Origin of the sequence: Geothrix campi (assembly GCF_024609265.1) — a bacterium.
Classification (GTDB): Bacteria; Acidobacteriota; Holophagae; order Holophagales; family Holophagaceae; genus Geothrix; species Geothrix campi.
This window is the reverse complement of record NZ_JANHMP010000001.1, coordinates 1,121,444-1,179,114: the sequence shown is the minus strand read 5'-3', so window position 1 is coordinate 1,179,114 and position 57,671 is coordinate 1,121,444. Positions and strand designations below refer to the sequence as shown.

Sequence of the window (57,671 nt, the reverse complement as noted above, 5' to 3'; positions counted from 1 at the left end):
CCGGCGTGGCCAGCTCCGCGGCCTGGCTGGGCGTGGCGGCGCGGCGGTCCGCGGCCAGGTCCACCAGTGTCGTATCAATCTCGTGGCCCACGCCGGTGATGACGGGGATGCGGCACTCCACCACGGCGCGCACCAGCTCCGGATCATTGAAGGCCCAGAGGTCCTCCAGGCTGCCGCCGCCCCGCACCAGCAGCAGGGCCTCGCAGCCCCAGTGGGGATCCTGGAGTTCCTGGATCGCGAGGAGCGTCTCCGGCACACAGCGCTCGCCCTGGGCCGCCGCGGGGGCGATGAGCAGGTGGATGCCCGGCGCGCGGCGGGCCGTCACCTCCAGCACATCGCGCAGGGCCGCGCCCCCCAGGGCCGCCACGATGCCGAGCTTCTTCGGGAAGCGGGGCAGGGGGCGCTTGGGCCGGTCGAAGAGGCCCTGGGCGCGCAGATCCGCCTCCAGCGCCCGCAGCCGCGCCTGCAGGTCGCCCACACCCGCGGGCTCGCAGTGCGTCACGGCCAGCGTGATCGTTCCGCCCGCCACATAGAGGTTGAGGCTGCCCTTGAGCACCACCCGCTGCCCATCCGCCGGCTTGTGCTGGAGGAACCGCTGCTGCCCCGCCCACACCGCGCAGGACAGCGCCGCGCCCTCCTCCTTCAGCGTGAAGTACCAGTGCTTCCCCGAGCCCCGGAAATTCGACACCTCCCCCACCACGCACACCGCCGCGAACGGCGGTTCCAGCTTGGCCTTCACCTGCTCCAGCAGGCGCTTGACGGAAAGGGGCGCCGAGTCACTCATGGCTTGCGGAAGCGTCCCAGGCCCACCGTGAGTCCCGCGAAGAGGGTGTAGCGGGGCGCCCCTTGGGTCAGCCCCACATCCACGCCCGCATCCAGCACCAGCCGCTTCGACACCTTGTAGGCCACGGCCCAGAGATTGGAGGCGATGCGCGCATTCACCGGTGTGGCCTGCAGGGCGTACAGTTCGCCGGTGATGGACCAGGCGTCGTTGAGGTTGCGGGTGATGGAAACGGTGCCTGCGGTCTGAGTGGCACGGCCCCCACCCAAATCAGGAGTGAGCCCGATCCAGGACTCCAGCAGGTTCACATCGATGTGGTAGGGCCCTGCATCCCGACTGAACAGCAGGGTGAGAATGTCGATCGGGGCGCCATTGCCGAGGCCCTGAGTCGATGATGCAGTGGGGAAGGTGTGGGCCACCTGGATGGCCTGATCCATGCCGAACAGGCCATCGTGGAGGTAGCACCACTGCACGCCCAGGTTGAAGTCACCCAACCCCGAGGTTGCAGGTGCACCCGCGGGTTCCAGGCGCAGGTAGCCCGGAGAGGCAAGGCGAAGCTCCAGATCCTTCGCCAGGCCCAGTTTCAAGAGAGTGGGTGTTCCGAAGCTGGGGCCGTCATCGCGGAAGGTGCTCCGCTGGACACCCCATTCCAACTCCGCGAGCCCTGATTGCGTGGTGAGAGCCGGATTGGCAAAGGTTGGCCGGTTGGGATTCACCTCAATGGGCGGTTCCTCTGCCCGCAAAAAGCCGGAGAGCATGAGGCAGAGGGTCAAGGGGATGCGCATGGCCAATCAGGCTAGCGGATCTGGGCCGGGCCGGGCCATCGGCCTGCGGGTTTTTGATGGCCCCGGTTGATCTACATCGTAATACTATGGCGACACATTCCATTCCACCATCGAGGTGATTCCCATGCCTGGACGCGCCCTTCTCCTCCGCTGCCTGGCCCTCGCGCTCGCCTGCCCCGGCGTCGCGCAGGCCCAGACAAAGTTGCTCCGCTTTCCGGATATTCATGGAGACAAGGTGGTGTTCACCTACGGAGGAGATCTGTGGACCGCCGCCGCCACGGGCGGTTCGGCTACGCGGCTGACGGCTCATCCGGGCCTGGAGCTGTTCGCGAAGTTCAGTCCCGACGGCAAATGGATCGCCTTCACGGGGCAGTACGATGGCGACGAGCAGGTCTACGTCATCCCCAGCGAAGGCGGCATTCCGCGCCAGCTCACCTACGATCCTGCCGCCGGGCCGCTGCCGCCCCGGGGTGGCTACGACCACCAGGTGGTGGGCTGGACACCGGATGGCTCCAGCGTGCTGTTCCGCGCCGGCAACGATGGCGATGGCGTGCTGAGCCGCACGGCCCTCTATACCGTGAGCCTGAAGGGCGGGCTGCCGACGAAACTGCCCATGCCCACGGCCGGGCCCGGCTCCTTCTCGCCGGACGGCAAGCGCATCGCCTACGCGCCCATGTTCCGCGACTTCCGCCACTGGAAGCGCTACCAGGGCGGCTGGGCGCAGGATCTCTACGTGTTCGACCTGGCCACGAAGCAGCAGAAGAAGATCGCCGCCAGCCCCCGCACCGAGCGCGATCCCATGTGGATTGGCGACCAGGTGTATTTCTCCTCGGACCGCGACGGCAAGCTGAACCTCTACGCCGTGGATCCCGCCACGGACGCCGTGAAGCAGCTCACCTTCCAGAAGACATGGGATGTGCGCTGGCCCTCCAGTGATCACCAGTCCCGCATCGTCTACGAGCTGAACGGCGAGCTGCACGTGATGAACACGCAGGACGGCAGCGACAAGGGGATCGCCATCGCCGTGCCCACGGATGGCGGCGCCTCCCGGCCCACGCGCATCAGTGTTGAGAAGAACATCGAAGGCTTCGCCCTGTCGCCCAAGGGTGAGCGCGCCCTCTTCGTGGCCCGGGGTGACGTGTTCACGGTGCCCATCGAGAAGGGCCCCGTGCGCAACCTCACGAACAGCTCCGGCGCCCACGACCGGCAGGCCCGGTGGTCACCGGACGGCCAGAAGATCGCGTTCATCTCGGACATGAGCGGCGAGGATCAGGTCTACCTCGTGGCCCAGGATGGCAAGGGGAAGGCCGAGGCGCTGACCTCGGGCCTGGTGGGCCAGCTGAATGCGCCGCTCTGGGCGCCCGGCGGCAAGCACCTGGCCTTCACGGACAAGGATGGCGTCGTCTACGTCCTTGGCGTGGCCGATCGCAAGCTGGTGAAGGCGGCCAAGGATCCCCTCGGCCGGGTGGGTGATCTGGCCTGGTCGCCGGACAGTCAGTTCCTGGCCTTCTCCCTCTCCAACCTGAATGGCACGCGCAGCCTCCAGATCTGGGGCCTGGCGGACCAGCAACTCCACCGGGTGACCGGCGAGTTGTTCCCCGTCACCGAGCCCGCCTGGGATCCCGAGGGCAAGTATCTCTACGCCCTCAGCCGCCGGGACTACGCGCCGCAGATCAGCGACCTTGAGTTCGACTACGCCGGCAACCGCAACACGGATGTGGTGGCCTACGCCCTGCGGAAGGACGTGGCCCATCCCTTCCCGCCGGAAAGCGATGAGGTGGGCGCCGCGCCGGATAAGAAGGAGGACGGCGAGAAGAAGGACGATAGCAAGAAGGCCGACAAGCCGGCCGAAGCCAAGGCCCCCGTGGCCGTGCGCATCGACTTCGATGGCTTCGAGCAGCGTGGGGTGCGCGTGCCCGTGCCTGCGGACAACCTGGGCGGCCTGGAGGCGGTGAAGGGCTTCCTGCTCTACAGCAAGGGCCAGCCCTTCGTGTACGGCGAAATCAACGGCCGCCGGCCCGCTGGCGCCAGCCTCTGGATCTTCGATCTGAAGAAGCGCCAGGAGAGCGAACTGCTACCCGAGGCCCAGGGCTGGGTACTGAGCCAGGACGGCACCAAGATCCTGGCCCGCGCCGGACAGGGCCCCACGGCCACGTTCCAGCTCATCGATGCCAAGCCCAAGGCCACGGAGAAGAGGACGGTCTCCACCAAGGATCTCTTCGTGGACCGCATCCCCGCCGAGGAATGGCGCGAGGTCTACGACGAGACCTGGCGGCGCTTCCGCGACTTCTTCTACGTGAAGAACATGCACGGCTATGACTGGCAGGCCTTGCGCGAGCAGTACCGCCCCTGGCTGCAGCACGTCACGCACCGCTCGGACCTGACCTACGTGCTGACCGAGCTCATCTCCGAACTGAACATCGGCCACACCTACACCGAGGGGGGCGACCAGTTCCTGCCCGAGCGCGCCAAGGTGGGCCTGCCCGGCGCTCGCATCGAACTGGATGCCGCGGCGGGCCGCTACCGGCTGGCCCACATCTACCGGGGCCACAACGAGGAACCCAAGTACCGCAGCCCGCTGACGGAGGTGGGCGTGGATGCCCGGGAGGGCGACTACATTCTCGCCATCGACGGCGCGGAACTGAAGGCGGACGACAGCCCCTACCGCCTGCTGCGCAACAAGACCTTCACGGTGACGCTGACGTTGAATGGCAAGCCCACCTTCGAGGGCGCGCGCCAGGTCAGCTACCAGCCCATCCAGAGCGACGGCAGCCTGCGCTACCTGGACTTCGTGCTGCGCTCGAAGGAGACCGTGGACAAGCTCAGCGGCGGGAAGGTGGGCTACCTCCACATTCCCGACATGGGGGCGCCCGGCCTGTATGAGTTCATCAAGTGGTACTACCCGCAGATCCGCAAGGAGGGCCTGATCGTGGATGTCCGCGCCAACGGCGGCGGCAACATCAGCCAGATGATCATCGAGCGCCTCAGCAAGAAGCTGCTGGGCACGCGGTTCGGCTTCGGCAGCGACGAACCGTCAACCTATCCGTCCACCGTGTTCCACGGCCCCATGGTGGCGCTCACCAGCGAGACGAGTGCCAGCGATGGCGACATCTTCCCCTACTACTTCCGGTTCGCGGGCCTCGGCCCCCTCATCGGCAAGCGCACCTGGGGCGGCGTCGTGGGCGGCGGCAACACGCCGCTGATCGACGGGGGCAGCGTGTTCGTCCCGCGCTCGGGCACCAACGCACCTACGGGCGAATGGATCATCGAAGGCGAGGGTGTGTCCCCCGACATCGAAGTGGAGAACGATCCCGTCTCGATGCTCGCGGGCCACGACCGCCAGCTGGAGCGGGGCGTGCAGGAGGTGCTGAAGCGCATGGCCGAGAAGCCCATGCACCTGCCTAGGCGGCCGGCGGACCCCGTGAAAACAAAATAGGTCTGGTGGTCTAACCACCCAGATTTGCACCGGAATAATCCACCACAGCATTTGTTGCCACAAGGACCGGGATCCTCTAGATTTCTGTCCAGGTGGCAACAAATTGTTTTTGGCTTGGTGGTCAGACCATCGCACGGTACTGTTCTGCAACCGATTCGGAGGTCGACAATGTATTTGAGCATCCTCGCAGCCACGCTGCCCCTCATCGTTCTGCTCATCGGCATCCCGCTGCTGATGAAACCCGCCGCGAAGGTGGCGCCCGTCGCCCTGCTGGTGACCGTGCTCGCGGCCATTCTCGTGTTCCACTTCCCGGCCAAGGTCACGGTGCTGGCGGCCCTCCAGGGTGGTCTCACGGGCATCTTCCCGATCATGTACATCCCCTTCGGCGCGCTGGTGGTCTACAACGTGCTGAAAGCCACCGGCTGGATGGACAAGATGCAGGGCGCCATGGCGAACCTCACCGTGGATCGCCGCGCGCAGGCCCTGCTCATCGCCTTCGGCTTCGGCGCCTTCCTCGAAGGCATCTGCGGCTTCGGCGCCCCGGTGGCCATTCCCGCCAGCATCCTCATCGGCCTGGGCTACAACCCGATGATGGCGGCGCTGGTGTGCCTGGTGGCCAACACGGGCCCCGTGCCCTTCGGCTCCCTCGCCATCCCCACCGTGACGCTTGCCAAGACCACGGGCCTGGATGTGATGAAGCTCTCCCAGATGACGGGCCGGTTCATGGCGCCCCTGGCGCTGATCATGGCCTTCGCCACCGTGTATGCCATGTCCAAGTCCAAGGGTCTCAAGGGCGCCCTGGGTACGATCCTGGTGTCGGGCCTGAGCTTCGCCATCACCGAGTTCCTCGTCTCCAACTTCATCGGCGCGGACCTCACCTCCGTGCTGGCCGGCCTGGTCTGCCTCGTGGCCACCGCCATCTACCTGAACTTCCAGAAGCACGCCCAGCCCTGGCTCTTCGAAGGAGAGGCCCCGGCCACCGAGGAGCGGCGCGAGTTCCATGCGAAGGAACTGTTCCTCTCCTGGCTGCCCTACCTGCTACTGGCCGTGCTCGTCATCGCCGTGAACCTGCCCAGCACCAAGCCGCTCTTCAACGGCAGCGCCCCGGGCTGGAAGTGGGTGCTCCTGAAGGCCCAGATCTACAACCCCGGCAAGCTCTATGCGTTCACCTGGCTCCAGAGCCCCGGCACCATCATGCTCATCGCTGGCCTCATCGCCTTCCCCTTCATGGGCATCAGCTACGGCGTGATGGGCGAGCAGTTCGGCAAGACCTTCAAGCAGATGATCCCGTCCTTCATCGCGGTGGCCAGCATTCTCGCCATCGCCGAAGTGATGAACATGGCCCTGCCCATCATCGACCCCAAGACCAAGCTGGCGGTGGTCGGCGATCTCGCCACCAAGCAGATCTCCATGGTTGCCACCATGGCCAACGGCATCGTCGCTCTGGTGAGCAAGCACGTGTATCCATTCCTGAGCCCGCTCTTCGGCACCCTGGGCGTGTTCCTCACGGGCAGCAACACCTCGGCCAACGCCCTCTTCGGCAACCTGCAGAAGCTCACCGCCCAGGGCATGGGCCTGTCCGACATCCTCATGGCCTCGGCCGGCAGCGCGGGCGCCTCCGCGGGCAAGATGATCTCGCCCCAGAGCATCGTCATCGCCGCCACCGCCGTGGGCCTGGCCGGCAAGGAAGGCCTGATCATGCGGCAGACCATCAAGTACACGATCCCCTACGTGATCCTGCTGGGCCTCATGGTCTTCGGCTTCGCGTTCCTGTTCCCGGGGCTCGTGCCCTGACCTGCTGATCGACAGCCGCCAAGACGCGTGAGCGTCTTGGCGGTCTTTTCAAATCTTTGAGTGCAACATCTGTATGTGAGGTGGGCCCATGCGCATCATCGTGGCTCCGGATTCCTTCAAGGGCAGCGTGTCGGCCCTCGGTGTGGCCGAGGCCATGGAACGCGGCATCCATGTCGTGTTCCCGGCGGCGGAAGTCCTCAAGGTGCCCATCGCCGATGGTGGCGAGGGCACGGTAGAGGCTCTGGTGGCGGCCACGGGTGGGCGGCTCCTGCACACGGGCGTGCGGGGCCCCCTGGGCGATCCGGTTCGCGCCCACTGGGGTATCTCCGGCGACGGTACCACCGCGTTCATCGAGATGGCCTCGGCCTCGGGCCTGCCGCTGGTTCCCAGGGACCGCCGCGATCCGCGCAACGCCAGCACCTTCGGCACGGGCGAGCTGATGAAGGCCGCCCTCGACGCGGGCTTGCGTAAGCTCGTCATCGGCATCGGCGGCAGCGCCACCAACGATGGCGGGACGGGCATGGCCCGGGCCCTGGGTGTGCGCTTCCTGGATGCCGAGGGTCGCGATCTGCTCGAAGGCGGCGCCGCCCTGGCCCGCCTGGCGCGCATTGATCTTTCGGGCCTGGATCCGCGGCTGGCCCAGGCTAGCGTCCTCGTGGCCTGCGATGTGGACAATCCCCTCTGCGGCCCACGGGGCGCCTCGGCGGTCTACGGCCCCCAGAAGGGCGCCACGCCGGCCATGGTGCAGGAATTGGACGCGGCCCTGGGCGTCTTCGCGAGTGTGGCCACCGCCGCCACGGGCCGGGAGGTCGCCCTCCTTCCCGGGGCCGGCGCCGCCGGCGGCCTGGGAGCGGGCCTGCTCTTCTTCACGCCGGCCAGCCTGCGGCCCGGCGTGGCCATCGTGTTGGAGACCACGGGCTTCGAGGCCCTGGTCCAGGGCGCGGATCTGGTCATCACTGGCGAAGGACGCACGGATTTCCAGACCGCCATGGGCAAGGCCCCCGTGGGCGTGGCGGCGGTGGCCAAGCGCCATGGCGTACCGGTGATCTGCATCGCCGGCGGGCTGGGCGATGGCGCGGACGACGTGCTGGGCCACGGCATTGACGCCCTGGCCACCACCGTGCCCCAGCCCATGACCCTGGAGGACTGCATGGGCCAGGGCGCCGCCCTGGTGGAGGCCGCGGCCGCTCGGGCCTGCCGCCTCGTGAAGGTGGGCATGGCGCTGCGGGGTTGACGTCCGGTAGCCTCCCCCGATCGGCGAGAATGGTTTCACTTGTCCCCTACAGTTCCCCTGAGCGGAGACTCCCATGACGACGACCCTCGAATTCCGTGACGCCGTTCTGCCCACCTATCCGGATGTCTACACGCCGGAGGTGCTTCGCGCCCTGGAGGTGCTGGCGCCTCTGGACGAGCGCCGCCGCGCGCGCATGGCCGCGCGGACGGCCCGCCGCAAGCAGCGTGCGGAGGCGCGCGAGCGCATCGCCTTCCTCGACCCCGAAGCGCTGATCCCGGGGACCCAGATCAAGGTGGCCGATGCTCGCGCCGGGAACTTCGACGGCGCCGTGATCCCGCCCGATCTCACCCGCCAGTGGATCCAGGGCACGGGGCCCGCCACCAAGCCGCGCTCCGATGTGCGCTCCGGCATCCGCAACGTGGCCTACGCCCTGCTGTCCGGCGCGGATGGCTGGATGTTCGACGGCGAGGATGCGCTGGGCCAGGTGGACACGATGTCGCTGGACAACCACCGCAACCTGAAGCTCGCCATCGCCCGGGATCCGCTCTTCCTGGAGGTGGCCGAGGAGGTCGCCGGTGAGATGAACCAGTGGGCCCAGGGGTTCTTCGGCAACCCGATCATCGCCGATTGGCGCCAGCAGCTGGACTTCACCACGCTGCTGTACCGGTGCCGGGGCCTCCACCTGGAGGACCGCCACCTCCGCCGCGCCGGGCACGGCTTCTCCGCCTCCATCGCGGACCTGGTGCTCTTCGTCGTGAACAACCACGAGCGATTGCGGGCGGCGGGCCGCAGCATCGTCCTCTACCTGCCCAAGATCCAGACCGCCGAAGACGCAGCCCTCTGGAACGACATGCTGCTCGCCCTGGAGGCCCACCTGGGCCTGCCCGTGGGCACCATCAAGTGCTACGTGCTGGTGGAGCAGCTGGAGCAGTGCTTCCAGCTCATGGAGATCCGAGCGGCGCTGGCGCCCCACTTCGTGGGCTTCAACACGGGCCGCTGGGACTACATCAACAGCGTGTCGGACGCCCTGGCCTGGGATCGCGAGTTCGTGAATCCCAACATCCAGTCCATCACCATGACCTACGGCTACATGCGGACCTACGAGGACCGGGTGCGCCGGGCCATGAACACACCGGACCGGAACGGGCGCTGCGCCCTCTGGCAGGGCGGCATGGAACCCAACATCCCCGTGGGCAGCGAAGCCGGCGTGGCCGCCAGCATGAAGCGCGCCGTAGCCGGTGCCGAGCGCGAGCAGCGGGAGGGTGCCTCCGGCAAGTGGGTGGCCCACTGGAAGATGGTGCACATCGTGCGGCCCGTCTGGGAGCGGGTGGGCCAGGAGAACCAGATGGGGCGGGCTTTCCCGGCGCTGACCTACGGGCCCGAGGATGCCGCGGGCCTGATGCAGCTGGAGGAGGCGCCCCGCACCATCGCCGGCGCCCGCGACCTGCTTTCCGTGGCGCTCCAGTACGGCAATGCCTTCCTGCGGGGCTTCCAGGCCGCCGCGCTGAAGCCCGCGGACTTCTTCGGCAACGATGATGTGCTCTACCTCATGGAGGACATGGCCACGGGCGAGATCCGGCTGTCGATCCTGTGGGAGTGGCTCCACAAGGGGGCCGTCTTCACCGAGGCCGACGCCGCCACGGGCACTGCCGCCGGGGACGCCTTCACGCCGGTCCTCTTCGCCCGCCTGCTGGAGGAGGAGTACGCCAAGCTCCGCCAGGCCAGCAACCGCGATGTCCACGATGATTCCAAGGACACCACCCTCCCCGTGGCCCGGACCATCGTCCAGGCCTACGTCCAGAGCAAGGTCAAGGCCCCCTGGTACGTGGATCTGCTCAACCTGAACCTCGGGGTCGAGCACCTGGCGGAAGCCGAGAAGCGCATCGCCACCTTCCTCGAGACCTTCAAGAAGGATGGCACCCGGATCACCGAGAACCTGGATTTCTGAGGGAAGGGTCGAAGCTACGCGACGGCGGGGCGCTTCCGAACGATGGCCCTGGCGCAGTCGGGGCAGACGCCGTGGGTGAGGGCGGGACCGGCGCTCTCCAGGAGCGCTGGCTCCGCCGGAACCCATTCACCCTCGTCGGTCCGGATCTTCCGGCACCAGCCGCAGACATGGACAAGGCCATCCCGGGCGCGGAGGGCCGCCAGGCGGGCGGCGGCCTGGTGATGGAGCATGGTGTTCAGGCGGGCGGAGGTTGTCCGGCCCAAGGTGCGGCGCATCGAAGCGATCTCCTGGGCTTCCAGTGGACCAGGACGATCCCATACCGAAGGCCATCCTCGATGATGGGGGTAAGAAGCTGTTTTGACAGTGACCTTGGGCACGACCACCGGGCCTACCTGCGGTCAGGCGGCGGTCAGGCCTTCAGTTTCGCCGCGAAGGCGTCCAGGGCCCGGTAGTAGGGATCGATGCTGGGGATGTAGTGCCGTTCGCCAGCCGCGTGGGGGCCGATGCCGGTCTGGCCCCAGACCACGCCCTGGCCCTTGGGGGCGAAGCGCGCTGAGGTGCCGGCGCCCTTGCGGCCGATCCGGACGTCGCCGCCCGCTGCTTCGATGCCCGCCAGCAGGGCCTGCAAATACGGGTTCTCCGGATCGCAGGCAATGCCGGGTTCCCAGGCGGAGGGCACGAACTCCAGTTCCCGCTCGGCGGCCAGGGCCTCGATGGCAGCGCGCAGGCTCGAGATGTCGTCCTGGGGGATGGGGCGGATCTCCACGCCCAGGGCGCCGCGATCCGGCGTGATGTTGTAGACGCCGGGCGTGCCCACCTGGATGTAGGCGAACCGGGCCAGGGACTGCCAGCCATCCGACGCCTTCAGGGTGAGGCGCTTGCCGAACAGTTCGCGCAGGGTCTCGCGGGCGCCCAGCAGGCGTTCCGTGAGGTCGCTGCCACCCGCCAACCCACTGTGGCCGCGGGTGCCGTGCGCCACCAGCTCGAAGCGGAGCACGCCCCGGTTCTGGGTGCAGACCTCGCCCCAGAGCTCGGTGCCCTTCTCCCCGGTGCGTTCGCCGGCCACGAAGAAGGCCGGTTCATAGCCCGACTCCTCCTTGAGCTGCTTCAGGACGTGGGGCGTGCCCATGGGCTCCAGCTCGCCGTTCTCCTCGTTGCCCAGCAACAGCAGGTTCACGGGCGGGTAGGGGGCGCCCTTCTTGAGGGTGTCCTTCATCCACACGAGGTACGTGGAAAGCACGGTCTTCATGTCCGCCGCGCCACGGCCCCAGAGGTAGTCGCCCTCGACCTTCGGCTCGAACTGGATGTCGTCGGGCTCCGGGGCCACCACGTCGAAGTGGCCGCACAACATGGCCGGGGCCTGCTCGCCGCCGGGGAAGTGGGCCAGCACGGCCGGGAAGGTGGCCTGGTCGAAGTAGCGGACGGGCACCCCATGGTTGCGCAGGTAGTCGTAGATGAAGGTGGCCGCCCGGTGGATCTCGGGCATGCGCTCCTCGGGGCAGGCGGTGACGCTGGGGATGCGGATCAGCCGCTGGGAGACGGACAGCACTTCCGCGGTCTTGGTCGCGAAGCCGGAGTCCACCAGCTTCTCGGGCCGGGGCCGGAACCGCACGGGAGCCCGGGGATCCAGATGCACTTCGTCGCGGGCGTGCTCCACGAAGTCCTGGAGCTTGTTCTGCTCCGCGCCGAGATCCGCCAGGTGAGCGGTGACGGTCTCCACCTCGTCGCGGACCTGGTCCTTCCGGGCCTCGGCCAGCTCGACGAGCAGGGCGCGCGGCACGATGTCCGAGGTGCCGAGCTTGGCCTTCAGGCGCTGGCGCATCTTCTCAGCGGTGCTGGGCGCGCCCTCGACCATCTCGCGCAGCGGCTGGAGGTCCTCCCAGAAATCGAGGGCCTCGGCCAGGGGGCGCAACTGGTTGAGCGTCCAGGCCAGGAAGACGCGCATGGCCACGGGCTTGGCGGTGAGAGGATCCTCGATGACGGCATTCAATCCTTCGCGGGCCGCCAAGTCTTCGTTGCGGCGGGCCCGGGTGATGTCCTCGGCGTCGTAGCGGAAACCCCGCGCGAAGTCGGGATCCGCGTAGAAGCGGAGCAGCAGCAGGTGCTTGAGGGTGAGGTTCGCCACGTCGAGAGCCAGCTCGTGGCCCGGATCGTCGGTGCGCACTTCCACGCGGGCCATGGGCAGGTCGATGCGGGCGAAGAGGTTCTGCCGCTCGATCTGCGCGGCCATGTCCTCCACGTTCCGGGTTTCGCCGGCGGCGAAGAGGCCCCGGGCGTAGATGTCATGCAGCTGGTCGCTGGTGACCTGGATGAGGCGCTCCACCGGCTCGACCTGGGAGCGGGCGCGCACGGGGATCCAGTTGTTGTTGCCGAAGCGGATGCCGCGCCGGACCAGATCATAGGACAGGCGCAGGTAGTCGGCATGGCTGCGGTTCAGGTCCGGCACATCCAGGGCGGGCGGGTTCGGGAAAGTGAGATTCCGCACCGATTCATAGGGTGTGAGTCGGACGACGGGCTTGCCGTCCTCCTCCGAGGCCTGGAGCGGTGTGCTGGCGCTGGTGGCGATGAAGAGCGCCGCGAAGGCCCGCATGAGCCGGGTGCCGGTGATGTAGACCTTGTTCTTGTAGGCGTCCAGGTGGTTGTCGCCGCGCTGGGCGTCGGGCAGGTGCATGAAGTCCCAGGCCAGCATGGGTTCGGGCAGGCTCAGGTTGGAGTGGGTGCCGGCCGTGGCCAGCTCGGTGCCGTAGATCTCGACGCAGCGCTGCAGGTAGCGGCGCTTGGCCAGGTGCCAGGACATGGGCACGCAGTCGGGCCCGATCTCCGGCAGCACGAGCAGGTTGCCGTGCCAGTAGTGCAGGGGTTCCCCGAAGGCGCGGCCCGCCTTGTAGAGGGCGTTGATGAGGGCGGCCTCCAGCAGGCGGCCTTCGTACACCGCGCCCTTGGGCGTGTGGTAGGGCCGCGTGACCCACTCGATCATCCAGTGGAAGACCTCCAGCTGGTGGTATTCCTCCGTCCAGGGGGCCAGCACCTTGGTCCGCAGGTGGTCCACGAACGACATGCGATCCGGCCCCGTGCCCACGGTGAGCAGCGGGCGGAACTGCGGATCCACCAGGTTCCACTCCAGCTCCAGCCCGCAGAGGCCGCCCGAGGGGCGGGTCTCCAGGGCCGTCTGGCGCGCCAACTGAAACTTCTCGACGAAGGCGTTCAGGTCGAACACTAGCCCTCCAGACTCTTCAACGCCGCCACCAGCCGCTCGGCGGCGCCCTGGGTGCGTTCGACGGGGGTGGCGTAGGAAAAGCGGATCCACTCGGCGCCGTAGGGGCTGAAGAACGCGCCCGGAACCACGGCCACGCCGTGCTCCTCGGCCAGGTACTGGCCCATGGGTTCGGAATCGACCCAGCCTTTGGCCGCGAAGGAATCCGCCACCTTGATGAAGGCGTAGTAGCCCTGGCCGATGATGTGGGTGAGCTTCTGCTCTTTCAGGTAGCCGCGCAGCCAGGCGCGGCTGGTGCGGGTGGGGCCGGCGATGGGGGCGCTGGCGGTGGCGAAGCCCTTCTCGTAGGCGGCCATGGCCACGGCCAGGCTGAAGAAGGAGGGGATCACGGTGTGCGAGGCCTGGGCCACGATGACCTTGACCACCTCCGCGTCCGCCAGCAGATGGCAGTTGCGGATGTTGGAACCGCCGAGGCTCTTGGTGAGGCCGTCGAGCACCATCAGGCGCTTGCGCAGCGCGGGCTCGAAGGCGCGCAGGAGGACATTCACGTCGTAGGGCTCGCCATCCCCCACCGCGTGGTACATCCAGTCGAACAGGACGTAGGCCACACCGGCTTCCAGCGCTGCGCGCGCCAGGGCAATCTGGCGCTCCAGCGTGAGGGTCTGGCCCGTGGGGTTGTCCGGGCTGGTGATGACGAGGCCCGCGACCTTGCGGTTCGACTTTGCGGCTTCCGTGACACAGGCGCGGATGCCGTCCTCGGTATAGGCCCAGCCTTCCTCCGCCCGGCCCGGGGCCCACATCACATTGGCGCCGATGCCGTACGGCCCCCAGTTGTAGCTGATCCAGGGCACGCGGCTGACGACGACCACATCGCCCTGGCGTCCGTGGCCCAGGGCCAGCATGGCCTGGTAGGCCTTCTGCAGGCCATCGCGGCCGCCCTGGGTGCCGATGACATTGGCCGTGCCCCAGCCCGTGTCCGGCGCCAGCTTCCAGTAGGTTTCCGCCACGCTCTTGCGGTAGGCCTCGGTGCCGAAGGGCATGTCGTAGGCGGTGCCGTGCTGCTTCTGCAGCTCGAAGGCCCGGTCCAGCAGCGCCTCGGGCACGCCGGGGAGCGAGGCGCCACCGTCGCCCTGGCTTGCGTCGAAGACCGGCACGCCGGGCTGCTTCTCCTGGAAGACCTTCAGTGACTTGTTGATGAGGAACATGCGGGAGGCGGGAATCGGCGCCAGCTGTTTCAGGTGGTCACTCACCGGGACGAGATTGGCCTCAGGCACGGCGAAGGCGGGCGTTTCAGGGGAGAGAAGGGCAGCCATGGATCCTCCCGATACGAAAATGTCGCCCCTGCGGCAACCCGGGGGCGACAAGCATTGGCTAAGATTACCAGTCCAGGCCATGGGCTCAAGTTATAGAACCTTATATATCAATAACTGATGGTTATAGCCCGCCGGTGAAATCGAGGTGCCTGAAAGGCCGTGCGGCAGGGCCGGAATAGCCCTCCACGCAGTGTCCATGCCCCAGGAGGAGGTACCGGTAGCTGAGCAGGCCTTCGAGCCCCACGGGCCCGCGGGCATGGATGCGGCCGGTGCTGATGCCCACCTCGGCGCCGAAGCCGTACCGGTAGCCGTCGGCGAAGCGCGTGGAGGCGTTGTGGAAGACGCCCGCCGCATCCACCTCGGCCAGGAAGCGGGCGGCGGCCGCGTGGTCCTCGGTCACGATGGCCTCCGTGTGGCCGCTGCCGTGGGCGCGGATGTGGGCGAGAGCCTCGTCGTGATCCGCCACCACCTTCAGGGCCAGGATGGGGGCGCCGTACTCGGCATCCCAGTCCGCCTCGGTGGCCGTGCCGAGGGTGGGCACCAGCTCCAGGCAGGCGGGACAGCCGCGCAGTTCCGCGCCCCGCGGGACGAGATCCGTCGCCAGGGCCGGCAGCAGGCGGGCCGCGGCCCGGCGGTGGATGAGGACCGTCTCCACCGCGTTGCAGGCCGCCGGGTACTGCAGCTTCGCGTCCCGCACCAGGGCCACGGCCATGGCGGTGTCCGCGGCCTGGTCGAGGTACATGTGGCAGACCCCGTCGGCATGGCCCAGCACAGGGATGCGGGTAGCGGCCTGGAGGCTCTGCACCAGCTCCCGGGAGCCGCGGGGGATCACGAGATCCACCAGATCAGGGCGCTGCAGCAGGACCGCCACGGCCTCGCGATCCGGCAGGCCCTGGACCGCCCCTTCCGGCAGCCCCTCCTCCGCCAGCGCCTGCCGGACCAGGGCCAGCAGCGCGGCGTTGGAATGGCGGGCCTCGCTGCCGCCCTTGAGTAGCGCTGCGTTGCCGCTCTTGAGGGCGAGGGCGCTGATCTGGATCAGGGCGTCGGGCCGTGCTTCGAACACGACACAAAGCACGCCCAGGGGGCAGGTCACCCGGGTGAGCTCGAGGCCGTCATCCAGCAGCCGGCGCAGCTGGACCCGGTGGAGGGGATCGGGCAGGGCCGCCACGGCGCGGACCCCCTGAGCCATGGCGGCCAGCTTGGGGGCATCCAGGTGGAGCCGCTGGAGGGTGGCGGCGGGAAGAGTGTCTCCGGCCGCGCGGACATCTTCGGCATTGGCCGCCAGGAGGGCGGAGGCCTGCCGCTCCAACAGGTCGGCCAGCCGCAGGAGCACCGCCGAGCGCAGCCCGGAGGCGGTGGTCGCCAGGCGCCGCGACGCCGCGCGGGCAACCTGGGCCATGGCCTGGACCTGGAGGGGGCTCAAGGAGGATTCGCTCATGACTGGACTCCCCTGGGGGCGGCGAGGAAGAGGGTGCCGATGGGTTCGCCGGCGAGAATCCGATCGAGCACGCCAGTCACGAGGCCCGAGGCCAGCACCACGGGCACTCCGGCGGCGGCGGCGGACCGGGCCGCCGCCACCTTGCTGACCATGCCCCCCCGGCCGCGGCCCGAGGTGCCGTCGAGCCTAGCCTGGGGATCGGCTCCGAACGGGATCTCGGCCAGGGGCGTCGCATCCGCGTGCAGGCCCGGGTTCCGTGTATGCAGCGCAGTCACGTCGGAAAGGAGGATCAGGAGATCGGCCTCGAGATGCGCGGCGACCAGGGCCGACAGATGGTCGTTGTCGCTGAAGATCGGCCGCCGGCCAGGGGAAGGGCGCTCCAGTTCCAGGGTGGACACCGTATCGTTCTCGTTGAGCACGGGGATCGCCCCCAGTTCCAGCAGGGTCTCCAGCGTCCGCCGGAGATTGGCGTGGCGGAGGGGGTCGGCGAAGTCGTCCTCCGTGAGCAGCACCTGGGCGGCGCACAGGCCCATGCGGGCGAAGCCCTCCTGGTAGATGGACATGAGCTGCCCCTGCCCGGCCGCGGCGCAGGCCTGCTTCTGCGACAGGCCCTCGGGTTGGATGCCGAGCTGCCGGGCCCCGAGCCCCACGGCGCCGGAGGACACCAGCACGGGCTGGGCCCCCTGCCGGCGCAGGGTGGCCACGGTTTCCATCAGTCCGTACAGCCGGCTCAGGGCCGGGCGCCCCTCGGCATCCAGCACGACCTGCGTGCCGAGCTTCAGCACGATGCGCCTGGCCCTGGAGAGGCTGGCGCGGCCTGTGGCGGCTTCGGTTCTGTGGGGCATGGGACCTGCCGAAAGCAAAACCCCCGGGCTGGTGGGCACCGGGGGCGGGTGAGCGAATGGATGGACGACGGACTCAGACCCCTCCCACCGGAATGCCGGGGATGGGCTGGCTGGGGATCGGGTTGAGGGTCGCGACAGGAATCATGGTGTGCCAAGTGTGCCGAAGCAGGGCGGCAGGCGCAATGGAGAATGGCGGATCAACCCGCCGCCAGCTTCAGGGCCTCCCACACCGCCTCCACGTGCCGCCGCTCGGTGGTCTCCGCGCCGATGCTCACGCGGAGGATCTGCTTCCCCTTGAGCAGGGCGGGGGTGAGGTAGGCCTTGCCACCCTCGTTGATGCGGCGGGAGATCTCCAGGTTGTGGACGGCGAGGGCGGTCTCGCCGAGACCCGGCTGCCGGTGGCGAAGGCACACGGTCTGGAGGGGCACCGGGGCCAGGCGCTCCCAGTCCGGGGCGGCGTCCACCTGGTCTTTGAGCCACTGGGCGTTCGCGAGGTCGCGCCGGATGCGGGTCTGGAGGCCCTCCACGCCCACGTCCATGAGGTAGAACCAGAGCTTCAGCGCCCGGAAGCGGCGGCCCAGCTGGATGTGCCAGTCGCGGAAGTTGCTCACCTGGCCGTCCTGGGCCGTGCGCAGGTAGCTGGGGTTGGTGCTCATCACGCGGATGAGGTGCTGGGGATCGCGCACGTAGTAGGCGCTGAGATCGAAGCCCACGCCCATCCACTTGTGGGGGTTGAACACCAGGCTGTCGGCCCGCTCGATGCCCTCCCACATCCAGCGGCACTCGGGCAGCACCATGGCCGTGCCCGCCAGGGCCGCGTCCACGTGGAGCCACATCCCATGCTGTTCGGCGAGGTCCGCCAGGGCCGGCAGGAGATCCAGGGCCGTGGTGCCCGTGGTGCCGATGGCCGCCACCAGGGCACAGGGGCGCAGGCCGATCTCGATGTCCTTCTCGATGGCGGCCTGGAGCAGATCGAGCCGGATGGCATGGTTGTCATCGGTCGGGATGAGCCGCAGGAAGCTTCGGCCGAAGCCCGCCAGCAGGGCCCCCTTCTCGATGGAGCTGTGGCCCTGGTCCGAGGCGTAGACCACCAGGGGCGCCTCGCCGCTCTGGAGACCTTCGGTATCCTGGGCGTAGTCCGACGCCCTCTCCCGGGCGCAGAGCAGGGCCGTGAACGTGGCGGTGCTGGCGGTGTCGTGGATGACGCCGGTGAAGGCTGTGCTCAAGCCCACCATCTGGCGCAGCCAGTCCATGACCACTTCCTCAACCTCCGTGGCCGCGGGGCTGGTCTGCCAGCTCATCCCCTGGGCGCCGAGGCCCGAAGCGGCAAGGTCGCCGAGGATCGAGCTGTAACTGGTGTTGCTGGGAAAGTAGGCGAAAAAGGATGGATGGTTCCAGTGGGTGATGCCGGGCAGCACATCCCGCTCCAGGGCCGCCAGGGCCTGGGCGACCCGGCCCCCGTGCAGGGGCGGGTGGTCCGGGAAGGCGGCCCGGATCTCGCCGGGCTTCACCTGGCTCATGACAGGCAGTCGCTCGAGGTTCTCGCGGTAGTCCGCGATCCAATCCACGAGCTGGTAACCGAGGCGGCGGAATTCTTGGGCGTCCATCTCTCTAGTGTGCCCGTTTTGCGAGCCGAGTCACGGCGGCATGCACGCCCTGGACCACCTGAGTCATCCGGGCGTAGTCGAGGCGGTCGGCCGTGTCGTTGGCTGTGTGGTAGTCGGTGTTCCGGTAGAAGGCGGTGTCGGTGATCATCACGGCGGTGAAGCCCTGGTCCCAGTAGGGGTAGTGGTCCGAGAAATCCATGCCGGGGATCCAGCGGGGGCCGTTCAGGGACACCACGGGGAGGGCGGTGGTTCCCAGCAGCGCCGTCTTGACCTGCCGGGTCAGGCCGATATCCCCAAACCGCCCGGCCACCAAGACGAAATTCCCCCGGTCGGGGTAGAGGGAATCCAGGAATGCGGAGGGGTAGCGCTGGCTGTTGGGGACCTCCGTGAACCGGCCGACCATCTCCAGGACGATCACGGCGGTCACCTCGGCCCGGGTTTCCTTCAACAGGCGGGCGTGCCGGGCACTGCCCATCTCCGACGTGCAGAAGAAGGGGGGCTCCTCCAGGGTGTAGGCCACCAGGTCCACGCGCTGAACCGGGGCCGACCGACCGAACGCCTGGGCCAGTTCCAGCAGGCAGGCCACGCCACTGGCATTGTCATCCGCGCCCGGCTGCTCGCCACAGGCGTCGTAATGGGCGCCCACGACCACCCGGGGACCGTTCTCCGGGCCGAAGGTCGCCACGATGTTGGCGAAAGGCCGCTCTCGCACCGCGAAGGTCTGTCTGGAGACCCGGCCACCCGCCTCCTGGAAAGCGGCGGCGAGGTAATCGGCCGCCCGCGCCAACCCGGGGCCCCGCCAATCCCTCGGCAGGCACGTCTCCGACAGGTAGCGCACGTGGGTTTCCAGGCGCCCCGCCTCGACCGCGATGGCCGGCTCCTCTGGTGGCTTGAGGAGGAGGGGCTGCGTCGCCAGCACGGCCGCGCCGGTCCCGAGACCGAGCAGAACGAGGGCCAGTCCGGCCAGCACCTTCCAGCGTCGGTGGCGGTCCCAGGTCCGGAAGGTCTCCGGTATGGCGGATGGATCGGGGCTCTCCGGAATGGGCATGGCGCCAGTGTCCTACGGGAGCGCGGGCAAGGGGAGAGGCTTCCAGTGCGCTGCAGGTGGCGCTGGGAGGCGCCACCTGGCGACAATGGGGGCCTGTATCAAGGAAGGTGCCCGTGGAGATGATCATCGACTTCCCTGGTGGTGCGCGGGTGGACGCGCACTTCGGCCCCTTCACGGTGCAGACCGACCAGCCCGCCCAGGCGGGCGGCGAGGGCTCCGCCCCGACGCCCTTCGCGCTGTTCCAGGCCTCCCTGGGCACCTGCGCCGGCATCTACGTGCTCAATTTCTGCCGGCAGCGCGGCCTGTCGTCCGAGGGCATCCGCCTCGTCCAGCGGACCATCCCCGACCCGGCCACGAACATGGTGGCCCAGGTGGAATTGGAGATCCAGGTGCCGGCCGATTTCCCCGAGAAGTACCACGAGGCCCTCGTCCGCACCGCCAGCCAGTGCACCGTGAAGAAGCACATCGAGCATCCCCCGGCGTTCAGCGTGAAGACCGTGGTCAAAGGCTGAGGTAGATTTCGGAGAAAGGCCTACTCGTAGCGGAGGGCCTCGATGGGACGGGGCCCCATCCGCGAGGCAGGGCCGAGCGGGAGGGCGCGCCGGGGGCGCGTCCGATCTGGGGGTTGTCGGCGGAGCCGCGGGATCCAGAGGCCCGCAGCTACTCGTAGCGGAGGGCCTCGATGGGATCCTGCTTCGCGGCCTTGAGCGCGGGCCATAGCCCGAAGATCAGGCCCACGGCGGTGCTCACGCCGAAGCCCAGGACGATGCTCCAGATGGGTGCGGCGGCGGGGAATTCGAAGACTAGGCGCACCAGCATGGCGATGCCCAGGCCCACGGCGATGCCCACGGCGCCGCCCACGCCCGTGAGGCTGATGGCCTCCACCAGGAACTGCATGGCGATGTCCTTGCGCGTGGCGCCCAGGGCCTTCCGGACGCCGATCTCGCGGGTGCGCTCGGTGACGCTCACCAGCATGATGTTCATGACGCCCACGCCGCCGACGAGCAGGGCGATGCCGGCGATGAGGATCATGGCCCCGGCGATGCCGCCGGTGATCTGCTGGAAGGTCTTGAGCTGGGCTTCGCTCGTGAAGATGGCGAAGTCGTTGGGCTGGTTGGCACGCAGCCCACGCCGGGCGCGGAGGATGGCCACTTCCTGATCCATCATCTCGTACATGCGCTTCGGATCCTTCGGCACGGTGGCGATGTGGATGGTGTCGCCGCCCCCGTTCTTCACCTGGGGGAACATGTCGTCGAAGGTGCTGATGGGGATGATGAGGATGTTGTCGGCGTCCCCGCCGAGGAAGCTGCCCTTCTTCTCCAGCAGCCCCACGACGTGGAAGGCGGTGCCGTTCACCAGCACCGTGCGGCCGATGGGATCCTTGCGGCCGAACAGCGCGGTGGCTGTCTCGGGCCCGAGGATGCAGGCATGGGAGGCGTGGGCAATGTCCGCGTCCACGAGGAAACGACCGTCCTGCACGAAGGAGTTGTTCGACGGCGCGTAGTCCGGGTTGGTGCCCACGAAGGTGGGTCCATTGGCCTCGGTGCCTTCGGGCGTCTTCACCGTGAGGGAGGCGCCCGCCGCGCCGAACAGGTAGCGCTCCTGGGAGACTGCCGCCGCCAGAGTGGAGGTGAGCTTGAGCGCCTCGGCATCCTCGATGGTGAGGTCGCGGCGGCGCTTCTGATCCTCGGGCAGGGGGCCACCGCCGCCGAACCGCTGTTCGTATTTCTGGAATTGCACGAGGGTGGTGCCGAAGCTGCTGAAGCTGTCCGTGACGGCGTTGTTGAAGCCCGACACGAAGCTCACCATGGCGATGACCGTGGCCACTCCGGCCACGATGCCCAGCAGCGTGAGGAAGCTCCGCAGCTTCTGGGCCACCATGGCGCGGAAGGCGAACTTCATGTTCTCGGTGCCGATGCCCCGGAATCCTGTCTTCCGCGCAGCCATGGTCACTCCGCCCGGATCGCGTCGATGACGACGAGGTTGGAGGCGCGGTAGGCGGGCAGGAAGCCCGCGGCTAGGCCCACGAGGGTGCTGAGGAGGATGCCCGTGAGGACGATGCCCGGCGTGATCTGGGCCGGGAAGTCCGCCAGGGCGCGGATGGTGAAGGCGCCCGCGGAACCCACCAGCACGCCGACGACGCCGCCCGCGGCGGAAAGCAAGGCGGCCTCGAGGAGGAACTGGTGCCGGATGTCGCGCTTCCTCGCCCCCAGGGCCATGCGGACGCCGATCTCCTGGGTGCGTTCGACCACGCTCACCAGCATGATGTTCATGATCACGATGCCGCCCACGCCGAGGCTCACGCTGGAGATGAGCATAAGCAGGAGGAACGCCGCGCTGCTGATGGTCTTCCACAGCTGCTGCAGACTCTCCTGGGTGATGATGCCGAAGGGATCGGGGTTGCGGAAGCTGGTGTGCCGCATGGCGCGGAACATGGCCCGCACCTCATCCATGGAGGCGTCGAGCCCCTCCACACCGCCCCGGGCCTTGATGTGGAGTTCCAGGCTGTCGTTGGCGGCCATGAAGTTCTTCCGGTAGACCTGCAGCGGGATGTAGATGCGCCCGTCCTGGTTGAAGCCGATGCTGCGCCCCTGCTTGGGCATGACGCCGATGATGCGGAAGGGGAGCCCCCGGATGAGCAGGATCCGGCCCACGGGATCCAGGTGCGGGAACAGCTCCTCCCGGGTGTTCGCCCCGATGACCGCCACGGCCTGGGCCGCCTGGTTCTCGTTCTCGCTGAAGTAGCGGCCCGATTCCATCTCCAGGTTGAAGAGGCTTCCGAAGTTCCCCGTGGCCCCGATGACGATGATGTCCGGCAGGCGCTTGTCGCCCGAGTTCACGGGCATGGCGTTGCCCGCGGCCGCGGAGACCTGGATAGCCTCCTTGAGCATGCCGCTGGACAGACGCTCGTACTCGGACCAGGTGATGGGGGGGCGCTTGAGGGCATCCAGGAATTCCTTGCGGCTCCGGATGATGCCGAACTTCTGGACGATGAAGACGTCCGGGGCCAGGACGATGATCTTCTCCTTCACGTAGGTGTTCAGGCCGGAGATCACGCCCACCACGGCGACGATGGTGGCCACGCCGATGATGACGCCCAGCAGCGTGAGGAAGCTGCGCAGGGTGTGCGCCCGGATCGCCCTCAGGGAGGCGCGGAGAAGTTCGGTGGGGTTCATGGTCGGGTCTCAGGACTTGGTTTCGTCCTTGTCCTTCTTCTTCGCCTTCTCCACCCGGACCGCCTCGTCGCCCTTGAGGTCGCGCAGCGCCCGGTTGGGGCCGGTGATGAGCGTTTCGCCACCCTTGAGGCCGGAGAGCACCTCCACGGAGAGGTCGCCCATGAGGCCGGTCTTCACGGCCACGAACTTGGCCTTGCCGCCCTGCTGAAGGAACACGCCCTCCTCTTCGCGAGGGGCGCCAGGCTTGCGGGTCTCGCCGGGCTTCAGCTTGATCTCGCGCATGACGAGGGCCTGGAAGGGGATGGCCAAGGCCTGGTCGCGGCTGCCGGTGAAGATATCCGCCTGGACCGAGAGGCCGGGCTTGATGGTGAGGGGCGGATCCTTGATCCAGATCTTCACCTTGAACTTGGTGGCTTCATTGGTGCTGAGCTTGAGGATGGGACTGCCGCCCACTTCCGTGACCTGACCCTGGAAGGTCTGGTTTGGGTAGGCGTCGATGCGCACCTGGGCCTCCTGGCCCAGCTTCACGCTGGGGATGGAGGCCTCGTCCACCTCCATTTCCGCTTCCACCTTGCTCATGTCGGAGACGGTGAGCAGCACGGTGCCGGGCTGGTTCTGGATGCCGGGCACGGCGGTCTCGCCCAGCTCGATCCGGCGCGCCGTGACCACGCCGTCCATGGGCGCGGAGATGGTGGAGAAGCCGAGGCCCACGTGGGACTGGCTCACATTGGCCTTCGCCTGCTCCGCGCGGCGGCGGGCTGTCTCCTGCGCGGCTTGGGCCGTGTCGAAGGCGGTCTTGGCCCGTTCGAAATCCGCGGCGGAGATGATGCCCGCGGCGCGATTGGCCTTGGCCCGCTCAAAGTCGGAACGGGCCTGCGTGAGGTTGGCTGTGGCGGAGATCAGGTCCGACTGGGCCGCGTGCAGATTGGCCTGCATGGCATCTGCGTTCGCGCGGGCGCTGCGGGGGTCGATCTCCATGAGGAACTGGCCCTTGTGGACGCGGTCGCCTTCCTTGACGGCCAACCGGGTCACCTGGCCCATGATGCTCGCCGAGATATCCGCCTTGGTCACTGCCTGGACTTTGCCGTTGGCGCTCACCTTGGCCTGGAGGTTTTCGCGACCGACCGTGGCCACCTGGACGGCGATCCCCTTGTCGCGCATGCCGGCGATGCTCAGGCCGCCGATCACAAGGACCGCCAGACCTCCGCCGAGGATCCACATCTGCTTCCGCTTCATGTCAAAGGCCTCCCCAACGGGCTGAACGTATCTATATCTTCGCGCAGATAGCCAAGGGGTTTAGTGGCCTCGGATGTCGTTAATGGAATCAATTTTCATTGACTCCATCCCTTAATTAGAAAATGATTTCATTTGGAGGATCCACCTTGGCGCACCGCAGCTTCGGCCCCACCATCCTAGCCCTGATCACGGCCGGGCCTGCGTTCGCCGCGGCCGCCGGCAGCGGTACGCTCACGGGCCGGGTCACGGATGACCAGGGACGGCCCGTGGTGGCAGCCACCCTCAGCTTGTCCAACCCGGTGTCCGGCTACCGACAGCAGGCGCGGAGCGACGCCAAGGGCGCCTTCGCCTTCCTGAATGTGCCGTTCAATGTCTACCACCTGGATACCCGGGCGCCGGGCCTGCTGCCGGGACACCTGGACGTGGACGTGCACAACCAGCTGCCCCTCCAGGTGGCCGTGCCCCTCAAGCCCGAGGGCGCCACCGTGGTGGTGGAAGAGAACCTGCAGCTGGTGGAGGACCACCCCAGCACGCACATCGACATCGACAAGACCACCATCGAGCGCACGCCCGCGGCCGTGCAGAGCCGGGCCATGGAAAGCATCCTGCTCACCACGCCGGGCTTCATCGCCGACGAGAATGGCCGCTTCCACTTCCGGGGCAGCCATGGGCAGATGACCTATGTGGTGGACGGCATCCCGGTCTCCGACCAGATGCACGCCACCTTCAGCAACAGCCTGGATCCCTCCCAGGTGGAGAGCATGGAGGTCATCACCGGCGGCATCTCGGCCGAGTACGGCGGCAAGCCCGTCGTGGTGGTGAACCTCACGACCAAGTCCGGCCTGGGCACCCCGGACGGCTTTGAGGGCGAGGCCTCCTTCGGCGCCTCCCGGTTCCACACCGCCGAGGCCGGCTTCAACGCCCGGGGCGGGAAGGAGGCCTTCGGCTGGTTCGTGAGTGCCGCCGCCAGCGAAAGCGACCGCTTCCTCGATCCGGTGAACTTCGAGAACCTGCACAACCACGGGAAGACGGGCCGTCTCTACTCCCGCTTCGACTGGATCCTGGGCAGCCAGGACACCCTGCGCTTCTCCGTGTCCGGCGGGCGGACCGAGCGCGAGGTCGCCAATCTGGCCTCCCAGCAGGCCCGGAGTCAGGATCAGCAGGCCACCACGTCCGACGCGAACCTGAGTCTGGCCTGGACGCACCTGTTCAACGACAGCCGCAGCCTCGACGCGTCGCTGTTCTACCGGGGTTCCCAGGCGGAATTGAAGCCCAGCACGGACCTGGCCGAGGGCTTCACGAGCGCCGGGATGCGGGATTTCCCCTACTGGGTGAAGCAGGACCGCAGCCTGGACAACCTTGGTGCCCAGGTCTCCCTCACGCAGCGCTGGGGGAAGGAGAACCTGCTGAAGGTCGGCGTCCAGCGCATCGCCTTCCCGATCCATGAGGATTTCCGGTTCGCCATCCCCGATGACGCCCAGGCGGCCGGTCCCGGCGATCCCCTCTACCCCTACACCCCCGCCGGGGGCGGGCACATCTTCCACTTCGACGCACGCATCCAGCCGACCCTCACCTCGGCCTTCGTCCAGAACGACATCCATCTCGGTTCCTTCTTCCTGGCCCTGGGCCTGCGCCATGACAGCTACCGGGTGGAGGATGTCTCCGACAGCCTGGTCCAGCCCCGACTGGGCCTCAGCTACCACATCAACGCCACGGGAACGGTGTTCCGGGTGTCGTATGACCGCCTGCTGATCCTGCGGGAGCACGAGAACCTGGCCCTATCGCTGTCCCAGCAGGCCTGGGACCTGGGCCCCTACGCGGGCACGCCCCGACAGCCCCTGCGGCCCGAGCGCCAGCACTCGTACAGCTACGGCGTAGAGCAGCAGCTGGGCAAGGCCGGGCGGATCATGGTCGAGTACTGGGAGAAGCACAGCCGCAATGCCGGCGACAACGCCCAGTTCCTGAACACCGGCGTGCTGTTTCCCGTGGGGGCCGATAAGGGCCTGTTCCGCGGCATGAACCTGCGCCTGGACCTGGTGCCCATCAAGGGCTGGTCGGCCTACCTGAGCCTGGGCCGGACCCGGGCCATCTTCCAGGCGCCGCTGGTGGGCGGCCTCCAGCTGGAGGCGCCCGAGGTCGCGCCGGGCGAACGCTTCCTGATCGATCACGACCAGAAGCTCAGCGCCCAGGCGGGCCTCGTCTACGAGCACGAGGGCCTCACGGCCCAGGTGTCCGGCCGCTACGATTCAGGCCTCGTCGCCGGGAATCCCGCCTCGGTGGTCGGCAACCCCGACTACGATTTCGGGGCCCAGTACGTCCGCCAGGATTCCGAGGGCACCTGGCGCATCAAGCCCCGCACCACCTGGAACCTGAGCCTGGGCCAGGAATGGAAGCTGGCCGGCAAGCGCCGCCTGGCCCTCGGTGTCGATCTGCTCAATGCTACGGACGAGAAGGGCCTCTACAACTTCCTCAGCACCTTCGGCGGCACCCACGTCATCCCGCCGCGCACCCTGGCGGCGCGGGTGAAGTGGAAGTTCTAAGGCTCAGAGTGCCCAATTAAACCCCGACGTGGCCGCGAGAAAGCCAAGTGGGATGCACCGCAAGGAAGGGCCCGCAGGGCAACGTGGTTCGTTGTTCAAGGGACCTGACGCCGCGGGGCGCCCACTTGGCTTTCTCCCTCCGGGCGAGGGCCGGCGGGCGTCGCAATGCCGCGTCACGCTCGTCGCGCGTAGTACCCGCTACGCGTCTCTTCGCGTTCCTCGCCTCGCTCGCCCGGCGACCCTCGCGCGGCCCCGTGGGGGTTTAATTAGGCACTCTTAGAACGGGTGCTCGAAGCTCAGGTAGAGGAAGACGGCCTTCTCGCCGCGGCTGGCGCCCACGCCGATGGGCACCGCGATCCCGGGGACGATCTGGAGTCCGCTGGGGAAGTTGTACGCCCAGCGGATCCCGGGGGAGATGAACGAGGTACTCTGCCGATCGGTTTGGCCGGGGCCGGTGACCACCTGGCCATTGGCATAGACGTATTCCAGCATCACGTTGAAGCGCGGATTGGCCAGCCAGATGAAGCTCTGGCCCAGCAGGTAGTCCTGCGTGGTGGCCTTTTCCCCCAGGGTGTTCTTGGCGTTGGGGGTCCGGGTGGCGCCCAGGTTGGAGTGGGCCACCAGGGCATCCGACAGGACCCAGCTGACGGGGAACATGACCTGCACGCCGGTGGCGCCGCGGCCATAGCCCTGCTTTTCATCGCCGGTGGGGAGCAGCACGGACAGCCGGGGGGCGATGGCCACCTTCGCGTTACCGTCGCCCAGCAGCTGGTAGCGGTAGTTCAGGGCCACATCCCCGAAGGCCTGCTTGCCATCGAGGGAACTGCCCAGCCGCTGCCAGGGCAGGGTAAAGCTGAGCTGGTGCTTGATGCTGCCGACGGGCCATTCCTGGGTGAAGGTGTAGATCCAGTCCTTGGTCTCCTGGTAGCGGGTGAAGGTGCTGATGTGCTGCACCACGCCGGCTTCCTGGTTGTAGGCCTCCTCCACGAGGAAGGAGTTGTCCTGGATGGGGCCCTCCTTCTTCTCCTGGGCCGTCAGGGACGCGGCGAGGAATAGCGCGGGAAGGAGGCGCGGGAGGAGGGAGGAGGCAGGTGTCGTCATGATTCTGATATTGAGTCTCAAAAATAAATGATTCAAGACCTCTGGGTTGAGAAGTGACTCCTGTCACGAGGATCGGATCCGCGCCGGGCATCCCCAGCCTATCGAGATGGATCGGGACTTTGTGCACCCGGGACAGGGAAGCCCCGGCCTGGACCCTATACGTAGTGATACGATGGTTATCCTGTCCCTGCCTGGAGAATCCATGTCGTTCGGTGTCCGCTGCCTATCCCTCTCCCTGCTGGCCCTCGCGCTGGCGTCCGCCTCGCTGCGAGCCGAGGAGGGCATGTGGACCTTCGACAACCTGCCGACGAAGAAGATCCAGGCCGCCTACGGCTGGGCCCCAGACCAGGCGTGGCTGGATCATGTGCGCCTTTCCGCCCTCCGCTTTCCCGGTGGCTCTGGCTCCTTCGTGAGCCGGGACGGCCTGGTGCTCACCAATCATCACGTGGGCCGGGGCTGGATCCAGCGGGTCAGTGACAAGGACCACGACTACGTGAAGGACGGCTTCTCCGCCTCCGATCGTGAGCACGAGATCAAGGTCCCGGGCCTCGAACTGCTCACCCTCATGGCCATGGACAATGTCACGGAGCGCCTGGCCAAAGCCGTGAAACCCGGCACTCCCGAACAGGAGGCCCTGAAGCTCCGCGAGGCCGAGGTCGAGAAGATCAAGAAGGAGATGCAGGAGAAGAGCGGGCTCACCTGCGAGCACGTGACCCTCTACCAGGGCGGCGAACACTGGATCTACAGCTACAAGAAGCACACCGACGTGCGTCTGGTCTTCGCCCCGGAGCAGCAGATCGCCTTCTTCGGCGGGGACTACGACAACTTCACCTACCCGCGCCACAACCTGGATTTCTCGGTCTTCCGGGTGTACGAGCATGGGAAGCCTTACCAGCCGAAGAACTACCTGCATTGGACCCGGGCGGGACTCAAGGCCGGTGACCTGACCTTCGTGACGGGCCATCCCGGCCGCACCAACCGTCAGGACACCCTGGCCCAGATGATCTATTCCAGGGACGTGGCCATCCCCCTGCGTCTCAAGGGCATGGAGCGGAAGAAGGAGGCCCTGGTCGCCTTCGCCAAGACTTCGCCCGAAGCGGCCCGCCAAGTCAGCACCCAAATCTTTGGCGTCGAGAACGGCATCAAGGCCGTCACCGGCTACTGGTCCGGGCTGAAGAACAAGGAGGCCATGGCCCGCATCGCCGCCGCCGAGAAGGAGCTCCGCGCCATGGTTGCCGGAGATCCGAAACTGGAGGCGGAAACCGGCGCCAGCTGGGCGCGCATCGAGGCGGCCGAGAAGGTGGCCGAGAGCCTGGCCAAGGAAAGCCAGAGTGTGGGCACGGCCAACTCCACCCTGCTGGGCTACGCCCTGTCCCTGGTGCGCATCGCGGAGGAGGAGCACCTGCCCAGCGAGAAGCGCCTGCCCGAGTACAGCGATACGAACCTGAAGACCGCCAAGGCCCGCCTCGCCATCCACGCCCCCTTCTACCAGGAGCAGGAGATCTTCCTGTTCACGAAGGGATTGGAGGCTGCCGCCAAGGATCTGGATGGAGCCCATCCCTATATCCAGGCCATGCTGGGAGGCAAATCCGCGGCTGAGGCGGCCCGGGCCGCCGTGACCGGATCCAAGCTCAGCGACCCCGAGTTCCGCAAGGCCCTGCTGGCCGGCGGGAGGAAGGCGATCGCCGAAAGCCAGGATCCGATGATCCTCCTCGCCAGGAAACTGGATCCCCTGTCCCGCGAGCTCCGGAAGCAGCAGGAAGAGCAGGTTCAGAGCGTCATCACCGAGCACGGGGCGCGCATCGCCAAGGCCCGCTTCGCGGTTTACGGCAAGAACACCTACCCCGACGCCACCTTCACCCTGCGGCTTTCCTACGGGGCCGTGGCGGAGTTCCCCGCCAACGGCACCCTGATCCAGCCCTTCACCACCTTCGGCGGCCTCTTCGACCGCTACGACGGCTGGGGTGGCAACGCGGCCGGGGCCCACGGTGGCGCCTGGGCCCTGCCTCCGCGCTGGCTGGACAAGCGCGGGGCCCTCGATCCCGCCATGCCTTTCAACTTCGTCCACAAAGTCGACATCATCGGCGGCAACTCAGGCTCTCCCGTGGTGGACCGCAAGGGCGAGCTGGTGGGCCTCATCTTCGACGGCGACATCGACATGCTGCCCGGCAACTACTTCTACGACGACACCGCCAACCGCGGCGTCTCCGTGGATGCCCGGGCCATCGTCCACGCCCTCGAGAAGGTCTACGGCGCCACGGCCCTCGCCGCCGAACTCACCGGCAACTAGCCCACTGGAGTCATCATGAAACGCCTTTCCGCGCTCGCGCTGTCCCTTGTATCGGTGCTCGCCCTGCCGGCCCTCCGGGCCGAAGACGGCATGTGGACCTTCGACAACCTGCCCCTGAAGCAGCTGAAGGAGAAGTACGCCTTCGAACCGGGGAAGGAGTGGATCGACCACGTCCGCCTCTCCACCCTCACCCTGGGCGGCTGCACCGGCTCCTTCGTGAGCGCGGACGGGCTCGTCGTCACCAACCACCACTGCACCCGGGGCTCCCTCCAGCGCCTGTCCACCAAGGATCGCGATCTGGTGAAGAACGGCTTCGTGGCCATGAGCCGCGACCAGGAACTCAAGATGCCCGGCCTCACCTACCGCACGCTCATCGCCATGGAGAACGTGACCGAGCGCGTGGCCAAGGCCGTCAAGCCGGGTCTCGGCGAGAAGGCCGCCGCCGCGGCCCGGGCGAAGGAGCTGGAGGCCGTCAAGGCCGAGCTGGAGAAGGCCAGCGGGCTCACTTATGACGTGGTGAACCTCTACCAGGGCGGCGAGACCTGGATGTACGGCTTCAAGGTGTTCAAGGACATCCGCCTGGTGGCCGCACCCGAGATCGCCGTGGCGGCCTTCGGGGGCGACTACGACAACTTCACCTATCCCCGCCACGACCTGGACTTCTCCATGGTCCGCGTCTACGAGAACGACAAGCCCTACCATCCCGCCCACCACCTGACGTGGAGCACCGAAGGCCTGAAGATGGGCGACCTCACCTTCGTGGTGGGTCACCCGGGCCGCACCAGCCGCCTCCAGACCTTCGCCCAGATGAAGTACGACCGGGATTTCGGCATTCCCGCCTATCTGAAGAACGCGGACCGTACCCGGGCCCTCCTTGAGGAATACGGCAAGCGCGACGCCGAGCACGCCCGTCAGGTCCAGACCCTGATCCTGGGGGTGAACAACGGTTCCAAGGCCAACGAGGGCTCCCTGGCCGGGCTGAAGGATGCCGAGGCCATGAAGCGCATCGAGGACGCGGAGAAGGCCCTGAAGGCCGCCGTGACCAAGGATCCCAAGCTGGCCGTGAGTACCGGCAAGAGCTGGGCGCGCATCGAACAGGCCATCCAGCTTCAGAAGGGTTTCCTCAAGGAGGCCCAGTCGATCGGCTCGGCCCGCTCCACGACGCTGGGCCAGGCCCTGGCCCTGGTGCGCCTCGCCGAGCAGCAGGAACTCCCCGTGGAGAAGCGCCTGACGGAGTACCGCTCCGAGGGGGGCCTCAAGACCCTGAAGACCCGGCTTGGCGGACCCGCCGTGGGCATGATGGGCCAGGCGGCCAACCCCGAGCTGGAGACCCTCCTCTTCACCCACGGTCTGGAAGACGCCGCCCGGGAACTGGGGCCCCAGCATCCCTACGTCGTCGCGATTCTCGGCGGAAAGAAGCCCGCGGAGGTGGCCAAGACCGCCTTGGACGGCACGAAGCTGAACGATCCTGCCGTCCGCAAAGCCCTGATCGAGGGTGGGAAGAAGGCCGTGGCGGAGAGTGGTGATCCCATGATCGTACTGGCCCGCAAGCTCGAGCCCATCCTGCTCGGCCTCCGCAAGAAGCAGGATGACGTGAAGGCCATCCTGGAAGAGCACGGCGCCCGCATCGCCAAGGCCCGCTTCGCCGTCTATGGCAAGACCCTGCCGCCGGACGCCACCGGCACGCTCCGCATCACCTACGGCGCCGTGGCCACCTATCCGGCCAATGGCACCCTTCAGCAGCCCTTCACTACCTGGGCTGGTCTCTACGACCGTCACTTCGGCTGGGGCGGCAACGAAGCCCACGCCTACGGTGGCGAGTGGACCCTGCCCCAGCGCTGGCTGGACCGCATGGGCAAGCTGGACCTCAAGACGCCCCTCAACTTCTCCCACGCCGTGGATACCACGGGCGGCAACTCCGGCAGCCCCGTGGTGAACCGCAAGGGCGAGCTGGTGGGCCTGCTCTTCGACGGCAACATCGAAGGCAACGCCGGCCGCTACTACTACGACGAGAAGGTGAACCGCAGCGTCTCCGTGGACGCCCGCGCCATCCTTGAAGCGCTGGTCAAGATCTACGACGCGCCGCACCTCGCCGCTGAGCTGACCGGCAAGTAGTCTCTTATCGCTGATTGTGAGGGGCCCCGTCCGGGGCCCCTTTTCGGAGCCCCCATGCGCCTCACCGCCCTCGCCCTCCTGCTTGCCACCCTGCCCGTGCTGCGCGCGGACGAGGGCATGTGGACCTTCGACAACATCCCCGTGAAGCAGATCAAGGCCAAGTACGGAGTGGACCTGGACGCCGCCTGGCTGAAGAACCTGCAGCTGGCCACGGTGCGCTTCCCCGGCGGCACGGGGGCCTTCGTGAGCCGGGACGGCCTGGTGGTGACGAACCATCACGTGGGCCGGGGCGCCATCGCCCAGGTGTCCAGCGCCCAGGCTGACCTGGTGAAGGACGGATTCACCGCCTCCAGGCGAGACCAGGAGATCAAGGTGCCGGGCCTGGAGCTGATGATGCTCGTCTCCATGAAGGATGTGACGGCCCGGGTGAACAGCGCCGTGAAGCCCGGCATGGCCGACCAGGAGGCCCTGGCGGCCCGGCTCAACGCCCTGGCCGACCTCCGTCGGACCGAGGAGGCCAAGACCGGCCTCACCTGCGAGCCGGTGACCCTCTACCAGGGCGGCGAGTATTGGCTCTACCGCTACAGGAAGTTCAGCGACGTGCGGCTGGTCGCGGCGCCGGAGCTCCAGGTGGCGGCCTTCGGCGGCGACCCGGACAACTACACCTACCCCCGTCACAACCTCGACTTCTCGCTCTTCCGCGTCTATGAGGACGGGAAGCCCTATCGGCCCGAGGCCATCCTCCCCTTCAGCGTGAAGGGCGTGGCCATGGGCGAGCTGACCTTCATCTCGGGGCATCCGGGCATCACCTACCGCCAGCAGACCCACGCCCAGATGGTCTATGCCCGCGACACCGGCATCCCCTTCCAGCTCCGCACAATGGAGCGCCAGAAACAGGCCCTGCAGGCGTTCTCGGCCACCTCGCCCGAGGCGCACCGCCTCGCCGCCGAGGCCATCTACGGGATCGAGAACGGTCACAAGCGGCTCAGTGGCCAGCTGCTGGGCCTGGCCAAGCAGGAGAACCTGAAGAAAGTGGAGGACGCCGAGGCCGCGCTGAGGGCCGCCGTGGCCAAGGATCCCGCTCTGCAAGCCCGCGTGGGGGGAAGCTGGGACCTCATGGCGCAGGCCGTGGAACGCCAGAAGTCCCTGCTGAAGGAAGCCACCTTCATCGATGCTGGCCGCGGCACCCTGGTCGGGCGCGTGGCCACCCTCCGCCATGCGCTCACCCTGGTGCGGCTCGCGGACGAGCTGGCCAAGCCCTCGGCCGAGCGGCTCAGCGAGTTCAGCGAGGGCAACCTCAAGGCCACCCGGTCGCAGCTGCTGTCGCCGCGCCCCATCCAGAAACCCATCGACGCCACCCTGCTCGCCGCCGGCCTGCAGGAGGCCCAGGACGAACTGAGTGCGAAACATCCCTTCGTGCAGGCCCTGCTGGACGGCCAGACACCTGAGGCCGTGGCCAAGGCCGCGGTGGAGGGCACGAAGCTGGACGATCCCGCCGTGAGGAAGCAGCTGGCGGAAGGCGGCAAGGCCGCCCTCGAGGCCAGCACGGACCCGATGATCCTCCTGGCGAAGACGATCGATCCCTTCAGCCGCGCCATCCACAAGCAGGTGGAGAGCCAGGTCACCGGCGTGTTCAACGAGCACGGTGGGCGCATCGCCGAGGCCCGCTTCAAGGCCTTCGGCCGGGCCGTCTATCCGGACGCCACCTTCACCCTGCGGCTGGGCTACGGCCCCGTCGCCACCTACGCCAATGGCAGCGGCACCCTGGCCCAGCCCTTCACCACCTTCATGGGCATGTACGACCGGCACCTGGGCTGGGGCGGCAACGCCGCTGCCGCGGAGCATGGCGCCTGGACCCTGCCCGAGCGTTGGCTCAAGCGGCAGTCGAAGCTCGACCTGGCCACGCCCTTCAACTTCATCTACGCCTGCGACACCGTGGGCGGCAACAGCGGCAGCCCCGTGGTGAACGTGAAGGGCGAGTTCGTGGGCATCAACTTCGACAGCGTGTTCGAAGGGCAGGGCGGCTACTACGTCTACGACCCCGACACCAAGCGGGCCGTGGCCACAGACGCCCGCGCGATTCTCGAGGCGCTGCGGAAGATCATGGGCGCAGGCAAACTGGCGGATGAACTGCTGGGGAGATAGCCATGGATGTCTACTTCTCCTGTTCCCTCACCGGTGGGCGCGGGGATCAGCCCGTGGTCGCGGCCCTGATCGCCCATCTCCAGATGTTGGGTCATCGCGTGCTCACAGAGCATCTCGGCGCCGACACCGCCATGGCGGCCGACGGTGGCCTGCCGCCCGAGACGGTGTTTGAACGGGACACGGCCTGGCTGCGCGACAGCGACGCGGTCATCGCAGAGGTGAGCACGCCCTCCCACGGCGTGGGCTTCGAGCTCGCCTACGCCCTGGAGCGGGGCAAGCCCGTGTTGTGTCTGGCGCGCGAGGGCGTGCGGGTCAGCAAGATGCTCACAGGGATCCGTCAAACGGGATTCCATTTCCAGACCTACCGGACCGTTGAAGAAGCCCTCGCACACCAGGAAGCCTTCCTGGCGCGATACTAGGGCCGCTTCCCCAGAGGAGGACGCCATGTCCGACCACGGAACCACCCGCCGCGACCTCTTCAAACTCGGCGCTGCCGCCACGGTCGGGCTGATGGCCACACGGCTCGGCGCGGTCGACTCGGTGGAGCCGATGGCACTGCATCCGGTGCCGAAAGCCCCCTTCAACCCGGCCACGGCGCTGGCGATGCCCACCCGCAACCTGGGTGGCACGGGGCATCATGTGGGGATCTTCAGCCTGGGGGGCCAGGCGGCCATCGAGAAGCCCGGCAACGAGAAAGTGGCGATTCCGATCATCGAGCGAGCCCTGGATCTCGGCGTGAACTACCTGGACACCTCCGCCCGCTACGGCGGCGAGGCCCGGTGGAGCGAGCAGTACCTGGGCCAGGTGATGAAGCGGCGCCGGCGCGAGGCCTTCCTCGCCACCAAGACCCACGACCGTACGGCCGACGGTTCGCTGCGGCTGCTGGAGGCCTCGCTGAAGCTGCTCCAGACCGATCACGTGGACCTCTGGCAGCTCCACGCCATGAGCACCATGAAGGATGTGGACGATGTCTGCGCCAAGGGCGGTGCCCTGGAGGCCTTCCAGAAGGCCCGGGACCAGAAGCTGGTGCGCTTCCTGGGCCTCAGTGGCCACACGGACCCGGACGTCCTCGCCGAAGCCATCCGCCGCTTCCCCTTCGACACGGTGCTCATGGCCTTCAACGCCGCCGACACCTGGCACCTGCCCTTCAAGAAGACCCTGCTGCCCCTGGCCGTGGAGAAGGAGATGGGCATCATCGGCATGAAGATCCCCGCTCGGGGCCGCATCCTCGAAGGCGTCCCGCCCCCGCCCCCCGAGAAGCAGCGCGGAACCGCCAAGCACGACCGCCCCGGCACCCTCACCATGAAGGAGGCCATGCGCTACACCCTGAGCCACCCCGTGAGCACCGTCATCATCGGCGTGGACACCATCGCCCAGCTCGAAGAGAACGTCCGCATCGCGAGGGACTTTTTGCCACTGAATGCGTCACAGCTGGAAGCGCTGGAACAGAAAGTGAAGCCGGTCTATGGGCAGGCATCTTGGTACAAACGGGACGCGCCGGCGAATCCTGGGAAATGAAAAAGAAGCAATCAGCCACCGATGAACGTCGATGGACACCGATAAGAGCTGGTAAACACTGAGGAGGATGAAGGGTGGACACCCCATCGGTTCCGCTCGAGGATGCTTGCCAAGAAACCCTGGCGAACTCGTGGTGACCTCGCGTCACAGTGGTTCGACTAATTCGAAGTCAGGCTGCTCACCATGACAAACAACCAAACCACTGTTACCGAACTCAGCGCGATTCTCGATCGGACTGAATTTCTCAAGCCTTACGGATTCATGGTCCAGTCATGCGTTCTCGGCGAGTGTATTCTCAAGGTCCCTTTTTCCAAAAGCCATGAGCGCCCCGGTGGCATTGTTAGCGGCATGACCGTCATGGGAGCCGCTGATGTGGCCATGTGGTTGGCGATCATGACGCACCGTGGAACCGAAGAACTTTGGGTCACCTCGGATATGAAAACCGCCTTTCTACGCAGTGGGCGTCAAGAGGATTTTCTCTGTACAGCTCGAATTCTAAAGCTAGGCAAACGAACCGCGTATGGAACGGTCGAGACCATTGGCAGCTCATCTGGTTTGATGGCGCACCATGTCATTGCCTATTCCAAAGTCACAACATGACACCAAGAATTCATCCCAGCAGCCTAACCCTCCGCTCAACTCGGACCGCGCCTGCATTACCCTTCGTTCTCTCTCCACTTCTCGTTTCGTAGGCTCCGCTCATCGCCTCCGCGCGGGCTATTCCTCCCGCAGCGCCTCGATGGGATCCAGGGAGGCGGCCTTTCTCGCGGGGAGCACACCGGCGGCGGCGCCCACGCCCAGGGTCATCACGAGGGCGGCGACCACGGCTTCTGGAGGCGTGGCGAGGGGCAGACCCGGCACGATCAGCCGGAGGACCGCCTGGACCAGCAGCCCGAAGGCCAGCCCCGCCACGCCTCCCCCCGCCGCCAGCAGCATCGCCTCGAGGAGGAAGAGGGCCTGCACGGTCGAACCCTCCACGCCGAGGGCCCGCAGGAGGCCGATCTCGGCGGTGCGCTCGTGCACGGAGATCCACATCACCGTCAGGATGCCGACCGCCCCCACCACCAGGGAGATCCCGGCGATGGCGGTGACCGCCAGGGTCACGATGCCGATCACGCGTCCGAAGACATCCAGCATCTCGGTCTGCGTGGTGATGGTGAAGTCCTCCTCGCCGCGGTGCCGGGCCATGAGGGCCGCTCGCACCTGCACCACGAGCGCGGGGATCCCCTCACTGCTGGACGCGAGCAGATCGATCTCCTGGAGCTCGGACAGGTTGAACAGGCTCATGGCGGTACCCACGGGGATGTAGGCCGTATCGTCCAGATCAAAGCCGAGCAGCTGGCCCTTGGGCTCCATGACTCCGATGACGACCAGGCTCTCGGAGCCGATGCGGACTCGCTGACCGAGGGGCGAGGTTGTCCCGAAGATCTCGCGGGCCAGCTTCGGGCCCAGGACGGTGAGGGAGGCCCGCCGTCCCGAATCCAGCGGAGGCAGGAAGCTGCCCTGGGCCGTCCCGACGCCCCACACGCGGGGCAGCTCGTGGTTGACCCCGTAGATGTAGACGCTGCGCCCGCGGCCGCCGCACTCCACCCGTCCCTGGCCCATCGCCACCGGGATCATGGCGTCGACGCCCGGCAGGCGACGGAGAGACTCCGCGTCTTCGGGCGTGAGCTGGTGGGTGGTGCCGCCGAACACCCCTGGGATGCCCATGGTCTTCACCTTGCCGGGATTGATCGCCATGAGGTTGGTGCCGAACTGGCTGAACTGGGACACGATGTACTGGCGCGTGCCCTCCCCCAGCGACGAAAGCAGCACCACCGCCGCCACGCCGATGCCCACGCCAAGCACGGAAAGCGTGGACCTGAGCCGGTGCCCGGTCACGGCCCCGAGGACGAAACGGAAGAGTTCGGACGCAGGGACGGCCATGCTCACCGCCTCGCCAGGGCCGCGACCGGGTCGAGCCGGGTCGCCCGCCGGGCCGGCCAGACGCCGAAGCCCACGCCGACCAGGAAGGAGAGGGTGAGGGAAGCGCCCACCGCCCACGGGGGGATCGCGGCCGGGAAGTCTGGATAGATCAGCCCCAGGAGCCGCACGCCGGAGGCGCCCACCGCCAGCCCGAGCAGGCCACCCAGCGCCGCCAGGATCGTGGCTTCGGCGAGAAAGGCCAGGAGGATCTGCGGGTCCGCCGCACCCAGGGCCTTGAGCAGGCCGATCTCCGCGCGCCGCTCGGTCACGGACACGAGCATGACGTTCATGATCCCCACGCCCGCCACGACCAGGGAGACCGAGGCGATGCCTGCGAGGGTCAGCGTCAGGGCACCGAGGATGGCGGAGAAGGAGGACACCATGGCGTCCTGGGTGTAGACCGTGACATCCTCCGCCCGGTGCCGCTCCTTCAGGAGCGCGAGGGCCTCCGATTTGGCCTGGTCCATGTCCGCGAAGATCCGGACCTCGGCCACGATCCGGAACAGGCTGGTGCGGTTGAACAGGCGCATGGCCGTCTTCACGGGGACGAACGCCGCTTCGTCCAGATCGAACCCGAGCACCGACGGACCGCGGGGCGCCAGGACCCCGACCACGTGGAAGCGGGCGGGCCCGACGCGGACCATCTGGCCCAGGGGATTCTCTCCGCGGAACAGCTCCTGGGCGGCGCGCGTCCCCAGGACGATCTCGGTGCCCGCCCGGTCGGGATCCCCGGGCGGCAGGAAGCTACCGGAAGCCAGGTTGAGCCGGCGGATCTCAAGGTATTCGGCCGTGGTCCCGAGCACCGGGACCGAGCGGCCCAGGTCCTGGAAGCGCAGGGTCTCGGTGGCCACGACGATGGGCGCGGTGCGGCGCAGGCGGCCCAGGCGGGCCAGGGCGCTGTGGTCCTCCAGGGTGAGGTCGTGGGTGACCCCCCCGAACGGCACGCCCCCCGTGGTCTCCACCTTGCCGGGCAGGATGATGACCAGGTTCGAGCCGAGGGCGGCGAATTCGTCCACGATGTAGCGCCGGGCGCCTTCCCCCAGGGCCGTGAGGGTGAGGACGGAGGCGATCCCGATGGCCACGCCCGCCACGGAGAGCGCGGTCCGGAGCCGGTGGCCCCGGAGGGCCCCGATCGCGAAGCCGAGCAGATCCAGGAGCGCCACCCTAGGCCTCCACCGTGGATGCGAGGACTTCCGGCGGGCCCGACAGGGCCCCATCCGTGAGATGGACGACCCGCTGCGCGTGGCCGGCGAGGACCGGATCGTGCGTGACCACCACCAACGTCAGCCCCTGCCGGTTCATGGCCTCGAGCACGCCCATCACCTCCTGGGCCGAGGCGCGGTCCAGGTTGCCCGTGGGCTCGTCCGCGAGCAGCACCGCGGGGTTCATGACCACAGCCCGGGCGATGGCCGCCCGCTGGCGCTCCCCGCCCGAGAGCTGGTCCGGCCGATGGTCCGCCCGGGGCAGGAGGCCCACCGACGCGAGGGCCCGGGTCGCCCGCTCCCGCCGCTCGTCCCGGGCGATTCCGCCGAACAGCATAGGCAGCTCCACATTGCCCTGCGCGGTGAGCCGGGGGAGCAGGTGGAAGAACTGGAAGACGAAGCCGATCCGGTTCCGCCGGAGCAGGGAGCGCTCCCCGTCTGGCAGGGAGCCCACCTCCCGGCCCTCGAAGCAGTAGCGGCCCTGGGTGGGGCGGTCCAGGCAGCCCAGGATGTGCAGCAGCGTGGACTTGCCGGAGCCCGAGGGGCCGATCAGGGCGACGTGCTCGCCCGCGGCGATGCTCAGGCTGACGTCCCGCAGGGCATGGACCACGCCCTCCCCCATGGGATAGGTGCGCCACACGCCCTGGAGGTCGATCATGGCCCCTCCCGGCCCTGATCATGGGCGCGGGCTCTGGCCCCGGGCCGGATCTCCGCGGAATCTCGCGCGGTGACCACCCGTTCGCCCGGGGCGAGGCCCGCCAGGATTTCCGTGAACTGCCAGTTGCGGATACCGGTCCGCACCGTCCGCTCCGCCAGGCGGCCGCCCTCCAGCACGAGCACCTTCCCGCCTTCGGCGATGGCGGAGGTGGGAACGCGGAGCACCCCGTCCCGCCGGGCCAGGATCACTTCCACATCGCTGGAGGTGCCGGGCAGGAAGCCCCGCGCCAGGCGCGGATCCTCCAGGACGACCTCGATTTCCACGGTGCGGTTCTGCTCCTGCACGTCCAGGACGAAGGGCGCCACCCGGTCGAGGCGCCCCGCCAGCTTTTCGCCAGGGCGCGAATCGATGGCGATCCGGGCGGGCTGCCCGACCTTGACCCGCTGGGAGTCGACCTCATCGATGGGGGCGCTGATGTAGAGCGAGGCCGGGTCGAGGAGATCCAGGACGGCAGGGATGGGGATGCCCGGGGGCGAGGGCGTGATCCATTCGCCCACCTCGCCGGAGCACTCCGCCACGACTCCGGAGAAGGGGGCCCTGATTTGGGTGAGGGCGAGCTGGGCCTTGGCCAGCCGCACCTGGGCCTGGGCTTCGTCGAGGGTGGCCCGCAGGGCCTGGCAGGTCGCCACGGCGCGGTCCCGCGTGCTCTGGAGGGCATCGAGGTTCTGCGGGCTGAGGACGCCATCCCGCGCAAGGGCCAGGCCCCGGGCCAGTTCCTTCTCGGCGAGGTCGGCCGCGAGGCAGGCCTCCTGCGTCCGGGCCTCGGCGGTGCGGACCTGATGCTCCACGAGGCGCAGCTGGGCCCGCTGGACCGAATCGTCGAGCTGGAGGAGGAGGTCCCCCGCCGCCACTTGGCTGCCCTTCCGGTGGGGCAGGGCGGTCACGAGCCCGCCCAGTTGCGGCGACAGCTTGGCGCGATGGTGGGCCTTCACCGTGCCGGCCCGGGTGTTGGTGATGATCTCCTCCACCGACCCCATCTCGACGCGGGCGACCTTCACCGCTAGGCCCGCCCCCCGGAAGACCAGTACCCTCAGGATCACCGCCCCGATTCCGACTGCGAGAAGGAGGACGGCCCAGCGAGGCACCTTTCTCATGTCTCCAATCTAGGTCCCCAAGGGAACCGAGGAAGGGTCGATCGCGTCCTTCCAAGGTTTATGCAGGGATTCCGAGTCCGTGTTTCCCCGGGAGACACATCCGCGGGGAGGTCAGAGGGCCAGGCAGGAGGGCGGTCATACCTAAGAGTGGTCAGCCATTCAGCCTCGGATAGAGGTCCGGCCGCCGGTCTTTGAGCGCCGGGAACCGCTCACGCCAGGCCCGCAGGGCGGCGAGGTCGATGTCTCCGACGATCAGCCCCTCGGTGGCGTCGCCCTTCGCGATGACCTCGCCGAAGGCGTCATGGATGGTCGATGCCCCGGGGTAGTCCAGGTCCATCGCATCGCGGCCCACGCGGTTGACGCCGCAGACGGCCATCTGGTTCTCGATGGCGCGGGCGGCGAGGAGGGTGGACCAGGCGGCGATGCGGCGCACGGGCCAGTTGGCGGGCACGAACACAACTTCGGCGCCCTTCGCGGAGAGGGCGCGGAAGGGTTCGGGGAAGCGCAGGTCGTAGCAGATCTGCAGGCCGCATGGGATGCCATCCACCTCGAACAAGGGGCAGTCCTCGCCGCCGCTGTAGTGTTCGTGCTCCTCGCCGTAGGAGAAGGGATGGAGCTTCCGGTAGGCCGCGAGCAGCGAGCCGTCCGGCGTGGTGACGAAGGCCGCGTTGCGCGGGTGGGGCGTGTGGGCCTCCACCGCCGAGCCCACAAGGTAGAGGCCGAACTCACGGGAGAGCGCCGCCACGGCCTCCGTTGTGGGGCCGGGGATGGCTTCCGAAAAGGGCTCCGGCGCCATGGTGAAGCCCAGGGTGAACAGCTCCGGGAACACGGCCACCCGCGCGCCGGAACGGGCCGCCTGCTCGACGAAGCCTCGGGCCCGGGCGAGGTTCGCGGCCGGGTCCTGCCAGACCGTGGCCTGCTGGACGAGGGCGACACAGAGCGTGGTCATGGGTCATCCAAAAGAATGAAGGAACCGCGAAAGACACGAAGGGGCGCGAAAGAGAAAAGCAAACCACCAAGACACCAAGAAAATCGGCTTTTTTTGGGCAATCTTTGGCGTCTTGGTGGTGATCCCGTTCCGTATTTTCTTTTCGCGATATTTAGCGCTTTTCGCGGTTCAGAGCCCTTGCTTGAAGCGGTCAGGACTTAGCGGCCCGGCGGTGGTCTTGCGCAGGTAGCAGTCGGCGGCGAGCTGGCCCACGGCGAGGCCGCTGGTCATGCCGTGGCCGCCCAGGCCCGCCGACCAGAACAGGCGCGGGTTCCAGGGGTCCCAGCCGATGACGAAGCGGCGGTCCGGCGCGAAGGTGCGCAGGCCGGTCCAGTACCGGGTGATGGGGCGTTCTGCCAGGTCCGGCGCCAGTTCCCGCAGGCTGAGGAAGAGGCCTTCCAGCGCGGTGGGATCGGTATCAGGCTGACGGCCGCGCGAGGGCAGGGGCACCGCCACCTCCTCGCAGGGGCACATGAGCAGGCCGCCGCTTTCAGGGCGCAGGTAGAAGGGCCGGTCCACCCACCAGGCCCAGGGTTCCTGCTGGGGATAGGCCGCGCCACTCCAGACCAGGGAGCGCCGCAGGGGGGTGTAGGCGATCTGGGAGCCCGCCAGGCGGCCCAGCTCGCCGGCCCAGGCGCCGGCGGCGATGGCCAGGGCCTTCGCCTGCAGCGGCCCGCGATCCGTGTCCAGGTCGAAGCCCGTGTCCGTGGCCCGCAGGCCGGTCACGCCGCAGCCGAAGCGCAGGTCCGCACCGCCGGCCCGGGCGCCCTCGGCGCAGGTCTGCAGCAGGCCCGCGGCGTCGATGACCCCGTCGCCGGGGATGGCCAGGTGTTCCGCGGCCCGCAGGCCGGGCAGGGGGATGCCCGCGCCGCGGTGAACCTCGACCCCGTGGTGGGCGGCCTCGGCCTCGAAGGCGTCCAGGGGACCGCGCTCCACGCTCACCAGCAGGCCGCCACCGGCGGTCATCAGGCCAGCTTCCGCCAGGCGTCGGCAACCCCCCACCGTCAAGGCCGTGTGCTCGTCCCTTCCCGTCAGCGACCGGGCCACGGCGGCATTGTGGCCGCTGGCATAGGTGCCGGGCTGGTCCTCCCGATCCAGGAGAACGATGCCCCGCTGTCCGGCTCGGGTCAGGTGGAAGGCGAGGCTCAGACCGGCGATACCGCCGCCGATGATCACCACCTCTGCCGTCTCAACCGTGCCCATCTCATTATCTTAGAGTGCCTAACAAAATTCCGCGCCACCGCGATGAAGCCAGGCGAGAGGCACCGCGAGGAAGGGCCCGCAGGGCGATGTGGTTGCATCGTCCAAGGGACCTGACGCTGCGGGGCACCCGCCTGGCTTCATCCCTCCGGGCGAGGGGCGGCGGGCTTCTCGATGCTGCGTCAGGCTCGGATCGCGTAGTCCCTGCTACGCTCACCTCGCCTTCCCTGCCTCGCTCGCCCGGCGCCCCTCGCGCGGTGCCGTGGGGGTTTGTTAGGCACTCTTTGCGCCGATGCCCACCAGACCTGCGTCCGCCCCGGCGCGGGACCCCTCCCGCTGTGACCGGCGTCAAGCTTTGCGTGTTGCCACATGGGTGGAAGGCCTATGATGGGAAGCATCCGGAGGTTTCTCCGTGCGGACGATCCTGCGCGCCATCCTGGCCATCGCGCTGCTCCTGGGCGGCTGGGGCGGGGACTGGGCGCTGGCCGGCAGCCGGGCGGCGCAGCCCCACGACTGCTGTTGCGGGACCATGCCTGGGGGCATGGGGGATTCCTGCCCCTGCCCGAAGCCTGAAGGCAATCGCACACCGTTGCGGGGCGCCTGCGCCGAGCGCCAGGTGGTGGCCGTCCAGGCCGCGCGCCGAACCGAGCAGGGCGAACGCCGGACCGAGCCCCGGCCCGAGCCCATCGGCTGGGCCCGCGCGACTTCCGACGTCGCTGCCACGACCGCCCACGTTCCCGCCAGGGGCGGCCGCGACCCGGATCTGGGACGGCATCTGGCGCACCTGAGCACCTTCCGGATCTGATCCGGGACTGAGCGAAGCTCTGCCTGCCTGCGGGCAGGCCGTTCCCTCTTTCCCTTTCCGGAGTTTCCCATGCGCACGCTGCTGCGCCTGGCCCCGGCCCTGGTGCTCGCCGCACCGGCCCTGGCCCAGGCCCCCCTTCACGACCACCCCTCCCCTGCGCCTTCAGATGCCGATCCCGTCCTGGCCTCCCTGCTGGCCGAGGCCCTCGGAAAGCATCCCGACATCCAGAAGGCCGATGCGGCCGTGCGGATGGATCAGGAGCGCATTCCCCAGGCCGGCGTGCTGCCGGATCCCTCCCTGTCGCTGGGCATCCAGAACGACGGCTTCAAGGAGCTCCAGATCGGCAAGATGGAGACGAGCTACTACAGCGTCGCCTTCACCCAGCCGTTTCCCTGGCCCGGCAAGCGGGGCCTGCGGAAAGAGGTGGCGGCCGCCGGGGTGGATCTGTCCGAAGCCACCCGGTCCCGGGTGCTTCTGGGCTTGGAGGCCGACGTGCGGCGCGGCTATGCGGCTCTGCTGCTGATCCGGGGACAGAAGGTGCTGCTGGCGCAGCAGGCCGTCTTCCTGGAACAGTCCGAGCGCCTGGCCCGCACCCGCTATGAGGTGGGGCAGGGCAGCCAGGGCGATCTGTTGCGGGCCCAGCTGGAGCTCACGCGCCTGAAGCAGGCGACGTGGTCCCTGGAGGCCGAGGAACGGTCGACCCTCGCGGGCCTGAACCGCCTCCGCCAGCACGATCCGGCGGATCCCATCGCCATCACGGCGGCCCTGGCGGACTTGCCCGAGCCGGTCCTCCTCACTCCGGACCAGGTCGAGGCCCGCAGTCCCGAACTCGCTGGCGCGCGGGCGAGCGTACGCCAGACCGAGAAACTGCTGGACCTGGCGAAGCTGGACCGCCGCCCGGACTTCGCCGTCACCGCGGGCATCATGCCCCGGGGCAGCCTGGATCCCATGTGGCAGGTGGGCGTGAGCATCTCCCTGCCCATCTACGGCCGCCACAAGCAGCAGCGCGCCGTGGCCGAGCATGAGCACCACCGCCGCGGCCAGGGTGCCGAGGTGGAATCGGTGCGCACCCTGCTCCGCCAGCGCACGGAGGAACGTACCATCCAGATCGAAACGTTGCGCCGTACCCGGGACCTCTACCGCGAGGGCCTGCTGGTGCAGAGCGAAGCCAATTTCAAGTCGTCCCTGGCGCAGTACGAAGCTGGTCGCGCGCCCTTCCTCGGCGCCCTCGAAGCCCTCAACGGCTGGGTGGGCGACCAGGGCGCCTACCTGCAGACCCTGGCCCAGCTCCAGGCCCAGTACATCGCCCTGAGCGAAGCGGCCCTTGGACCCACGGCTTCCGTCAGCGGAGGGTCGCTGGCCTCGGCCAGCTTGTCCACCGGCGCCGCCGCGCCCATCGCTGCAACCTCCGCCAAGGTCCCGGGCAAGGCCCAGGACAGTGGCCCCGCCGCCATGAAGATGTAGGAGATCCCGCCATGAGTCTCGATCAACCAACCTTCGATCATCCCGCGCCGTCCCGCGCCTCACGCGTCCGCACCTTCGGCCTGGTGGCCCTGGGCCTCGTCGCCGGCATCGGCGGCACGCTCCTCCTGCGCCCCGCCCCCAAGCATGACCACGACCACGAAACTGCCAGCGCGACGGCGCCCAGGAAGCAGATGTACCAATGCCCCATGCATCCGCAGATCATCCAGGACCACGCAGGCACCTGCCCGATTTGCGGCATGGACCTGGTGCCCATGGAAAGCGACGTGCCCAAGGACAAGGGCAAGATCGTCTACTACGTTTCCCCCATGAACCCGAGCCAGACGTCCCAGGTCCCCATGAAGGACGAGATGGGCATGGACTATGTGCCGGTTTATGAAGGCGACCTCAAGAATGAGGGGGCTGGGCTCGACACCCACGCGACCGTGAAGATCGACCACGAGCGCCAGCAGCTCATCGGCCTGCGGACCGAAAAGGTGGCCGAAGGGACCGTGAGCGGCGAACTGCGGGCCCTGGGCCGCGTGGCCGTGGACGAGACCCGTGTCCGCAAAGTGAACGTGAAGGTGGAGGGCTTCGTGGAGAAGCTCTTCGTGGATTTCGTGGGCAAGCCCGTGGCCAAGGGCCAACCCCTGTTCAGCCTCTACAGCCCCGAATTCGTCAGCGCCCAGCGGGAGTACCTCCTGGCCCTCAAGACCCAGAAGGCTCTGTCGGGCGGCTCGCTGCAGAGCAGTGGCGGCGACCTTCTGGAAGCGGCGCGGCGCCGTCTCACCCTCTGGGACGTGCCGCAGGCGGCCATCGACAACCTGGAGAAGACCGGCGAGGTCCTGCGGGCCCTCACCCTGCGCAGCCCCATCTCGGGGGTCGTCACGGCGAAGAACGTGGTGGAGGGCGCCCGCATTACACCAGCGGACATCCCCTTCGAGATCACGGACCTGAGCCGGGTCTGGGTGCTGGTGGACATCTACGAGGCTGAATTGGGCCGCGCCAAGGTGGGCACCCCCGCCGAGTTGACGGTCCAGGCCGCGCCCGGGAAGACGCTCAAGGGGCGGATCGCCTTCGTGGATGCCGTGATGGATCCCAAGACCCGCACCGCCAAGGCCCGGGTGGAGTTCCCGAATCCCGGGGGCGTCCTGAAGCCCGATATGTTCGGCGACGTGGTGCTCAAGGGGCAGGGGCGCAAGGGCCTCATCATCCCTCTGGATGCGGTGCTGGATGCCGGCACCACCAAGGTCGCCTTCGTGGCGCTGGGGGATGGCAAGTTCGAGCCGAGGGAGGTCACCACGGGTACCACCGCGGGCGAGCAGGTGGAGATCCGGTCCGGCCTCAAGGCAGGTGAAGAGGTCGTCGTCCGTGCCAACTTCCTGGTCGATTCCGAGTCCCGCCTGAAGGCGGCCCTGGCCCATCTCAGCCAGAAGGGCGCGGCCAATCCCGCACCTTCTGAGCATAAGCACTAGGGGAGTCGAGATGAGCGCACATGTGGGCTACGACCCCGAACACCCGACTTTTCTCCAGCGGATCATCCGCTTCTCGGCGGAGAACCGCTGGCTGGTGATGGCCGCCTCGGTGGTGCTGATCGCCATGTCCTTCTGGACCATGCGGAACATCCCGCTGGATGCCCTGCCGGATCTCAGCGACACGCAGGTCATCGTCTACACCAAGTGGGACCGGAGCCCCGACATCGTCGAGGATCAGGTGACCTACCCCATCGTCACGGCGCTGCTCGGCGCGCCGAAGGTGAAGGCCGTACGAGCCTTGTCGGATTTCGGTTTCTCCTATGTCTATGTCATCTACGAGGACGGCACGGACATCTACTGGGCCCGGTCCCGCACGCTGGAGTACCTCAGCAAGATCACCTCCAGCCTCCCCCCGGGCGTGACGCCCGTCATCGGCCCCGATGCCACCTCCGTGGGGTGGATCTACCAGTACGCCCTGGTGGATCACAGCGGGAAGCACAGCTCGGACGAGCTGCGCTCGTTGCAGGATTGGTTCCTCCGCTACGGCATCCAGAGCACGCCGGGCGTGGCGGAAGTGGCCACCGTGGGCGGCCAGGCCCGGCAGTTCCAGGTGCAGGTCGATCCCAACAAGCTGGCGGCCTACCGGATCCCCATCGAGTCCGTCATCGGCGCCGTGAAGTCGGCCAATTCGGAGGTCGGCGGACGCCTGGTGGAGTACAGCGGACGCGAATACATGGTCCGGGGCCGGGGCTACGTGAAGACCACCCATGATCTCGAACAGGCGGTGCTCAAGGCCGAGAACGGCACGCCGGTGCGCCTGGGCGAGGTGGCCATGGTGACCCTCGGGCCCGAGATGCGCCGCGGGATCGCGGATCTGGACGGCCACGGCGATGTGGTGGGCGGCATCGTGGTGATGCGGCAGGGCGAGAACGCCCTGAACGTGATCGAACAGGTCAAGGCGAAGATCAAGGATCTGAAACAGGGCCTTCCCGAGGGCGTGGACGTGGTCACCGTCTATGACCGCTCCGAGCTGATCCATCACGCCATCAGCACCGTGAAGCACAAGCTCATCGAGGAGATGATCGTCGTCTCGATCATCATCCTGATCTTCCTCTGGCACGTGCCTTCGGCCATCGTGCCCATCATCACCATCCCGGTGAGCGTCGCTCTGGCTTTCATTCCGATGTACGGCATCGGCCAGAATGCCAATCTGATGAGCCTCGCCGGCATCGCCATTTCCATCGGCGTGCTGGTGGACGGGGCCATCGTCGAGGTGGAGAACGCCTACAAGAAGATCGAACGGTGGATCGCGGCCGGGAAACCCGGGAGTTTCTACCACGTCAGGCTCGAAGCCTTGATGGAAGTAGGGCCGAGCGTCTTCTTCTCGTTGCTGGTGGTGGCGGTGAGCTTCCTGCCCATCTTCACGCTGGTGGACCAGGAAGGGCGGCTGTTCAAGCCCCTGGCCTTCTCCAAGAACTTCGCCATGGGCATTGCGGCACTCCTGGCGTTGACCCTGGATCCGGCCATGCGCATGCTCTTCGCGCGCATCGAGCCCTTCCAGTTCAAGCCCCGATGGCTGGCCTGGACCGCCACCCAGATGGTCGTCGGGAAGTACTACGCGGAGGAGCGGCACCCCATCAGCGTCTTCCTCCACCGGATCTACGAAGGGCCATGCCGCTTCGTGGTGAAGCATGCCAAGGCGACCATCGGCATCGCCGTGTTGCTGGTGGTGGCCACCATCCCCGCCTTCGTGAGCCTGGGCAGCGAGTTCATGCCGCCCCTGAATGAAGGGACGCTGCTCTACATGCCCTCGACGCTGCCGGGCCTCAGCCAGACCGAAGCCCAGCGCATCCTCCAGGTGCAGGATCGCCTGATCCGCACCGTGCCCGAGGTGGCAGGCGTCTTCGGCAAGGCGGGGCGGGCCGACACATCCACCGACCCCGCGCCCTTCTCCATGATGGAGACGGTGATCACCTTGAAGCCCGAGGACCAGTGGCGCGAGAAGCCCCGCTGGTTCAGCGCCTGGGCGCCGGACTTCCTGAAGGCCATCCTGCGCCCCGTGTGGCGGGATCGCATCACCCAGGAGGAGATCGTCGCCGACCTGGACCGCGTGGTGAAACTCCCGGCCATCCCCAACGCCTGGACCATGCCCATCAAGGCGCGGCAGGACATGCTGTCCACCGGCATCCGCACGCCCGTGGGCCTCAAAATCAACGGCGCGGACCTGGACACCATCCAGCAGGTCGCCGTGGAAGCGGAGCGCATCCTGTCGGGCGTCCCGGGCACCCGCAGTGCCTTCGCGGAACGCACGGCCCAGGGCTACTTCCTGGACTTCGTGCTGAAGCGGGACCAGCTGGCCCGTTACGGGCTCAGCGTCGAGCAGGCCAACATGCTGGTGATGACCGCCGTCGGCGGCGACAACCAGAGCACCATCTACGATGGCCGGGCGCGGTACCCCGTGAACGTGCGCTACGCCCGGGACTACCGCGAGAGTCCCGATGCCCTGAAGCGGATCCTCGTCCCCACGCCGACGGGCGCCCTGGTGCCCATGGAGGAGATCGCGGACCTGAAGTGGACCAACGGTCCCGCCATGATCCGCGACGAGAACGGCCAGATGAACGGCTACGTGCTGGTGGACTTCGACACGTCGAAGCTGGATGTGGGCACCTACGTCCAGCACGCCAAGGCCGCGGTGGAGAAGGAGCTCAAGCTCCCGGCGGGCTACAGCCTCACCTGGTCCGGGCAATACGAAAACATGATCCGGGTGAAGGAGCGCCTGAAGATCATCCTGCCCATCACCCTGGTGCTGATCTTCGGCCTGCTCTACGCCAACACCAAGAGCGCCTTCAAGGCCTCGGTCGTGATGCTGGCCGTGCCCTTCAGCGCCATCGGCGCCTTCTGGCTCCTGTGGCTGCTCGGCTACAACATGAGCATCGCCGTGTGGGTGGGCCTCATCGCCCTCATGGGGCTCGATGCGGAGACGGGCGTCTTCATGCTGCTCTTCCTGGACCTCAGCCACGACGAGGCCCGGAAGGAGGGCCGCCTGAACACCACGGGCGACCTGGTGGAGGCCATCATCCACGGGGCCGTGAAGCGTGTGCGGCCCAAGGCCATGACCGTCTTTGCGGCCTTCATGGGCCTGCTCCCCATCATGTGGAGCACGGGCACCGGCGCCGATGTCATGAAGCGCATCGCCGCCCCCATGGTGGGCGGCCTGGCCACCAGCTTCCTCCTTGAGCTGCTGGTCTATCCCTCCATCTACTACCTCTGGAAGCGCAAGGAGGTGGTGGAGGGTCCAGTCACACCTGATCCCGTACTGGAACCGGCCTGAATCCCTCGAAAGTCCCCACCTGCTCTTGCTTTCCCGAGTTCCCCCCACGGCGGTGCCCAAGAACGGCCCAGGTACCGCCGGCGATCAAAGGGCCGATCACCGAACAAGGAACCCCCCATGCTCAACCTCCTGCTGACTCTGGCCATCGCAGCCAGCCCCCAAGGCAAGCCCGCCACCAACACCAAGTGCCCTGTGCTGGGCGGCAAGGTGACCGAAAAATCGAAGACCGTGGTGGTCCGCGGGCAGGAATACCGCCTGTGCTGCGCTGGCTGTGACGCCAATCTGCTCAAGGACCCTGACAAGTACCTCGAGAAGGACGGCACGCCGAAGAACGCGAAGAAGTAGCCGGGAATGGACGCCCCCCGGCCGTCCGGCCGGGGGGCCAGGGCTACAATGGGACCCGATCCCTCTGGAGGTTCCATGCTTCCCGCCGCCCTGCTCACCCTGGCCGTCCTGGCCGCCCCCGCTCCCGAGAAGGCCAAGCCCGCCACCAACACCAAGGACCCTGTCTGCAAGATGACCGTGGATGCGAAGTCCGCCACCGCCACGGTGCGGGGCCGAGAGTATCGCGTGTGCAGCAAGCAATGCGGCGAAGCGCTGCAGAAGGATCCCGATAAGTACCTGGAGAAGGACGGATCGGTGAAGGCTGAGAAGAAAAAGGCCTGACCCTCGCGTTTTCCAAGGCCCAGGGGTGGTGGAAGCGGGTTCTGCACCCCTGGGCTTCGCCCTGTCGGCCCACCCCAATATGCAACCCGTGTTACTGGAATATTTATTCAAATGATTTCGACAAGGTCGAAAAATTAACATCTCTTAATGGTCGGTAGTAGGATCGTGGCCCTAGGTTGGGACAACCACCCCAATCACGTTCCTTTGGAGGTCCCGTGCGCCACATGGTTCCTTTCCTCCTCCCCGCCTTTCTCCTGGCTGCCCCGCCCGACCAGGCCCGGACCGATGCCCTCGCCCGGGAGGCCCGGGGCCATTTGACGGCCCGTGCGTTCCAACTGGGCCTCGACCAGCACCTGGGCTTCGCCTTCAAGAACCGTGTCGCCGATGCCTTCGGCGAGGACCATATCCGCCTGGACCAGACCTACAAGGGCGTTCCCGTGCTGGAGGGCGAAGCCATCGTCCACTTCCGGAATGGCCGGGTACGGGCCGTCACCGATGACCTGGTGCGTGGCCTGGCCCTGAACGTGGAACCCACCCTGGGACGCGGCGAGGCGCTGGCCGCCGCCCACGCGGCCCTGGCCCCCCGCGGGAGCTACACCTACGAGCCGACGGCGACCCTGGTCGTGGCCAGCCTCGAGGCCGGCGAACCCGGCCGCGGCAACCGGCAGGTGCTGGCCTATCACATCCACACCGAGCTGGAGAACGGCGCCCAGGAGACCAGGCACACGGACTTCCTGGTCGACGCCCACTCGGGCAGGATCCTCGAATCCTGGGATACCCTCCGCACGGCCGGGGCCAGCGGGACGGGCCAGTCCCAGTGGTACGGGACGGTGGCTCTCAGCACCAACAGCACGGCCACGGGCTACGAGCTACGGGATATGACTCGGGGCACAGGTGGCACCTTCAACAACAACGTCACGACCAACCTGCTCAACGGCACCTCGGGTGCGGGCACGATCTTCACCGACGCTGACAACGCCTGGGGCGACGGGCTGCAGTACAACGGCACCGCGGGCATGGGCGCCAATGCCCAGACCGCCGGCGTAGACGGCCACCGGGGGATGCAGGCCACCTGGGACTTCTACCTGAATGCGTTCGGTCGGGATGGAATCGATGATGCCGGCACGGCGACCTTCAGCCGCATGCACTACAGCAGCCAGTACGACAACGCCTTCTGGTCCGACAGCTGCTTCTGCATGACCTACGGCGACGGCCAGGTGGGTGGTTCCGTCGGCGAAGCGGATCTGGACACCGCAGGCCACGAGATGAGCCACGGGGTGTGCTCCGCCACCGCCAACCTCCAGTACCGGAAGGAACCCGGCGGGCTGAACGAAGCCAATTCCGATATCTTCGGCACGCTGGTGGAGTTCTACACCCTGAACAACAGCACCGGAAGCACCATTCCCAGCACCGCCGGTTCCGGGCCCATCACCGCCAACTACAAGCTGTTCGAGAACAGCTGGGGCCATGCCTACCCGAATGAGGCCCTGCGCTGGATGTACAAGCCCAGCCGCGATGGCCGCAGCCCGGACTTCTACAGCAAGACCCTCGGCCGGCTGGATGTCCACTACAGCTCCGGCGTGGCGAACCACTTCTTCTTCCTGCTGGCCCACGGCAGCCAGGTGGACAGCCTCTGTGACAACATCGCCTCGCCCATGACCAACGACGTCACCAGCATCACCGGCATCGGCAACGACAAGGCCGGCCGCATCTGGTACCGGGCCCTCACCGCCTACATGACCAAGCGCACCGACTACGCGGGTGCCCGGGTGGCCACCCTGAACGCCGCCGCGGATCTCTACGGGGCCAGCTCCACGGAGTACGCCACCGTGAACACCGCCTGGCTGGCGGTGAACGTCAAATAGGATGGAGCGCCCAGAATGCGCCACGCGGTGACCGGTGGGCCACCGCGTGGCGCAGACCGCGCCGGCTCAGGGCGGGGGCAGGCCGAGGGTCCGCAGCAGGGCGATCAGGGCCTTGAAGGCAGGATGATCCGGATCGCCTTCGTCATCCACGGCCAGAAGGTTGCGGGACTTGCCGGGTCCCTGGACTTCGATCTCGTACCGGTAGCAGTCGGCATTGATGGGTTCGTGGCTGCTGGTCAGGTCGGTCAAGTCCTCCAGCTGGAGGGCGAGGGCCCTGTGGGACTCCGCGTCCAGCCGGGTCGCATCCACGGTGCCCAGCAGCTCTTCGATGGCGCCGGGTCCGCCGGTCTTTCGGATGGTGAGGATCATGGCTCCTCCGCGCCGCTCACGGGAGGTCCTGGCCAGGGCCGCGTGGGCGGGCCGGAAATGTAGGGTCGTCCATGAGGGGTGTCAATCGACCGGGAGATCAGGTTCCGCGCCTGGGTTCTACCCGCGCGTCAGCTGCTGCCAGGGGCGGGATCGGCGCAGTCCTTGAGCACATCCAGCCAGGCCTTCAGGATGAACGCCGTGGCACCCCAGAGTGGGGCCTGGGGCAATTCGAGCCGGGGGACATCCAGGGCCAGGCCGTGGCGCTCGAGGCGCTCGATGGTCCAGGGCGCTTCCATGAGGGGGACCAGAGGCAGCATGAGGATCTGTTCCAGCTCGTGATCCAGATGGAATCTGGGGTCCGGGTGCTCCCAGCGGAAGAAGACCGGGGTGAAGCGCACCCGGGCCTTGGCCACGCCATCGGGGAAGCAGCCCAGCTCCCAGAGCCCCTCGGACACCCCGATCTCCTCGGCTACCTCGCGCCGGGCCGTGGCGGGCAGATCCCGGTCGCGAGGCTCCACCATGCCGCCGGGGAAGGCAAGCTCGCCTGGGTGGTGGGGCGCGCCGTAGCCGCGCTGAGCCACCACGAGCTTGCGGGCGCCCGCGGCATCGCCCCAGAGGATGACGCCCACCGCCGCGCGCCGGGGATCCTCTGGGATGCGGGCGCTGATCTTGTGCGGATTCGGTCCGAGCTGGGGACGGCGCAGGCTTTCCGCGATGCGGGGCCAAGGGACCGGCGGCGCTTCGGCCGGGGGGCGCCAGGTGTTCATTTCACCTTCCCGAACACGGACCCCTTCACCCGCTCCACGGTGTAGACGCCCCGGATGCGACGCAGGCTGGCCATGAGCTCCACCAGGTGGGTCCGGTCCCGCACCCGCAGGGCGATGTGGAAGAGGCCGGCGCCCTCCTCCGTGGCCGAGCCGTGGAAGCGCTGCACGTTGATGCCCACGCGCTGGATGCCCTCGGAGATGGCGGCCACCATGCCGGGCCGGTCCTCGGTGGTGAGGGCGATCTCCGTGTCGTAGAGTTCCGTCCCGTGCTTGCCCCAGGCCACGTTGACGCGGCGCTCCGGGTGCATGGTGCCCTTGGTGAGCTGGGGGCAGTCGGCCCGGTGGATGGCGGTGCCGCGGGTGCGGGTGATGTAGCCCACCACCTCGTCGCCCCAGATGGGCTTGCAGCAGGCGGCCAGGGCATAGAGGATGCCGGCGGTGTCGCCCACCACCACCGAATCCATGAGGTTGGAGACGTTCTCCTTGGGCTTGGCGCGCTCGGGTTCGGGGATCAGAGGCTCGAGGAGCTTGTGGACCGTGATGCGGCCGAAGCCCAGGGCGGCATAGGCCGCGTCCCAGTTCGCCAGTTTCAGCTCTACCAGCCGCGCCTCGAGCTTGGCCTGGGACTCGGGATCGTCCATGCGCACGCCCAGGACGCGGGCCTCCCGCTCGAGCCGTTCCCGGCCGAGGGTGACGGCATGGGCGCGCTCCTCCTCGCGGATGAAGGCCTGGATGCGGCTCTTGGCGCCGGCGGACTTCACGAAACCCAGCCAGTCCCGGCTGGGCTTGTGGTCGGGCCGGGTGAGGATCTCCACGCGGTCACCGTTCTGGAGGGTGTGCTTGAGCGGCACCATGCGCCCGTTCACCTTGGCGCCCACGCAGCGGTGGCCCACCTGGGTATGGATGGCGTAGGCGAAGTCCACGGGCGTGCTGCCTTCCACCAGGCTGCGGAGATCGCCCTTGGGGGTGAAGACCTGGATGCGGTTGAAGTTCAGCTCGCCGCGCAGGTTGGCCACCAGGTCGCGGCTGTCCTGGGCGTCCTGGTGGAGTTCCACCATGCGGCGGAGGAAGGCCACCTGGTTGATCTCCAGGCGGTTCGCGATGCGGCCGTCCTTGTAGGTCCAGTGGCTGGCGATGCCGGCCTCGGCATGGAGGTGCATCTCCTCCGTGCGGATCTGCACTTCGAAGATATCGCCGGAGCTCATCAGCACCGTGGTGTGGATGCTCTGGTAGCCGTTCTCCTTGGGCAGGCTGATGTAGTCCTTGAACTTGCCGGGGACGGGGCGGTAGAGGCCGTGCACGAGGCCCAGGGCCGTGTAGCAGCTGGCCCGGTCCGGGCAGATGATGCGGTAGGCCAGCCAGTCGTGGATGTCCTCGAAGCCCTTGGCCTGGGCGCCCATCTTCTTCCAGATGCCGTAGAGGTGCTTCACTCGGCCGTAGACATGGGCGTTGATACCCTGCTGGCGCAGGATGGCCTGCAGGGAACCATGGATTTCCTGGATGGTGCCGGAGAGCTTGGCGCGCTTGGCTTCCACCGCGTTCTTGAGGTACTCGTACTGCTCGGGCTCCAGCTGGCGGAACGCGAGATCCTCCAGCTCCAGGCGCACCACGCCCATGCCCAGGCGGTTGGCCAGGGGTGCATAGAGCTCCAGTGTCTCGCGGGAGATGCGGCGCCGCTTCTCCTCCTCCATGACACCGAGGGTCTTCATGTTGTGCAGGCGATCCGCCAGCTTCACCAGCAGCACGCGCACATCCTTGCCCATGGCCACCAGCAGCTTGCGGACGTTCTCGGCGTTGAGCAGATGCTTGTCCGTGAAGGCCAGCTTGCTCATCTTCGTGAGGCCGTCCACGATCTCGCCGATCTCGTCCCCGAACTGCGCCTTCACCTGGGGCAGGGTCATCAGGGTGTCTTCCACCACGTCGTGGAGGAGCCCGCAGGCCACGCTCGCGGCATCCAGCCGCCAATCCGCCAGGCTCTGAGCCACGGCCAGGGGGTGGAAGAAGTAGGGCTCGCCGCTCCTGCGAAGCTGGGTGGCGTGCATGTCCCGACCCACGGTGAAGGCCCGGCGCAGCAGGGTCACATCCCCCTTGGGGTGATGCAGGAGGAAGGCCGCCTTCACCCGGTCGAAGGCCCCGTCCAGGGTGAGACAACTGTCCCCTTCGCAAGCCGTGCCTTCCCCCTCGCGGAGGACGGGCTCCAGGGCTTTCCCAGGTACGGCCATGTTTGAGTGTCGCGCAGCCGCTGTCCAGATGCCAGACCGGAAGTGCGGGAAACAGGAGGGAAGCCTCGATCCATGGGCCAATCCCGATCTGCCACACTCGTCGGATGCCGCGACGATCCGCTTTCGACGACGCCTCCAGCTACAAGGGCTGGGCGCGCCCGGGCCCCACTCCGCCGGGCGGCGTGGAGCTGGAGCTCGGCGAAACCCTCGATGGCCTGTGCGGGCGCTGGCGGATTTTCCAGTTGGAGAAAGGCAACCGCTTCAGCACGGACGACCTGGTGACGGCCTGGTACGGGACCACCTGGTGCCCGCGGGCGGGCCGCATCGCGGACCTGGGCTCGGGCATCGGCAGCGTGGCCCTCCTGACCGCCTGGCGCTGCCCCGGCGCCGTGGTGCATACGGTGGAGGCCCAGGAGCAGAGCCTGCACCTGGCCCGGAAGAGCATCCGCTACAACGGCCAGGAGGGCCGGATCTTCCCGCGCCTGGGCGACCTCCGGGATCCCGCCCTGTTCGCGGACGAGGCGCCCTTCGACCTGGTGACGGGCACGCCTCCCTATTGGCCCGAGGGCCACCGCCTGCCGGCAGCGCACCCCCAGTCCGTGCCCGCCCGTCTGGAGGTGCGCGGCAGCATCATGGACTACGCGCAGGCCGGGGCCCGGATCCTGGCGCCCGGCGGGATCTTCGCCTGCGTCTTCCCCAACGATCAGCGCGAACGCGCCCTGGCCGCGCTGCGGGAGGCGGGGCTGCTCTGCCTCCACCGCCGCGAGATCGTCTTCAAGGAAGGCGAGCCCTACGGCCTGGATGTCTTCGCCGCAGCCCGCCAGCAGGATCTGGCCGATGACTTCGAAACCCGGGCCGAATGTCCCGACGTCGAGCCCCCCATCCTCATCCGCCATGCCGACGGCAGTGTGGATCCCGGCATCGCTCGCGTAAGACTCGCCGTGGGGTTCCCACCGGGGCTGTGACCGCCCGGATCTCGTATCCTGGACCATGCGCCTGTCCAGCCTGCTTTGCCTTCCCTTGGCCGTTCTTGTCCAGGGGGCCCCTCCCGAGATCGCCGTGCCGCCGGCCGAGGCCATCCGTACCGTCACCGGCTTGGCCTACCGTGTGATCCAACCCGGACGGGGTGGGGCCCAGCCCACACCCGGGGATTTCGTCCGGGTCCATTTCACGGGTTGGGGGTCCGATGGCGCAGTCTTCGCCAATACCAGGGCCCAAGGGGAGGCCCCCTACCTCGGCCTGGAACGCGTGCTGCCCGGAATGCGGGAAAGCCTGCAAGCCATGACGGTGGGCGAGCAGCGGCGGGTCTGGATTTCCGAGGCCCTGGCCTTCGCCGGTGCCAAGGGGAGGCCCCCTACCTCGGCCTGGAACGCGTGCTGCCCGGAATGCGGGAAAGCCTGCAAGCCATGACGGTGGGCGAGCAGCGGCGGGTCTGGATTTCCGAGGCCCTGGCCTTCGCCGGTGCCAAGGGCCGGCCGGCCGGGACCGTGGTGATGGATCTGGAACTGCTTGAGGTGGTTCCCGATCCCCGACATCCTCCGGCGGATGTGGCCGCTCCGCCGGAGGATGCGACGCTCCTCCGCTCAGGCTTGGCCTTCAAGGTCCTCAAGCCGGGAACAGGGAAGACCCACCCGGCGCGGTCCAGCTGGGTCTCCATCCATTACACCGGCTGGACCACGGACGGAAAGATGTTCGAAAGCTCACTCACGAAAGGCAACCCTGTACAACTGCAAGTGAAGGACACCGTCGAAGGCTGGATCGAAGGTCTCCAACTCATGGTGGTGGGCGAGCGGCGGCGTTTCTGGATCCCCGAGAAGCTGGCCTACCAAGGCGCCCGCGACATGCCCCAGGGCATGCTGGTCTTCGAGGTGGAGCTGGTGGGGATCAGCCAGTGACCCGGTCTAGTTGAACCGCACGTCGGACTGGGCCAGCGCATAGGCGAAGCTGGCGAGCGCAGCGGCGTTGAAGGCGAGGTCGTC

General features: G+C 67.8%; 45 protein-coding genes (2 of these 45 running past the window's edge). 22 read left to right on the top strand and 23 right to left on the bottom strand.

The genetic code is table 11. The annotated features are described in order from the left end of the window. Positions 1-784, bottom strand: the 5' portion of a protein-coding gene (gene xseA, locus NOV65_RS05420; protein ID WP_257304960.1) for an exodeoxyribonuclease VII large subunit. Its footprint begins 533 nt before the window's first position; only the first 784 of its 1,317 coding nucleotides appear in the window; it begins with the start codon at positions 782-784; the stop codon falls past the left edge of the window. Further along, the gene (locus NOV65_RS05415) at positions 781-1,566 is read right to left on the bottom strand and encodes a hypothetical protein (RefSeq protein WP_257304959.1); all 786 of its coding nucleotides are present in this window, start codon (positions 1,564-1,566) and stop codon (positions 781-783) included. The genes xseA and NOV65_RS05415 overlap by 4 nt, the downstream gene beginning before the upstream one ends. A 124-nt stretch (positions 1,567-1,690) precedes the next feature. On the opposite strand from NOV65_RS05415, the gene NOV65_RS05410 reads away from it, so the two are divergent. The 4 genes from NOV65_RS05410 to NOV65_RS05395 all read left to right on the top strand — a co-directional run bounded on the left by NOV65_RS05410 (position 1,691) and on the right by NOV65_RS05395 (position 9,978). Continuing rightward, positions 1,691-5,002: a S41 family peptidase gene (locus tag NOV65_RS05410; protein ID WP_257304958.1), complete on the top strand. Its 3,312-nt coding sequence runs from the start codon at positions 1,691-1,693 to the stop codon at positions 5,000-5,002. Positions 5,003-5,170: 168 nt separating this feature from the next. After that, on the top strand, positions 5,171-6,796 hold the full coding sequence (locus tag NOV65_RS05405) for an L-lactate permease (RefSeq protein ID WP_257304956.1): 1,626 nt from the start codon (positions 5,171-5,173) through the stop codon (positions 6,794-6,796). An 88-nt stretch (positions 6,797-6,884) separates the two neighbouring features. Further along, positions 6,885-8,030, top strand: a complete 1,146-nt coding sequence (locus tag NOV65_RS05400; protein ID WP_257304954.1) for a glycerate kinase — start codon at positions 6,885-6,887, stop codon at positions 8,028-8,030. A 73-nt stretch (positions 8,031-8,103) separates the two neighbouring features. Beyond that, complete coding sequence (locus NOV65_RS05395; protein ID WP_257304952.1) at positions 8,104-9,978, top strand: aldolase/citrate lyase/malate synthase family protein; 1,875 nt, start codon at positions 8,104-8,106, stop codon at positions 9,976-9,978. A 14-nt stretch (positions 9,979-9,992) separates the two neighbouring features. On the opposite strand, the gene NOV65_RS05390 is transcribed toward NOV65_RS05395, so the two are convergent. From NOV65_RS05390 to NOV65_RS05360, 7 genes are all read right to left on the bottom strand, one after another. After that, on the bottom strand, positions 9,993-10,253 hold the full coding sequence (locus tag NOV65_RS05390) for a hypothetical protein (RefSeq protein ID WP_257304951.1): 261 nt from the start codon (positions 10,251-10,253) through the stop codon (positions 9,993-9,995). A 134-nt stretch (positions 10,254-10,387) separates the two neighbouring features. Next, positions 10,388-13,195: a M20/M25/M40 family metallo-hydrolase gene (locus NOV65_RS05385; RefSeq protein ID WP_257304950.1), complete on the bottom strand. Its 2,808-nt coding sequence runs from the start codon at positions 13,193-13,195 to the stop codon at positions 10,388-10,390. Next, positions 13,195-14,505, bottom strand: a complete 1,311-nt coding sequence (locus NOV65_RS05380) for a pyridoxal phosphate-dependent aminotransferase (RefSeq protein WP_257304948.1) — start codon at positions 14,503-14,505, stop codon at positions 13,195-13,197. The genes NOV65_RS05385 and NOV65_RS05380 overlap by 1 nt, the downstream gene beginning before the upstream one ends. A gap of 121 nt (positions 14,506-14,626) precedes the next feature. Continuing rightward, a complete protein-coding gene (locus NOV65_RS05375) occupies positions 14,627-15,943 on the bottom strand; it encodes a glutamate-5-semialdehyde dehydrogenase (protein ID WP_257304947.1) in 1,317 nt (438 codons plus the stop codon). Next, on the bottom strand, positions 15,940-16,788 hold the full coding sequence (gene proB / locus NOV65_RS05370; protein WP_257304946.1) for a glutamate 5-kinase: 849 nt from the start codon (positions 16,786-16,788) through the stop codon (positions 15,940-15,942). The genes NOV65_RS05375 and proB overlap by 4 nt, the downstream gene beginning before the upstream one ends. Before the next feature lie 197 nt (positions 16,789-16,985). Next, complete coding sequence (locus NOV65_RS05365) at positions 16,986-18,395, bottom strand: pyridoxal phosphate-dependent decarboxylase family protein (protein ID WP_257304945.1); 1,410 nt, start codon at positions 18,393-18,395, stop codon at positions 16,986-16,988. A 4-nt stretch (positions 18,396-18,399) separates the two neighbouring features. Beyond that, positions 18,400-19,443 (bottom strand): M28 family peptidase, encoded by a 1,044-nt coding sequence (locus tag NOV65_RS05360; protein ID WP_257304944.1) that lies wholly within the window; start codon positions 19,441-19,443, stop codon positions 18,400-18,402. Positions 19,444-19,562: 119 nt separating this feature from the next. Here NOV65_RS05360 and NOV65_RS05355 point away from each other — a divergent pair, with 119 nt between their 5' ends. After that, positions 19,563-19,955 (top strand): OsmC family protein, encoded by a 393-nt coding sequence (locus NOV65_RS05355; protein WP_257306016.1) that lies wholly within the window; start codon positions 19,563-19,565, stop codon positions 19,953-19,955. A gap of 148 nt (positions 19,956-20,103) precedes the next feature. Here the strand turns inward: NOV65_RS05355 and NOV65_RS05350 are convergent, their stop codons facing one another. The 3 genes from NOV65_RS05350 to NOV65_RS05340 are packed head-to-tail and all read right to left on the bottom strand — an operon-like array spanning position 20,104 to position 23,855. After that, positions 20,104-21,390 carry an ABC transporter permease gene (locus tag NOV65_RS05350; protein WP_257304943.1) on the bottom strand — a complete coding sequence of 429 codons (1,287 nt, stop codon included), beginning with the start codon at positions 21,388-21,390 and terminating at the stop codon, positions 20,104-20,106. A gap of 2 nt (positions 21,391-21,392) precedes the next feature. After that, positions 21,393-22,619, bottom strand: coding sequence for an ABC transporter permease (locus tag NOV65_RS05345; protein WP_257304941.1), 1,227 nt, complete (start codon positions 22,617-22,619; stop codon positions 21,393-21,395). Positions 22,620-22,628: 9 nt separating this feature from the next. After that, a complete protein-coding gene (locus NOV65_RS05340) occupies positions 22,629-23,855 on the bottom strand; it encodes an efflux RND transporter periplasmic adaptor subunit (RefSeq protein WP_257304939.1) in 1,227 nt (408 codons plus the stop codon). 146 nt (positions 23,856-24,001) lie between these two features. On the opposite strand from NOV65_RS05340, the gene NOV65_RS05335 reads away from it, so the two are divergent. Beyond that, the gene (locus NOV65_RS05335) at positions 24,002-26,395 is read left to right on the top strand and encodes a TonB-dependent receptor (protein WP_257304937.1); all 2,394 of its coding nucleotides are present in this window, start codon (positions 24,002-24,004) and stop codon (positions 26,393-26,395) included. A gap of 276 nt (positions 26,396-26,671) precedes the next feature. Here NOV65_RS05335 and NOV65_RS05330 read toward each other — a convergent pair whose 3' ends face one another. After that, the gene (locus tag NOV65_RS05330) at positions 26,672-27,496 is read right to left on the bottom strand and encodes a transporter (protein ID WP_257304935.1); all 825 of its coding nucleotides are present in this window, start codon (positions 27,494-27,496) and stop codon (positions 26,672-26,674) included. A gap of 202 nt (positions 27,497-27,698) precedes the next feature. On the opposite strand from NOV65_RS05330, the gene NOV65_RS05325 reads away from it, so the two are divergent. The 6 genes from NOV65_RS05325 (at position 27,699) to NOV65_RS05300 (ending at position 36,164) form a co-directional block, all read left to right on the top strand. Continuing rightward, entirely contained in the window at positions 27,699-29,786 is a 2,088-nt protein-coding gene (locus tag NOV65_RS05325; protein WP_257304933.1) for a S46 family peptidase, read from the top strand. 15 nt (positions 29,787-29,801) lie between these two features. After that, on the top strand, positions 29,802-31,901 hold the full coding sequence (locus NOV65_RS05320; RefSeq protein WP_257304932.1) for a S46 family peptidase: 2,100 nt from the start codon (positions 29,802-29,804) through the stop codon (positions 31,899-31,901). A 54-nt stretch (positions 31,902-31,955) separates the two neighbouring features. Further along, on the top strand, positions 31,956-34,046 hold the full coding sequence (locus tag NOV65_RS05315; protein WP_257304931.1) for a S46 family peptidase: 2,091 nt from the start codon (positions 31,956-31,958) through the stop codon (positions 34,044-34,046). A gap of 2 nt (positions 34,047-34,048) precedes the next feature. Next, positions 34,049-34,465 carry a nucleoside 2-deoxyribosyltransferase gene (locus NOV65_RS05310; protein WP_257304929.1) on the top strand — a complete coding sequence of 139 codons (417 nt, stop codon included), beginning with the start codon at positions 34,049-34,051 and terminating at the stop codon, positions 34,463-34,465. Between the two features lie 25 nt (positions 34,466-34,490). After that, positions 34,491-35,564 (top strand): aldo/keto reductase, encoded by a 1,074-nt coding sequence (locus NOV65_RS05305; RefSeq protein ID WP_257304928.1) that lies wholly within the window; start codon positions 34,491-34,493, stop codon positions 35,562-35,564. A 183-nt stretch (positions 35,565-35,747) separates the two neighbouring features. After that, the gene (locus tag NOV65_RS05300) at positions 35,748-36,164 is read left to right on the top strand and encodes a PaaI family thioesterase (protein ID WP_257304926.1); all 417 of its coding nucleotides are present in this window, start codon (positions 35,748-35,750) and stop codon (positions 36,162-36,164) included. A 117-nt stretch (positions 36,165-36,281) separates the two neighbouring features. Here NOV65_RS05300 and NOV65_RS05295 read toward each other — a convergent pair whose 3' ends face one another. The 6 genes from NOV65_RS05295 to NOV65_RS05270 form a co-directional block, all read right to left on the bottom strand. Further along, positions 36,282-37,490 (bottom strand): ABC transporter permease, encoded by a 1,209-nt coding sequence (locus NOV65_RS05295; protein ID WP_257304925.1) that lies wholly within the window; start codon positions 37,488-37,490, stop codon positions 36,282-36,284. 2 nt (positions 37,491-37,492) lie between these two features. Further along, positions 37,493-38,692 (bottom strand): ABC transporter permease, encoded by a 1,200-nt coding sequence (locus NOV65_RS05290; protein ID WP_257304924.1) that lies wholly within the window; start codon positions 38,690-38,692, stop codon positions 37,493-37,495. Position 38,693: 1 nt separating this feature from the next. After that, a complete protein-coding gene (locus tag NOV65_RS05285) occupies positions 38,694-39,389 on the bottom strand; it encodes an ABC transporter ATP-binding protein (RefSeq protein WP_257304923.1) in 696 nt (231 codons plus the stop codon). After that, entirely contained in the window at positions 39,386-40,543 is a 1,158-nt protein-coding gene (locus tag NOV65_RS05280; protein WP_257304921.1) for an efflux RND transporter periplasmic adaptor subunit, read from the bottom strand. The genes NOV65_RS05285 and NOV65_RS05280 overlap by 4 nt, the downstream gene beginning before the upstream one ends. A gap of 151 nt (positions 40,544-40,694) precedes the next feature. Beyond that, positions 40,695-41,492 carry a carbon-nitrogen family hydrolase gene (locus NOV65_RS05275; RefSeq protein WP_257304920.1) on the bottom strand — a complete coding sequence of 266 codons (798 nt, stop codon included), beginning with the start codon at positions 41,490-41,492 and terminating at the stop codon, positions 40,695-40,697. A 168-nt stretch (positions 41,493-41,660) separates the two neighbouring features. Continuing rightward, the gene (locus tag NOV65_RS05270) at positions 41,661-42,734 is read right to left on the bottom strand and encodes an NAD(P)/FAD-dependent oxidoreductase (RefSeq protein ID WP_257304918.1); all 1,074 of its coding nucleotides are present in this window, start codon (positions 42,732-42,734) and stop codon (positions 41,661-41,663) included. A 409-nt stretch (positions 42,735-43,143) separates the two neighbouring features. On the opposite strand from NOV65_RS05270, the gene NOV65_RS05265 reads away from it, so the two are divergent. The 7 genes from NOV65_RS05265 (at position 43,144) to NOV65_RS05235 (ending at position 52,334) form a co-directional block, all read left to right on the top strand. Beyond that, positions 43,144-43,536, top strand: a complete 393-nt coding sequence (locus NOV65_RS05265; protein ID WP_257304917.1) for a hypothetical protein — start codon at positions 43,144-43,146, stop codon at positions 43,534-43,536. Between the two features lie 69 nt (positions 43,537-43,605). Beyond that, positions 43,606-45,000: a TolC family protein gene (locus NOV65_RS05260; protein WP_257304915.1), complete on the top strand. Its 1,395-nt coding sequence runs from the start codon at positions 43,606-43,608 to the stop codon at positions 44,998-45,000. A gap of 11 nt (positions 45,001-45,011) precedes the next feature. Continuing rightward, positions 45,012-46,472 (top strand): efflux RND transporter periplasmic adaptor subunit, encoded by a 1,461-nt coding sequence (locus NOV65_RS05255; protein WP_257304913.1) that lies wholly within the window; start codon positions 45,012-45,014, stop codon positions 46,470-46,472. Positions 46,473-46,482: 10 nt separating this feature from the next. Then, positions 46,483-49,803, top strand: coding sequence for an efflux RND transporter permease subunit (locus NOV65_RS05250; RefSeq protein ID WP_257304911.1), 3,321 nt, complete (start codon positions 46,483-46,485; stop codon positions 49,801-49,803). Between the two features lie 117 nt (positions 49,804-49,920). After that, positions 49,921-50,148: a hypothetical protein gene (locus tag NOV65_RS05245; RefSeq protein WP_257304910.1), complete on the top strand. Its 228-nt coding sequence runs from the start codon at positions 49,921-49,923 to the stop codon at positions 50,146-50,148. Positions 50,149-50,223: 75 nt separating this feature from the next. Continuing rightward, a complete protein-coding gene (locus NOV65_RS05240) occupies positions 50,224-50,469 on the top strand; it encodes a hypothetical protein (protein ID WP_257304909.1) in 246 nt (81 codons plus the stop codon). Between the two features lie 224 nt (positions 50,470-50,693). Further along, a complete protein-coding gene (locus NOV65_RS05235) occupies positions 50,694-52,334 on the top strand; it encodes a M4 family metallopeptidase (protein ID WP_257306014.1) in 1,641 nt (546 codons plus the stop codon). 66 nt (positions 52,335-52,400) lie between these two features. On the opposite strand, the gene NOV65_RS05230 is transcribed toward NOV65_RS05235, so the two are convergent. The 3 genes from NOV65_RS05230 to NOV65_RS05220 all read right to left on the bottom strand — a co-directional run bounded on the left by NOV65_RS05230 (position 52,401) and on the right by NOV65_RS05220 (position 55,692). Next, positions 52,401-52,703, bottom strand: coding sequence for a hypothetical protein (locus NOV65_RS05230; protein ID WP_257304907.1), 303 nt, complete (start codon positions 52,701-52,703; stop codon positions 52,401-52,403). 128 nt (positions 52,704-52,831) lie between these two features. Next, a complete protein-coding gene (locus tag NOV65_RS05225; RefSeq protein WP_257304906.1) occupies positions 52,832-53,470 on the bottom strand; it encodes an NUDIX hydrolase in 639 nt (212 codons plus the stop codon). Then, positions 53,467-55,692, bottom strand: coding sequence for a RelA/SpoT family protein (locus NOV65_RS05220; RefSeq protein ID WP_257304905.1), 2,226 nt, complete (start codon positions 55,690-55,692; stop codon positions 53,467-53,469). The genes NOV65_RS05225 and NOV65_RS05220 overlap by 4 nt, the downstream gene beginning before the upstream one ends. Before the next feature lie 104 nt (positions 55,693-55,796). Here NOV65_RS05220 and NOV65_RS05215 point away from each other — a divergent pair, with 104 nt between their 5' ends. Genes NOV65_RS05215 through NOV65_RS05205 form a run of 3 tightly spaced genes read left to right on the top strand, consistent with a single transcriptional unit; the run spans position 55,797 to position 57,587 of the window. Beyond that, a complete protein-coding gene (locus NOV65_RS05215; protein ID WP_257304904.1) occupies positions 55,797-56,657 on the top strand; it encodes a tRNA1(Val) (adenine(37)-N6)-methyltransferase in 861 nt (286 codons plus the stop codon). A gap of 25 nt (positions 56,658-56,682) precedes the next feature. After that, entirely contained in the window at positions 56,683-57,102 is a 420-nt protein-coding gene (locus NOV65_RS05210) for an FKBP-type peptidyl-prolyl cis-trans isomerase (RefSeq protein ID WP_257304902.1), read from the top strand. Continuing rightward, positions 57,066-57,587, top strand: coding sequence for an FKBP-type peptidyl-prolyl cis-trans isomerase (locus tag NOV65_RS05205; protein ID WP_257304900.1), 522 nt, complete (start codon positions 57,066-57,068; stop codon positions 57,585-57,587). Before NOV65_RS05210 ends, NOV65_RS05205 begins: the two co-directional genes overlap by 37 nt. Positions 57,588-57,593: 6 nt before the next feature. Here NOV65_RS05205 and NOV65_RS05200 read toward each other — a convergent pair whose 3' ends face one another. Next, positions 57,594-57,671: the 3' end of a M20/M25/M40 family metallo-hydrolase gene (locus NOV65_RS05200; protein ID WP_257304899.1), read on the bottom strand. Its footprint extends 1,299 nt past the window's final position; the window shows 78 of its 1,377 coding nt (coding positions 1,300-1,377); the start codon falls outside the window, past its right edge; it ends in the stop codon at positions 57,594-57,596.

What these genes read in the sequence shown, in the direction of transcription:
- NOV65_RS05415 (WP_257304959.1), bottom strand. Translation starts at nt 1,566, where the DNA reads ATGCGCATCCCCTTGACCCTCTGCCTCATGCTCTCCGGCTTTTTGCGG.
- NOV65_RS05410 (WP_257304958.1), top strand. Translation starts at nt 1,691, where the DNA reads ATGCCTGGACGCGCCCTTCTCCTCCGCTGCCTGGCCCTCGCGCTCGCC.
- NOV65_RS05405 (WP_257304956.1), top strand. Translation starts at nt 5,171, where the DNA reads ATGTATTTGAGCATCCTCGCAGCCACGCTGCCCCTCATCGTTCTGCTC.
- NOV65_RS05400 (WP_257304954.1), top strand. Translation starts at nt 6,885, where the DNA reads ATGCGCATCATCGTGGCTCCGGATTCCTTCAAGGGCAGCGTGTCGGCC.
- NOV65_RS05395 (WP_257304952.1), top strand. Translation starts at nt 8,104, where the DNA reads ATGACGACGACCCTCGAATTCCGTGACGCCGTTCTGCCCACCTATCCG.
- NOV65_RS05390 (WP_257304951.1), bottom strand. Translation starts at nt 10,253, where the DNA reads ATGCGCCGCACCTTGGGCCGGACAACCTCCGCCCGCCTGAACACCATG.
- NOV65_RS05380 (WP_257304948.1), bottom strand. Translation starts at nt 14,505, where the DNA reads ATGGCTGCCCTTCTCTCCCCTGAAACGCCCGCCTTCGCCGTGCCTGAG.
- NOV65_RS05375 (WP_257304947.1), bottom strand. Translation starts at nt 15,943, where the DNA reads ATGAGCGAATCCTCCTTGAGCCCCCTCCAGGTCCAGGCCATGGCCCAG.
- proB (WP_257304946.1), bottom strand. Translation starts at nt 16,788, where the DNA reads ATGCCCCACAGAACCGAAGCCGCCACAGGCCGCGCCAGCCTCTCCAGG.
- NOV65_RS05365 (WP_257304945.1), bottom strand. Translation starts at nt 18,395, where the DNA reads ATGGACGCCCAAGAATTCCGCCGCCTCGGTTACCAGCTCGTGGATTGG.
- NOV65_RS05360 (WP_257304944.1), bottom strand. Translation starts at nt 19,443, where the DNA reads ATGCCCATTCCGGAGAGCCCCGATCCATCCGCCATACCGGAGACCTTC.
- NOV65_RS05355 (WP_257306016.1), top strand. Translation starts at nt 19,563, where the DNA reads ATGATCATCGACTTCCCTGGTGGTGCGCGGGTGGACGCGCACTTCGGC.
- NOV65_RS05350 (WP_257304943.1), bottom strand. Translation starts at nt 21,390, where the DNA reads ATGGCTGCGCGGAAGACAGGATTCCGGGGCATCGGCACCGAGAACATG.
- NOV65_RS05345 (WP_257304941.1), bottom strand. Translation starts at nt 22,619, where the DNA reads ATGAACCCCACCGAACTTCTCCGCGCCTCCCTGAGGGCGATCCGGGCG.
- NOV65_RS05340 (WP_257304939.1), bottom strand. Translation starts at nt 23,855, where the DNA reads ATGAAGCGGAAGCAGATGTGGATCCTCGGCGGAGGTCTGGCGGTCCTT.
- NOV65_RS05330 (WP_257304935.1), bottom strand. Translation starts at nt 27,496, where the DNA reads ATGACGACACCTGCCTCCTCCCTCCTCCCGCGCCTCCTTCCCGCGCTA.
- NOV65_RS05325 (WP_257304933.1), top strand. Translation starts at nt 27,699, where the DNA reads ATGTCGTTCGGTGTCCGCTGCCTATCCCTCTCCCTGCTGGCCCTCGCG.
- NOV65_RS05320 (WP_257304932.1), top strand. Translation starts at nt 29,802, where the DNA reads ATGAAACGCCTTTCCGCGCTCGCGCTGTCCCTTGTATCGGTGCTCGCC.
- NOV65_RS05315 (WP_257304931.1), top strand. Translation starts at nt 31,956, where the DNA reads ATGCGCCTCACCGCCCTCGCCCTCCTGCTTGCCACCCTGCCCGTGCTG.
- NOV65_RS05310 (WP_257304929.1), top strand. Translation starts at nt 34,049, where the DNA reads ATGGATGTCTACTTCTCCTGTTCCCTCACCGGTGGGCGCGGGGATCAG.
- NOV65_RS05305 (WP_257304928.1), top strand. Translation starts at nt 34,491, where the DNA reads ATGTCCGACCACGGAACCACCCGCCGCGACCTCTTCAAACTCGGCGCT.
- NOV65_RS05300 (WP_257304926.1), top strand. Translation starts at nt 35,748, where the DNA reads ATGACAAACAACCAAACCACTGTTACCGAACTCAGCGCGATTCTCGAT.
- NOV65_RS05295 (WP_257304925.1), bottom strand. Translation starts at nt 37,490, where the DNA reads ATGGCCGTCCCTGCGTCCGAACTCTTCCGTTTCGTCCTCGGGGCCGTG.
- NOV65_RS05285 (WP_257304923.1), bottom strand. Translation starts at nt 39,389, where the DNA reads ATGATCGACCTCCAGGGCGTGTGGCGCACCTATCCCATGGGGGAGGGC.
- NOV65_RS05280 (WP_257304921.1), bottom strand. Translation starts at nt 40,543, where the DNA reads ATGAGAAAGGTGCCTCGCTGGGCCGTCCTCCTTCTCGCAGTCGGAATC.
- NOV65_RS05275 (WP_257304920.1), bottom strand. Translation starts at nt 41,492, where the DNA reads ATGACCACGCTCTGTGTCGCCCTCGTCCAGCAGGCCACGGTCTGGCAG.
- NOV65_RS05270 (WP_257304918.1), bottom strand. Translation starts at nt 42,734, where the DNA reads ATGGGCACGGTTGAGACGGCAGAGGTGGTGATCATCGGCGGCGGTATC.
- NOV65_RS05260 (WP_257304915.1), top strand. Translation starts at nt 43,606, where the DNA reads ATGCGCACGCTGCTGCGCCTGGCCCCGGCCCTGGTGCTCGCCGCACCG.
- NOV65_RS05255 (WP_257304913.1), top strand. Translation starts at nt 45,012, where the DNA reads ATGAGTCTCGATCAACCAACCTTCGATCATCCCGCGCCGTCCCGCGCC.
- NOV65_RS05250 (WP_257304911.1), top strand. Translation starts at nt 46,483, where the DNA reads ATGAGCGCACATGTGGGCTACGACCCCGAACACCCGACTTTTCTCCAG.
- NOV65_RS05245 (WP_257304910.1), top strand. Translation starts at nt 49,921, where the DNA reads ATGCTCAACCTCCTGCTGACTCTGGCCATCGCAGCCAGCCCCCAAGGC.
- NOV65_RS05240 (WP_257304909.1), top strand. Translation starts at nt 50,224, where the DNA reads ATGCTTCCCGCCGCCCTGCTCACCCTGGCCGTCCTGGCCGCCCCCGCT.
- NOV65_RS05235 (WP_257306014.1), top strand. Translation starts at nt 50,694, where the DNA reads ATGGTTCCTTTCCTCCTCCCCGCCTTTCTCCTGGCTGCCCCGCCCGAC.
- NOV65_RS05230 (WP_257304907.1), bottom strand. Translation starts at nt 52,703, where the DNA reads ATGATCCTCACCATCCGAAAGACCGGCGGACCCGGCGCCATCGAAGAG.
- NOV65_RS05225 (WP_257304906.1), bottom strand. Translation starts at nt 53,470, where the DNA reads ATGAACACCTGGCGCCCCCCGGCCGAAGCGCCGCCGGTCCCTTGGCCC.
- NOV65_RS05220 (WP_257304905.1), bottom strand. Translation starts at nt 55,692, where the DNA reads ATGGCCGTACCTGGGAAAGCCCTGGAGCCCGTCCTCCGCGAGGGGGAA.
- NOV65_RS05215 (WP_257304904.1), top strand. Translation starts at nt 55,797, where the DNA reads ATGCCGCGACGATCCGCTTTCGACGACGCCTCCAGCTACAAGGGCTGG.
- NOV65_RS05210 (WP_257304902.1), top strand. Translation starts at nt 56,683, where the DNA reads ATGCGCCTGTCCAGCCTGCTTTGCCTTCCCTTGGCCGTTCTTGTCCAG.